A 57671-nucleotide genomic window follows, 5' to 3' on the forward strand; every position below is an offset into this window, starting at 1 on the left:
GATTTTAATACCAAAGTGGTGTTCGAGTTCAATTGCGAGCGTGATGTTGGACATTGAATCCCACGCGGGGATGTCCTCTGAGGTCATACTCATTGTGAGTGGCCCGCCGTCATAATTGAATACAAAGGAGAACACGCTGTGTAGTTGGTCCAGAAATTCCTCGTCGGTCATAATGGCCCTCCATTGGAAAGTTTCGGATGGCGGCGGAAGGGCGGGAATTTTCGGGTAATGCCCTCCATAAGTACGTGATTTATTCCTAATGCGTGATTGCAGACAGGAACACTTCGCAATTTGGTTAAGAGCGGCTTTCTGTGCCTTGTGTATGATGTACAAATGGGCAATTGCACGCGTTGGGGGGAGTTTGCCATGAAGGTATTCGTATTAGCCTCGGGGATTGTGGCAGATGACTGGGAGGAGGGTCGCGATTATCCACGAATGGCTTGTGACCTTCGGGGGCTCGGAGAAGGTCCTGGCGTCCTTGTTGTCGATGTTCCCCGACGCTGATTTATTTGCAATCATCGACTTCTTGTCCGACGAAGATCGTTGCAAGTTAAATGGTAAAAGAGCGCGAACCAGTTTTATTCAGAAGTTGCCTTTTGCAGCGCGGCGATACAGATCATACTTGCCGCTGATGCCGCTAGCTGCTGAACAATTCGACCTGTCCAGCTATGATCTGATCATTTCGAGTAGCCATGCAGTGGCAAAAGGGGTTCTAACCGGGCCAGCGCAAATCCATGTTTGCTATTGCCACTCGCCGATCCGATATGCGTGGGATTTGCAACATCAATATTTGCACGAGGCAGGCCTCATGACGGGGCTTAAGAGTGTAATGGCGCGGGTTCTGCTGCATTATATCCGCTTGTGGGATGCTCGAACCGCTGCGGGTGTCGATCTATTTATTGCGAACTCGTCGTACATAGCGCGAAGGATTAGGAAGGTTTATGGAGCCAAGGCGGTAGTCGTACATCCGCCGGTAAAGATCGATACATTTGGGATGCGGCGTGATAAAGACGATTTCTATCTAACGGCCTCCCGGATGGTGCCATACAAACGGATCGATATCATTGTTGATGCATTTTCGCGTATGCCCGACCGACGGCTGGTGGTCATCGGAGACGGCCCCGAGATGACAAAACTTCGCGCGCGCGCAGCCGGCAATGTTGTGTTTTTGGGATATCAGGACGACGCGGTTCTGTGCGATTATCTGCAGCGCGCTAGGGCCTTTGTGTTCGCTGCGGAGGAAGATTTCGGGATTCTGCCCGTTGAAGCCCAGGCCTGTGGCACGCCGGTGATTGCCTATAGCGCGGGTGGCGCGTTGGAGACTGTCCTGGTGGCGGGAAATCCGGTTGGGCTTCCAGCGACGGGGCTGTTTTTTTCTGAGCAGACACCTGCGGCGGTTTGCGCGGCGGTGAATAGGTTTGAAGTCTTGCGTTTTGATCCAAGCGACTGCCGAAACTGGGCGGAAAAATTTAGTCATGAGGCCTTCGTCAAGGCCATGTGGGAGAAGCTGGTGGCGCTCGGTGTCGCGCAGGGCCGGCAGGTAGATAAGGCGGCCGGTGTTGAGAATTTGCCGAGGCGTATGGGATTATGAAGGACAAACCTGCGCGCATTGGAGTTATTGTTGCGTCAGTCGGGCGCCCCGAAGAGGTGAGGCAGTTGCTTGAAGCCCTGAGAAAGCAAAGCGTGGAACCAGCAGAGATTGTACTATCAATTAATAATACAGGCGATCTGCCAAATGAGCTTAGGTGTAGCATACGGCAGGGGATCAAAATCGTCGAAGGACCAGCCGGATTGCCGGCGCAGAGAAATCGTGGGCTTGATCTCATACAATCGTCTTGTGATGTTGTCCTGTTTTACGACGATGATTTTCTTCCTGCGCGGGATTCGTTGGAGTGCGTGTGGAGATTCTTTGAAAAACATGCGGATGTTGTTGGTGTTACGGGCCGTGTGTTGGCGGATGGCGTTAACGGTCCTGGGCTGGATTATCAAGAGGCTTTGGATATCCTCATGGATTATGAGAAGAAGCCAAAGCCTGCTCTACTGAATGAGGACTTTCTGTGTGCTTATGGTTGCAACATGGCGTTTCGCTGTGCTGCCATTGGCACGCGGCGTTTCGATGAACGTTTGCCACGTTATGGATGGCAAGAAGACATGGATTTCGCCGGCCAGCTTGCAAAGGTCGGTAAAGTGATCCGGACGAATGCCTTTGCCGGTGTACATCGCGGTGTCAAGAAATCCCGCGGCCGCGGTGAGGATCTTGGGTATTCACAGATCATCAATCCGGTTTACCTGGTTAGGAAGGGAACGATGACTTGGCGCAAGGCCCTGGTACTGATTGCCCGGAACCTTATCGCAAATCACGTAAAAGTCTTGCGTCCCGAGCCCTACGTTGACCGATGGGGCCGGCTTTGCGGGAATTGGACCGGTCTTCTTTTTCTCCTGCGCGGTGAGGTGGACCCAATGGCGCTACCCTCGACGCGCTATCAAGGCTGAGCGGCAATGTGCAAGGGAACAAATGTGCGCAAGATGAACTGCTTTGGAAGACGTGGATTTGTAGAGAGTTTTGTGCGGCTTGGTGCGGTCTTTGGTATAGGTCTTATAGCGCCTAGGGTTGCGGCTTTCGCGCAGATAATGCCACCGCCACAGCAAATGGACTTGTCTGGCTATCACGCTACCTTTTCTGACGATTTTTCAAGCCTCAGTCTTAACGCGCAAGGGGCGGGGGCGCGCTGGATCACGCACACGCCCTGGCATGGCGATTTCGGGGATGCGATATTTGCCGACCCTAGTTCGGGTGTCTTCAAATCGTCCCCTGATGGTCTGGAGATCATCGCCAGTAAAGGCACAGACGGAAAATGGCGCTCCGGTCTGATCTGCTCGGCCTGGGCGGATAATAATCCGACAGCCGGCTTTACCCAAAAATATGGGTATTTCGAGATGACGGCCAAGCTGCCCGATGGCATGGGCACATGGCCAGCGTTTTGGCTGATCGGTTCCGACAAGCGCACGGCCGCCGCGGAAATTGATGTTGTCGAATATTACGGCGGTTTCCCGCGTTATTTTCACACAACCGAGCATGTCTGGGTGAATGGGCGGAATAAATATCTTCGCGCCTTCGAATCAGAGGTGCCGTCCGGGCAGCTCTCCGCGGGTTTCAACCAGTTTGGCGTGCTGATCACCCCACAAACGACCAGCTTTTATCTCAATCGGCGGGAGTTCTGGTCGACGCCGACGCCGCCCGAGTACCAGCAGCCGATGTATATATTGGCAGATCTTGCTTTGGGTGGCGGATGGCCGATCGCAGGTTTGAAATCGCCCATTGTCATGCGGATCAGGGATATCACGGTCTGGCAGCGCGACAAGCCGTGGGATTGAGGCGCTTGACACGCCTTTGACTGAATAAAAAACATTGCCCCACCCACGGGGCACAGGTCTATGCTGTTGGAAAGGCGAGGAAGCCACCCAACAACGAGGCCAGCCATGCGCAACCAGCCGCCGCTTAGCCTGCATATCCCGGCCCCTCACGCGCGCCCGGGCGAGAAACCAGATTTCAGCTACCTAACATTCCCGGAGCCAGGCGCGGCACGCCGCCCCCACATCCTGACGCCCGAGGCTGAAATGCGTGACATGCCCTACAGCCTGATCCGCGTGCTGGCCGAGGATGGCCGCGCCATCGGCCCCTGGGCGCCGCATGTCGCCCCCGAGACCCTGCGCCGCGGCCTGCGGGCCATGATGCTCACCCGATTTTTTGACGACCGCATGTTCGCGGCTCACCACCAGGGCAAAACGTCGTTTTATATGAAATCCACGGGCGAGGAGGCCACCGCCGCCGCGCCCTCGCTGGCGCTGTTGCCGGGCGACATGTGCTTTCCTACCTACCGCATGGTCAGTTTCCTCATGGCGCGGGACTATCCGCTGGCCAATCTGGTGAACCAGATTTTCTCCAATGCGGCGGATCCGATGCGCGGGCGGCAATTGCCGCTGCTTTATTCGGCGCGCGACTATGGGTTCTATTCGCTGGCGGGCAATGTCGGCAGCCGGTTTGGCCATGCGGTGGGGTGGGCGATGGCCTCAGCCTATAAGAATGACGACAAGATCGCGATGGCGTTTGTCGGCGATGGCACCACCGCCGAGGGCAATTTCCACGAGGCGATGGTGTTCGCTTCGGTCTACCACGCCCCGGTCATTCTATGCGTCACCAACAACCAATGGGCCATTTCCAGCTATCAGGGCATTGCGGGCGGCGAGGAAACGACCTTCGCGGCGCGCGGCATCGGCTATGGCCTGCCCGGACTGCGTGTTGACGGCAATGATTTCCTGGCCGTTTACGCCGCCACACAATGGGCCGCGGAGCGCGCCCGCGCCAATCACGGCGCCACGCTCATCGAGTTCGTCACCTACCGCGTCGCCGGTCATTCGACCAACGACGATCCCTCTCGCTATCGCCCATCCGATGAAGCTCGCGCCTGGCCGCTGGGCGACCCGATCGAGCGGCTGAAGGCGCATCTCATCGCGCTGGGCGAATGGTCCGAGGCGCAGCACGAGGCGCTGGCCCGCGCATTGCACGAAGAGGTGCGCGCCGCGGCCAAGGCGGGCGAGGCGTTGGGCACGCTCGGCCAAAACCCGCCGCCCAAGCGCGAGATGTTCGAGCATGTGTTCAAAACGCCGGATTGGCGGAATCTGGAGCAGCGGCGCGAATGCGAGGTGGCGCCATGAGCGAGATGTCGATGATCCAGGCGATCCATTCGGCGCTGGACGTAATGCTGGGGCGCGACCCCAACGTGCTCATCTTCGGCGAGGATGTCGGCTATTTTGGCGGTGTGTTCCGTGCCACCGAGGGCTTGCAGGCCAAGCACGGTCCCACGCGCTGTTTCGACACGCCACTCTCCGAGGGCGGCATCGTCGCCACCGCCATCGGCATGGGCGCCTATGGCTTACGTCCGGTGGTGGAAATCCAATTCGCCGACTACATCCTGCCCGCCTACGATCAGCTGGTGTCCGAGGCGGCGCGGCTGCGTTACCGGTCGGGCGGTGAATTCTGGGCGCCGATCACGGTGCGCGCCCCTTATGGCGGCGGCATCTTCGGGGGACAGACGCATAGCGCCAGCCCGGAGGCGCTGTTCACCCATGTCGCCGGGTTGAAGACCGTGATCCCCGCCACGCCCTACGACGCCAAGGGGCTGCTGATTTCCGCCATCGAGGATGATGATCCGGTGATCTTCCTGGAACCCAAACGCATTTATAACGGTCCGTTCGATGGCCGCCACGACCAGCCCGCGCGCCCCTGGACCGGGCAGGAGGGCAGCGAGGTACCCGAGGATTACTACAAGGTGGCGCTGGGCAGCGCCGCCATCCGGCGGCAGGGCAGGGCGGTGAGCGTGCTGGCCTATGGCACGATGGTGCATGTCGCCCTGCGCGCGGCCGAGGAGAGCGGCATTGATGCCGAGGTGATCGATCTGCGTAGCCTGGTGCCGTTGGATATCGACACCATCACCGCCTCGGTGAACAAGACTGGCCGGTGCGTGATCGTGCATGAGGCGACGCGCTATTCCGGCTTCGGGGCGGAGCTTTCGGCGCTGGTGCAGGAGCGCTGCTTCTACCGGCTGGAAGCGCCGATCACCCGCGTCACCGGTTGGGACACGCCATACCCGCACGCCTTCGAGTGGGATTATTTCCCCGGTCCGCAGCGTGTGGCCGAGGGGCTGCGCCGAGCGTTGGAGGCTTAGCCGTGGCGCGCTACGTGTTCCGGCTGCCGGATATTGGCGAGGGCGTGACCCAGGCCGAACTCGTCGCTTGGCATGTGGCCGAGGGCGAGCGCCTGGTTGAGGATCAGCTGATGGCCGAGGTGATGACCGACAAGGCCACCGTGGAGATGACGGCCCCCATCGCCGGCGTGGTGCTGGCGCTGCATGGCGCGCCGGGGGAGAAGATCGCCGTCGGCGCGGCGCTGGTGGAGCTAGAGGTGGAAGCCGCCCCCGCCGAAACGCCGCCCCGGCCACCCGCGCCAGCCGCCGCGGCTCATTCCCCAAGCCCTCCGGCGGCCGGCGGCGGCGTATTGGCCTCGCCGGCCACCCGCCACCGTGCCCGCGAACACGGGGTGGATCTGCGCACCGTGCCGGGGACCGGCCCTGGCGGGCGCATCACCGCCGCCGATCTCGATGCCGTCCTGGCCCGCGCGACGCCGGAACCGGGCATGCGCGAGGTGAGGATCGTCGGTCTGCGCCGCCAGATCGCCGTGCATATGCAGGAGTCCAAGCGCAACATCCCGCATTTCACCTATGTCGAGGAGGTGGACATGACGGCGTTGGAGGCGCTGCGGGCTACGCTCAATGCGGGCCGCGCCACGGACAAGCCGAAGCTAACATTGCTGCCTTTCCTGATGCGCGCCCTGGTAAGCGCGCTGCCGCGTTTCCCGCAGCTCAACGCCCGCTACGACGGTGAAGCCGGCGTGCTGCGCGTGTTTGAGCCGGTGCATATCGGCGTCGCCACGCAAACCCCGGCTGGGCTGCTGGTGCCGGTGGTGCGCCACGCCGAACGGCTGGACATTTGGGGCGCGGCGGGCGAGGTGGCGCGTTTGGCCGAGGCCGCGCGCGCGGGCCGCGCCACGCGCGAGGAGCTGACCGGCTCGACCATCACCCTGAGCAGTTTGGGCGCGCTGGGCGGGCTCGCCGCCACCCCGATCATCAACGCGCCTGAGGTCGCCGTCATCGCCCCGAACAAGCTCGCGCAGCGCCCCGTGGTACGGGGCGGGCAGATCGTCATCCGCACAATGATGAATCTATCGGCATCCTTCGATCACCGCGTCATTGACGGATTTGAAGCCGCGAGTTTCATCCAATTGTTGCGGGAAATATTGGAACATCCGGAGGCTTTGGCGGCATGAATCATATCATCCCGTGCGCGCCCCATGCGCGATCTGCATGCTGGCATGATCTTCCGCTGGCCGACGGCGTTGGCGCCCGCCGCGGCGGTCCAGGATAATATCGAGCCAACTGGCGAGGTGAATTTTAGAATGGAGAATGGAAGGGAGCGGCGAAAGGCACTGACATTCATTGTTCTGATCGGCTGCGTCAGTCTGTTTGCCGACATGACCTACGAAGGCGGGCGCAGTGTCGCGGGGCCGTTTCTGGCTGTTCTCGGCGCCCCGGCGGTGGCGGTGGCCACCGTCGCCGGGTTTGGCGAATTTCTTGGCTATAGCGTGCGCTATCTCTCAGGCCGCGCAGCCGACCGCAGCGGACGTTACTGGCTGTTGATGGGGATGGGTTACGTGGTCAATCTGCTCTCGGTGCCGATGCTGGCGCTGGTGAACTCTTGGCCCTTGGCGGCGGCTCTGCTGATCGCGGAGCGCACGGGCCGGGCCGTACGGGCACCGATTCGCGGCGCCATGCTTTCTCACGCCGCCACCCGCACCGGCGTGGGTTGGGGGTTTGGCCTACACACGGCGCTTGACCAGACAGGCGGCATGTCCGGCCCCTTGCTGGTCGCCCTGCTCATCGGCGCGGGCAGCGGGTTTCACCATGCCTTCGCGTTACTGGCGCTACCCGCGCTCGCCTCGCTGGCGCTGCTGGCCGCCGCCCGGCAGCGCTATCCCGATCCGCGCAAGCTTGAGCTGGAGGTAGGTGAAGCCGATATCTCAGCCTGGAGCGGTTTCGGCCCTCCCTTCCGGCGGCTGACCATCGCCGCCGCTCTGGTCGCGGCCGGGTTTGCCGATTTTGCGCTGATCGGGTTTCATTTTGCCAAAGCGCATACTGTGCCGCTCCCCTGGATACCGGCGCTTTACGCTGTGGCCATGGCGGCGGACGGCGTTTTTGCGCTCGCGCTGGGCCGGCTGCTCGACCGGTTTGGCATGGCCATTGCCATGCTGGGGGTTTCGTTCGCCACGCTCGCGGTGCCGCTTGTGTTCCTGGGCGGCGCGGGTTTGGCGGTGGGCGGCGTGCTGCTCTGGGGCATGGGCATGGCGACACAGGATACGATCTTCCAGGCGATCCTCAGCAGCTTCGTCGCGCCGGCACAACGCGCGACCGCTTACGGTCTTTTTGATGCGATACGTGGGACGGCATGGCTTGCCGGGAGCGTGGTGCTGGGCATGCTGTACGCCATCAGCCTCCCCTTGCTGGTGGCGCTCTCCGTGGCGGTGCAGGTGGCGGCGCTTCCCGTATTGTGGCGCGCCTTGCCGCGAGGCCGGGCGTAACGCCTTGCTGGAGGATTGCCCCCGCGCCCTTGGTGGCGCCGGAATTGCCGTCCACGGATTGCATGGAGGGCGATTTGCGTGGAAAATCGGCACCATAGCTGCCGTGGTGGGTATTTAACGTGACCAAGCGTAAACGGATCATCCTGGCTGCCTTTGTGGTTCTAGCCGGTGGCGCGGCGGCAGGCGCCGCATATCGCGCCTTCTGGCCAACCGCGGCGGCGTCGAGCCTGACGCTTTATGGCAATGTCGATATCCGAGAGGTGAATGCGGCCTTTAACGATAGCGGCCGCATAGAGTCGCTTCTGGTCCAAGAGGGAGACGCGGTGCGCCAGGGCGAATTGATCGCCCAGCTTGATGACCGACGGTTCGCCGACGCTTTAGCGGCCGCCAATGCCCAGGCAGCCAACCAGAAGCAGGTGCTGGCGGCGCTGTTGGCGGGGTCGCGGCCCGAGCAAATCGCCCAGGCCAAGGCGCAGATGGACGCGCTGGCCATCGTTTACCGCAACGACGAGGCGAACTACCAGCGTTACGCAACCCTGGCCCTGAGCGGCGCCGGCACCCTGCAGCAGCGGGACGACGCGGAGGCGGCGTTTTTGAACGCTGAACGCAATTACGAGGCGGCGAAGCAGGCTTACATCCTGGCTGTGAAGGGGCCGCGCGCCGAGGATATCGCCGCCGCCCAGGCCGCCTATGACGCCGCCCAGGCCAGCGCCGCCCTGGCCGCGCAGGAGTATCAGGACACCAAACTCTACGCCCCCGCCGCTGGGATCGTCGAGGAACGGGTGCAGGAGCCGGGCGACATGACGTCGCCCGCGACACCTGTTTATGTCATCGCGCTCACCAATCCGCTCTGGGTGCGGGCCTATGTGCCGGAGAGCGATCTCGGGCATGTGAAGCTCGGCATGGCGGCGGAGATCACCACCGATTCTTATCCGGGGAAGGTGTATCACGGCTGGATTGGCTATCTCTCCCCCACCGCCGAATTCACGCCGAAGAATGTGGAGACACCGGATCTGCGCGCGCAGTTGGTGTACCAGGTGCGCGTATATGCCTGCGCGCCACAAGGCCAGCTCCGGCTGGGCATGCCGGCGACGGTGACGATCGACCTCGCCCAGCATGACCGCCAGGGGGCGGCGCGGGGGGGCGGAGGGTGCGGCGGCGATGGCGCCGGGACTTGAGCCGGGGGCGGCCATCGGCAAGCCTCTGGTGATTGCCGGGCTCACCCGGCGGTTCCGCGCTGGCAAGCGCCTCGTTACCGCGCTTGACGGGGTTAGTGCGGAAACCTCGGCCGGGCTTGTGACCGGGCTGATCGGCCCCGATGGCGCGGGCAAGACCACGCTGATGCGCCTGATCGCCGGGCTGCTGCGCGCCGATGCCGGGTCGGTCCGGGTCTTCGGTACCGATGTGCGCGCCGATCCGCTGGCCGTGCAGGGCATGCTCTCCTACATGCCGCAGCGCTTCGGCCTTTACGAAGATTTGACCGTACAGGAAAACCTCGATCTGTATGCCGATCTGCAGGGCGTCGCCACCGCGGCGCGGCCTGAGCGATACCGCGAATTGCTGCACATGACCGGGCTTGCCCCGTTCACCGCCCGGCTGGCGGGCCGGCTTTCGGGCGGCATGAAGCAGAAGCTGGGCCTCGCCTGCACGCTCATTCGCGCGCCCCGGCTGCTGCTGCTCGACGAGCCGACCGTCGGGGTAGATCCGGTGTCCCGCCGCGAGTTGTGGGAGATCGTCGACCACCTCGTGCGCAAGGCGGGGATGAGCGTGCTGCTCTCCACCGCCTATCTCGACGAGGCGGAGCGCTGCGACGAGGTGCTGCTGCTGCATGAGGGCCAGTTGATCGGGGCGGGACGGCCAGGCGGGTTCACCCAGGCCATGGCGGGGCGCAGCTTTCATTTCCGCCTGCCGGGGCGCTCGAAGCGGGCCTTGCAGGCCGCCCTGGCAACGGTCCAGGGGGTGACGGACGCGGTGATTCAGGGCGAGGCGGTGCGTGTGGTGCTGGAGCCAGGGATGGCGCCTGAGGCGGTGCAGCTCCCAGGTTTTTCGGGGCTCACCATCACCCCGGTGCCCCCCCGCTTCGAGGACCGCTTCGTCGATCTGTTGCGGGCCAGATCCGGCGCGCGGGGCGGCATCGTCCCCGTGGCGGAGGCCGCGCAGGCGGGAACGGCCGAAACGGTGATCGAGGTCAGCAACCTGGTCAAACGCTTCGGCGGCTTTGCCGCGGTGGATGGCATCAGCTTCAGCGTGCGCCGGGGCGAGATTTTCGGCCTGCTGGGCGCCAATGGGGCGGGGAAATCCACCACCTTCCGCATGCTCTGCGGGTTGCTGCCGGCGAGCAGCGGGCGTTTGCAGGTCGACGGCTTCGACCTGCACCATGCCGCCGCCGTGGCGCGCGGGCGGCTGGGCTACATGGCCCAGAAATTCTCGCTTTATGGTGAACTGAGCGTGGCGCAGAATCTGCGCTTCTTCGCCGCCGCCTATGGACTGACCGGGGCACGCCGCGCGGCGCGGCTGGATTGGGCGCTGCGCGAGTTCGAACTGGGGCCGCGCGCCGATGTCACCAGCCGCGACCTGCCGCTCGGCTTCAAGCAGCGCATGGCGCTGGCCTGCGCGCTGATGCACGAACCGGATGTGCTGTTCCTCGACGAGCCGACATCGGGCGTGGACCCTCTGGCGCGGCGCGAATTCTGGCGGCGCATCAACGCCCTGGCTGAAAGCGGCGTGACCGTGCTGGTGACCACGCATTTCATGGAGGAGGCTGAATATTGTGACCGCCTGGTGATCATGGCGCAGGGCAGGATATTGGCCACGGGCACCTCGGAAGAACTGAAGGCCGCGACCCGCAGCGCCAGCCTGCCCGAGCCGACCATGGAAGACGCCTTCATCGCCCTGATCATGGCGGATAACGCGAAAACCGTGGAGGCGGCGGCATGAACGAGCGCGCGATGCGGCTGCGCGGACTGATCCGCAAGGAGAGCCTGCAAATCCTGCGGGACCCGTCTTCCATTGCCATCGCCTTCATTCTGCCCGCGGTATTGCTGTTGCTGTTCGGTTTCGGCGTCTCGCTCGATGCGCGGCATGTCACGCTTGGCCTGGTGGTTGAGCAGCCAAGCGCCGCGGCGGCCAGCCTCACCGCGCAATTTCGCCAATCCCCCTATTTCGTGCCGCAGGAATTTTCCAATGCTGGGACGGCGCAAACGGCGCTCGCGGATGGAAGGATCGAGGGCTTCGTCTGGCTGCGCGCCAATTTCGCCCGCCAACTCAGCGCCGGCCATGATCCGGCCATCGGGCTATTCGTCAATGGCACAGATGCCAATAATGCCCGGATCATCGAAAACTACGTGCAACAGAGCTGGACGATCTGGGGCGCGCAGCAGACGGGGAGCGCCAACCCGGCGCCGATCGCCGTGCAGCCGCGCATCTGGTTCAACCCGGCGGTGCGCAGCCGTGATTACCTGGTTCCGGGGCTCATCGCGGTGATCATGACGCTGACCGGCGCGCTGCTCACCGCGCTGGTCATCGCCCGCGAGTGGGAGCGCGGCACGATGGAGGCGCTGATGGTCACGAAGATCAGTATGCATGAGATCCTGATCTCGAAACTCATCCCTTATTTTCTGCTCGGCATGGGCGGCATGGTGGTGTCCGTATTGATCGCGGTAACATTGTTCGGCGTGCCGTTGCGGGGTTCGCCACTCGTGCTGGGGCTGGCCGCCTCACTGTTCATGCTCGCCTCGCTCGGCATGGGGCTGGTGATCTCAACCGTCGCCAAAAATCAGTTTGTCGCCGGGCAGATCGCCATCATCACAACCTTCCTCCCGGCTTTCATCCTCTCGGGATTCATCTTCGATATTTCCAGCATGCCACCGCCCATCCAGTTGGTGACGCATATCGTCGCGGCACGCTATTTCGTCTCCATTCTGCAAACGCTATTCCTGGCGGGCACGGTGTGGTCGGTGGTGTTGCCCAATCTGTTCGCCCTGGCTGTCATGGCGGCGGTGTTTCTTGGGGTCGCCCGTCTGGTGGCGCGCAAGCGGTTGGATTGATCTGATGCTGGCTCGTCTCCTCGCCCTGGTGATCAAGGAGTTTCTCGCCATTCTGCGCGACGGTAAAAGCCGCGCGGTGCTGATTGGCCCGCCGCTGATCCAACTCATCGTGTTCGGTTACGCGGCCAGCTTCGACCTCAACCACGTGCCATTCGCCGTGTATAACCAGGATCATTCCGCCATCTCGCGCGATCTGGTGGCGGATTTCGCGGGATCACGGGCGTTTCAGGAGGTGGCGGTCCTGCATGGCCCCGAGCGGATCAGGGCACTGATCGATTCCCGCGAGGTCGAGATGGTGCTCGATATCGATCCGCGCTTCTCGCGCAATCTGCTGACCAACCAGCCCGCGCCCGTGCAGATCATCGTCGATGGCCGGAATTCGAACACCGCTTTGCTGATTTTGGGTTATGCCAACAGCGTCATTGCCGATGCCAGTGCGGCCTGGGCGGCCCGACATGGCGCCGCGGAGCCCCCCGCGCGGCTGGAGCCGCATGCCTTGTTCAACCCGAATCTCGATTCCCATTGGTTCATCATCCCTGGCATTGTTGCCCTGCTGACGCAGATCGTGACGCTGCTGGTCGTCGGCCTGTCCGTGGCGCGCGAACGGGAGGCGGGAACCTTCGATCAGATCCTGGTGACGCCCCTGCGCCCGCTCGATATCCTGCTGGGCAAGAGCCTGCCGGGGTTGATCATCGGCTTGGCGGAAGGCACGGTCATCATCCTCGCCACCGTGTTCTGGTTTGGCGTGCCGCTCAATGGCGGATTATTGCAGCTCTACACGGGGTTATTCCTGTTTATCGCCGCGGTCACCGGTATCGGGCTGATGATCTCCTCCCTTGCCACGACACAGCAGCAAGCCCTGCTCGGCGCGTTCATGTTCATGGTGCCTTCAATCATCCTCTCCGGCTTCGCCACGCCCATCGCCAATATGCCCGCGCCGGTTCAGGCTCTCACCCTGGTCAACCCGATGCGATATGTGCTGGTCGTGATCCGCCGCTGCTTTCTGGAGCAGCCGAGTTTTTCGTCTCTTTCACTCGATTACGCCGCCATGGCCGCGCTCGCCTTGTGCAGCCTAACCGCCGCCGCATGGCTCTTTCGCAAGCGCGTGGTTTGAGAAATTGATGGCGCTGGCGGAGTGGCCGCGCGAATCAATAACTATATTGGATTAGTTTAATAAGAATAATGAATTATTTATGTGCTTAAACCTGCTGTAAGCTCGTTAACGGTAGAAAAGCGCCGCTACGCTCCTGTCCGTCCGGGGCCGGCGATCAAAGTAAGGAAATGCACAATGTCACAGAATGAGACTCATGGCCGGGCCGCAAACCGTCGGGACTTGTTGCGCGGGGCTGGTCTGTCGCTTGGCGCGGTTGGGCTTGCCGCCGCTTCGGCACGGTCAAGCCAGGCGGCGGAGACGGGCTCTTCCGATCTGATCGCAGGCACAGGGGCCACGTTGGCGGCGCTGACCAAACAACTCGCGGCCCTGCCGCGCCGCCGCCAGTTCAGCACCGTGCCGATGATTCTCACCGAGCCGGCGCAGTGGGATAGCGAGGCTTTAAACGCTGTTCTCGCGTATCGCGGCGGCCCCAAGCAGGTTTGGGACAACACCGATCTCGCCGGTCCCTGGCTCAACCTGATGCGCAATTCGCTCAATGTCGAAATCTATGCCTGGAAGCATCCTGACTTTCTAATTGTCTCGGCGACACATGCCACCGCTCATCTCGCGCTTTATCAGCAGGCGATCTGGGACAAATACAAGCTCACCGCGATCACCGGCGGAAAATTCGCGTCCAATACGCTGATCGATGTTCCGCCAGCCGCCAAGGGCAGCGTGTCGGATATCCAGAATCCGGCCGGCCCGTTCTCTCCGGCCGCTAACAGCATCACGGTATTGCAGCAGCGAGGCGTGGTGTTCGTCGCTTGCCATAATGCCATATGGGAATTCAGCGGGGCGCTGCTGAAAGCTGGTAATAATCCGGATGGACTCTCACACGAGGCCCTGGCCGCTGAATTGACCAACAACCTGATTCCGGGCGCTATTCTGAGCCCCGGCACTGTCGGCACGATTCCCGAATTACAGCGCGCCGGATTCCATTATGCCGTTGCGGCGTGATTCTCGTTGAAAGATGGCGTTTCATGATCAGGACCTCGATGAAAGGCTTCAGGGCGCTTCTGGCTCTGGCATTGCTTTCGGCGGTGCCGCTTTCCGCCGGCGCGCAGACCAAAGCGCCCCTCGATAACAGCCAGGTGTTTCCGCCCTGGCAGCACGGCGCGAATAATGACGCGCTGAACAAGGGCTTCAACTTCACGGTTCCCGAAGTTGATAACATGGTGGATTTCCACGGCGATTTGTCGAATCCAAAACTGGTTCTTTATGTCGGTGGCAATTACTATTTTGCCATGGCGCCCCTGGTTGCGGCGTTTGAGGCAGCCAATCCGCAGTACAAGGGGCGTATATTTTATGTGACCATCCCGCCTGGAATGTTGGTACAGGTCATGCAGAAAGGCGGGACTTTCACATCCGGCAACATGACTTTCACGGTGAAGCCGGATGCTTATTTCGCCGGGTTGAAGAAGGTGCAAGCGCTGATCGATAGCGGCGTTTTGAGCGCGCCGGCGGTGCCCTATGTGACCAATGATCTAACCATCATGGTCCCGAAAGGTAACCCCGCACACATCCAGAGCTTGGCCGATCTTGGCAAGCCTGGCGTCAGGCTCGTCATGCCCAATCCAGCCTATGAGGGAATCGCCAGACAGATCGAAGCCGCGCTGCGCAAAGCGGGCGGGGATGCGCTGGAGACTCAGGTTTATCAGACCGGCGTGACGAACGGGACCACGATTTTGACGCATATTCATCACCGGCAAACCCCGCTATTTTTGATGCAGGGCTTGGCGGATGCGGGTGTCACCTGGAAATCCGAAGCGATCTTTCAGGAGGAAATCGGCAACCCGATTAGCGATGTTCCCATTCCCGCGGCCGATAATGCCACAGCTATTTACGCGGGCGCCGTTGTGAAGGGAGCGGCGCATCCTGACGCCGCCAAGGCATGGCTGTCGTTCATACACTCGCCCACCGCCCTGGCCATCTTCGAACATTACGGCTTTAAGCCATATACGGGACAGTCTTAAGCCTGCGCGCTCAACATAAAAAAGGTTAGCTGAATGTCTACGCCATTCATGGAGCCGGCAGAAGTTGCTCCCTCCAGCAAAAGCGGCTCCATCGACAATTCCGGCTGGCGCAATGCCGCGATCGGGCTGCTCGCGGTGCGCTTTATCCAGGGGTTCATTTATTGGGGCGGCGGATCACGGCGCTTCATCTACGGCCCGCAGAAACTCAACCCGCATGGGCACTGGATGGCCTATAAATTCCAGACGGCCATGCCCGGCGCGCTGCTCGGCACAGACCATGTCATCGCTTATCTGCTCAACCATTTCGTGCTGCTCTACGCCAGCGTGATCATCTTCAGCGCCGTTGAACTGATCTCGGGGATGATGCTGATCTCGGGCTTGTTCACGCGGGCGGCGGCTGTGGTGACAATCGGGCTTTCCATCTCCCTGATGCTGATGTTTGGCTGGCAAGGGGCAACCTGTATCGACGAATGGACGATGGCGGCGGCCAATCTTGGCATGGGCGCCGCGCTCGCTTTGGTCGGCAGCGGCGCTTATTCGCTGGACAACGCCCTGCTGCGGGCCAACCCCGCACTTGCCGACAAGGCGTGGTTCCGCTGGCTCGGCGGCAGCTTGCCGCTCCCGCTCCAGGCGGGCGCGTACCGCAATCTGGCCCTTGCCTTGTTCGCGTTCACGGTGGCGTTCAATGTCGGCACCTACAGTTACTATCGCGGCTCGGTGGTGACCCCATTCCATAGCGGCCCGACCAGCCCCACCATTCACAGCTATGCGCTGAGCAACGGCGTGTTGACGCCGGATGGCAGGATCAGCTTCCATGCCTATCTTAACGCAGGAACACCGGAGGAGCCTGCCCACATCGTAGAGGCAGCGCTGCTGCAAAATGGCAATCTCGTGGAAAGCTGGGATACCGCGGCGCTGACCAACCTTCCGAAAACCGCCTTCAAGAACGATTTCCCCTATCAGCAATTCCGGGCGGGGCCATATGGAATCGTCAGCGGCATGGGCGCGGCGGCCACCATCGCCCTGCCATCGGTTCTGTCAAACCATCCGGCACTGACCGGCAATGGCTACAGCCTGAGGCTCACATCGGTGAATGGACGGGTCTTCACCATGCCGCTTACGCTCACCACGCCATAAGGTGAAAACACGATAAGAAATGGAGCATGGCTGCGGCGCAAGATGTGCAAAACCTAAATCAGGCTGTTTGTGGATGAGGCTGTCAGCAGCAAGCAGGAAACAAGCTCTCGGGCCCCAAAGCCCTGCTGGCCCGCGCCGCGCTGAGCGACCTGCCCAGCATACCGGCTTAAGTTATTACTTATGTTCGAGAATGGCGTCCCGTAGGGGATTCGAACCCCTGTTACCGCCGTGAGAGGGCAGCGTCCTAGGCCTCTAGACGAACGGGACTAAAGGTGGGCGTCTGCTACGATGCTTGGCGCTTCTCGTCAAGCGGGGGCGGCGTCGGTAATGAAAAAACCTGCGGATACCCGGCCCTGCCAGCTTTCAGCGCGCAGATAGCCGGCCAGATGCAGCGGCGCGCCACCTACGCGGCTCAGGGCCTCGGCCAGCGGTCCTTCCTTGGCGCGGAACAGTAGAGCCTTCAGCCGCCCGCCGCCTTCGCCCTCGACCATGGCGCGAATTGTGCCGCCATCCTTGCCGATGCGGTCTGCCTTCACCACGCGCGCGCGCGGCAGCACGAAGAGCGGCTCGGCATTGCCGGTGCCAAAAGGCCCGAGCTTGGCCACCATCTGGGCCAGCGTGGCGTCGGCTCCCGCCACACCCAGCACGCCATCCAGCATCAGCTCGGCCGTGGCGGGCAGGTCCGTCGCCTGGGCCAGCCTTGTGCCCAGAAATTCATGCAGCGCCGGCAGGGCCGCTTCGGGCGCCGAGAATCCCGCCGCCATGGCGTGGCCCCCACCTGTGGCAAGCAGCCCGCTCTGGCGCGCCGCGATCACCGCCGCGCCCAGATCGATACCCGGTACCGACCGGCCAGAGCCCTTGGCCATGCCATCGGTGATGCCGGCGACGAGGGCAGGGCGGTTAAACTTCTCCTTCACCCGTCCGGCGACGATTCCGACCACGCCGGGATGCCATCCTTCCTGCGCGAGCAGGATCACGCCATGCCCCGCCTCTACCTGCGTCTGAGCCTGGGCCATGGCGTCAGAGGTGATGGCCGCCTCCACCGCTTGGCGCTGCCGGTTCACGGCGTCCAACGCCTGGGCCAGCTCGGCGGCGAGCGCCGCATCATCGGCCAGCAGCAGGCGCAACCCCATATCAGCCTCGGCAATGCGGCCCGAGGCGTTGATGCGCGGCCCCAGGGCGAAGCCGCAATGCATGGCGTTGGGCGCCTCGGTGAGCTTGGCGACATCCATCAGCGCCGCGATGCCGGGCCGTGCGCGCCGCGCCATCACCCGCAGCCCCTGCGTCACGAAGGCGCGGTTGAGCCCAGTCAGCGGCATCACGTCGCAGATTGTGGCCAGGGCCACGAGGTCGAGAAATTCGCGCAGATCCGGCTCCGGCCGGTTGCTGAAGAAGCCGCGCTTGCGCAACGTGCGCAGCAGCGCCACGCAGGCGACGAAGGTGACGGCGGCGGCGCAGATATTGGTGAGGCCGGAGGTGCAGTCGAGCCGGTTGGGGTTGACCAGGGCGCGGATCGGCGGTGGCGGGCCCTCCGATTTATGGTGGTCGAACACCACGACATCGGCGGCGTTGTGCAGCGGCGCGAAGGCCGCATGCGCCGCTGTCCCGCAATCCACGCAAACCAGCAGCCGCGCCCCGCGCTCGACCATGCCGCGCAGGGCGTTGGCGTTCGGCCCGTAGCCTTCCAGCATACGGTCCGGCACATGATACACCACATTGCTGCCCAGCAGGCGCAGCAGGGTGACGAGCAGCGCCGCGCTGCATGCGCCATCCACGTCGTAATCGCCAAACACGCCGACGGTTTCGCCATCCATCACCGCGTCAGCCAGGCGCGCGGCGGCGGCATCCATATCCACGATGCTGGAGGGGTCGGGCAGCAAGGCGCGCAAGGTCGGGTCGAGGAAATCGGATACATGCTCCGGGCGCACACCGCGCGCGGCGAGCAGGCGGCCCATTAGCTCCGGCATGCCGTGCTGCTGCGCGAGAAGCTGGCCCAGCCGGTCCTGAACATTCGTGCGCCACACCCAGCGCCGCCCGGTGAGACTTTGTTCTATCCCAAACGCGTGATCATCCATCCACCCCGTTGAACCGGGGAATGCGAGTCGAGGCAAGCGTTACGGGATCAGCTGGTAGTGCACCGTGTAGTCCACGGTCACGTGATCGTCCTTGGCGTCGGGCGGGAAGGGGGGCAGCGTGTTCTCGCTGAACAGCAGCTCCCAGGCCTGATCCAGAAACGGCGAATCGGCTGAGCGCAGCAACCGCAGCCCGGTCACATGGCCCTGGCGGTCCACGGTGAATTCCACCTCCGCCGTGCCCTGCTGCCCCTGCTCCGCCGCCGCCTGCGGATAATAGGCGTGTTCATTCACCCATTTGGTCAGGGCGGCGTCCCAGTCAGCCCCGGCATTGCCGTGCACCGCGAAATCCGAGCCGGTTACGGCCTGGGCGTCGTTTTGCGGCAAGGCGAGGTTCAGCGCCTTGCCATGCGTCGGTGCGGGCGTAGCCGTGGCTGTGCCGCTGCCATACGACATGTCGTTCATCACCATATACCGACGCGCCGGGGCGTGGCGCGGCTGCACGGGCGCGTGCCGCGCTTTCGGCGGCTGCGGCAGCGCGGCCAGCGGGCTTTGCGGCACATTCAGGTTGACCTCGGCTTGTGCCTGGGGCGGCGGAGGTGGCGGCGGGGCAGGAGGGGGCGCTTCGGCCTGCTGTGGCGGCCCCTGGCGCGGGGCGGGCGGTGCGGTTGCCTCCGGGCTGCCACCATTGTCGAACACCACGGAGATGCCTGGCGGGCTCTGGGCTGCCTGCACCGGCGGGCGCATGCGCACAAACAGCACCACCGCCAGAGCCAGGACGTGCAGCAGCAACGCCGTCCCCCAGGCCCAGGGGTGCCAGCGCGGCCGCCCTTCCGGTGCGGCCAAGCGCTCGCCGGCCGTGAAATCGGCCACGCCGCCGGGAAGCCCGGCAGCGGCCTCATCAAGGGTATGGCGCGTAGTAAACGGGCGGAGGCGGGGGAGCGTAGTAATATCCCGAGGAGGCCGGAGCATAGCCCATCGCTCCCGGACCTTGTTGAATCGTCTCGCCATGACCCACCATGCACTGCGCGTAGGCCACGTCATAGCGGCCTTGGAGGGAATCCGCAGTAGCCTGGGTGTTATTGCTTGCCACGGCGGCGCCGCCGAGCAAACCGGCGCCGGCGCCCACCGCGGCGCCGGCGCCGACATTGCCGCTCAGCGAGCCGAGCGCGGCACCCGCGGCGGCGCCAATCAGCGTGCCCACCACTGCGGTATTCGCCGAATTGTTTTGTGCGTCCGCCGCCACACGCCCGGCATTGCCAACCTGCGACTGCGCATAGGCGCGGCAGTCGTAATCATCCTGCTGGAATTGCGGCCAGCTCTTGCCTTGGCCGGGCATGGCCACCACTGTCGGCCCGCTGGGCGGCGCCACCGTGCAGGCGCCGAGCGTCAGCAGGGGTAGCATGGCGAGGCCCAGAACATGTTTTCTCATCGTTGGTACTCCCGCGTGAGGGCACAGTATCTTCCCGCTCCCGAATTTAGGCCCCCGGACGGCATGCCGCAACGCAAACAATCCAGGTGCTTACAATTCGTAGCGAAACCTCGATTAACGGCCGAATGCGGCAACAAGATGCCGCGCTTCAGCCGCGCCCCTCGAAGAATTCCTTCACCTTGGCGAAGAAGCCCTCATGCTCGGGGCTGCCGGCCTTGTGGCCATTCGCCTCGCGCGCGAATTCCTCCAGCAGCTCGCGCTGGCGCCGGGTGAGGTTCTGCGGGGTCTCCACCGCCACCTGGATATACATGTCGCCGCGCTGGGTGGAGCGCAGCACCGAGAACCCCTTGCCGCGCAACCGGAACTGATCGCCCGATTGCGTCCCGGCCGGAATCTTCACCTTGGCGGCGGTGCCGTCGATGGTCGGCACCTCGATCTCGCCGCCCAGCGCCGCCTGCGTCATCAGCAGTGGCACGCGGCAGAAAATATTGGCGCCGTCGCGCTGGAAGATGGGGTGCGGGCGCACTGCGACATGCACATAGAGATCGCCCGGCGGCGCGCCACGCGCGCCAGCCTCGCCCTCGCCCGATAGGCGGATGCGCGTACCATCCTCGACACCGGCGGGGATCTGCACGGAGAGCGTCTTTTCGCGCGGCACCGTGCCGGCGCCGCTGCACACCCGGCAGGGGTTGCGCACCACGCGCCCCGAGCCGCCGCAGGTGGGGCAGGTGCGTTCGACCAGGAAGAAGCCCTGCTGCGCGCGGATGCGCCCAGCGCCGCCGCAGGTGCCGCAGGTCTCCGAGCCGCTCTTATCGGCTGAGCCGGAGCCCGAGCAGGCATCGCAGGTCATGCGCGTGGTGACGCGCACATTCACCTTGGTGCCGCTGAAGGCTTCCTTCAGGTCGATCTCGACCGCAGCCTTGATGTCCGCCCCGGTCTGGGCTCCGCCGCCGCGCCGCCCGCCGCCGCCAAACATCTGCTCGAAGATATCGCCGAGCCCGCCCTCGAAGCCGAAGCCGCCGCCCATGCCGCCGCCAGCGCCCATGCCGCCGTTTTCAAAGGCCGCATGGCCGTAGCGGTCATACGCGGAGCGCTTCTGATCATCCTTGAGGACGTCGTAGGCCTCGTTGATTTCCTTGAATTTTTCTTCCGCTTTCGCATCGCCTGGATTGCGGTCCGGGTGATATTGCATGGCCAGCTTACGGTAAGCCTTTTTCAGCTCATCGGCGCTGGCGCCGCGCTCCACCCCCAGCGTGGCGTAATAATCCTGTTTGGCCATGGCGGCGCTGTGTTCCTAAACCTGCTGCTCGAAAAAAATCCCGGGGCGAACCCCGGGATTTCCATGCGTTGATTTTAAACCCGGGATCAAGCGGATTTATTCTTGTCGTCGACATCCTCGAAATCGGCATCGACCACCTTCTCGCCGCCAGCGGGACCGGCTTCGGCTCCCGGCGCGGCGCCAGCCTCGGCCTGCGCTTTATACATCGCCTCGCCGATCTTCATCGCCGCCTGGGTCAGCTTCTCGGAGGCCGCCTTGATGGCCTCCACATTGCCGCCCTCGAGCGCGCTCTTGGCTTCGGCTACGGCCGCTTCGGCCTCGGTCTTGTCGGCGGGCGCTACCTTGTCCCCAGCATCCTTCAGGGTCTTCTCAACCTGGTTGATCAGCCCCTCGGTATGGTTGCGGGTTTCCACAGCCTCGCGCCGGGCCTTGTCAGCCGCCGCGTTTTCCTCGGCCTCGCGCACCATGCGCTCGATGTCCTGCTCCGAGAGACCGCCCGAGGCCTGGATGCGGATCTGCTGCTCCTTGCCGGTGGCCTTGTCCTTGGCGGAGACCGAGACGATGCCATTGGCGTCGATGTCGAAGGTCACCTCGATCTGCGGCACGCCACGCGGCGCGGCGGGGATGCCGGTGAGGTCGAAATTGCCGAGCAGCTTGTTATCCGCCGCCATCTCGCGCTCGCCCTGGAAGACCTTGATGGTCACGGCCGTCTGGCCGTCCTCGGCGGTTGAGAAGGTCTGGCCCTTCTTGGTCGGGATGGTGGTATTGCGGTCGATCAGGCGGGTGAACACGCCGCCCAGCGTCTCGATGCCGAGCGAGAGCGGGGTCACGTCGAGCAGCAGCACGTCCTTCACGTCGCCGCGCAGCACCGCGCCCTGAATCGCCGCGCCGATGGCCACGACCTCATCCGGGTTCACGTTGCGGGCCGGCTCCTTGCCGAAGAAAGTCTTCACCGCCTCGATGACCTTCGGCATGCGGGTCATACCGCCGACCAGGATCACCTCATTGATCTCGCCGGCCGTCACGCCGGCATCCTTCAGCGCGGCGCGGCAGGGCCCGAGCGTGCGTTCGATCAGGTCGTCCACCAGGCTCTCCAGCTTGGCGCGGGTCAGCTTCAGCACCAGATGCTTCGGCCCGGAGGCGTCGGCGGTGATGAAGGGCAGGTTGATCTCGGTCTCCTTGGAGGAAGACAGCTCGATCTTCGCCTTCTCCGCGGCTTCCTTCAGGCGCTGCAGTGCCAGCTTGTCCTTGCGCAGGTCGATGCCCTGGTCCTTCTTGAACTCATCGGCCAGGTAATCGATCACGCGCTGATCGAAATCCTCGCCGCCCAAGAAGGTGTCGCCGTTGGTAGACTTTACCTCGAACACACCGTCGCCCAGCTCCAGAATGGAGATATCGAACGTGCCGCCGCCGAGGTCATACACTGCGATGGTGCCGGCGTTCTTCTTGTCCATGCCGTAGGCGAGCGCGGCCGCCGTCGGCTCGTTGATGATGCGCAGCACCTCTAGGCCCGCGATCTTGCCGGCATCCTTGGTCGCCTGGCGCTGGGCGTCGTTGAAATAGGCCGGCACCGTGATCACCGCCTGTGTGACGGTCTCGCCCAGATAAGCCTCGGCGGTCTCCTTCATCTTGGTGAGGATGTGAGAGGAGATCTGCGACGGCGAATATTTCTGCCCCTTGGCCTCAACCCAGGCATCGCCATTGTCACCCTTGGCGATGGTGTAGGGAACCAGCCCCTTATCCTTGGTCACGGTCGGGTCGTCGTAGCGGCGGCCGATCAGGCGCTTGACGGCGAACAGCGTGTTGGTGGGGTTGGTCACGGCCTGGCGCTTGGCGCTCTGGCCGACGAGACGCTCACCGGAATCGGAAAACGCCACCATGGACGGGGTAGTGCGCGCGCCTTCCGCGTTCTCGATCACGCGGACATCCTTGCCTTCCATGACGGCGACGCAGGAATTCGTGGTACCAAGGTCGATACCAATAACTTTGCTCATTGAATGCTCCTATGCAGCGGATCGCGCCAGCCCGAAGCACCGGGGCGATCCCTTTGAACCAACGGCCAGAATGTAATCAAACCACCCGCCGGACACAAGGGGAATATGCTGTCCGGCGGGCGGGGTGGAGGTGTCAGGCGGTCATCGCCTCGGGCGCGGTGCGGGCGCGCTTGGTGATCAGCTTGTTCAGCGCGTGGATATAGGCGCGCACGGCGGCGACGATGGTGTCGGTATCCGCGCCCTGGCCGTCCACGCTCTTGCCGTCCTCGGCCAGACGCACGGTGCATTTCGCCTGGGCATCGGTGCCCTCGGTCACGGCGCCAACGGAGAATAGCTGCAACTCGGCCTGATGCGGGAAGATCGCCCGGATGGCGTTGAAGGCGGCGTCCACCGGGCCGTCGCCGCGCTCATCGGCCTGCTTGGGCTCGCCATCCACCTCCAGCTCCAGCAGCGCGCGGGGCTTGGCCTTCGACCCGGCCCAGACTTCCAGCGAGACGAACTTGATGCGCTGATTGCCGCGCACCACCTCGTCATCGACCAGGGCCACGATGTCCTCGTCGTACACGATCTTCTTGCGGTCGGCCAAATCCTTGAACCGCTTGAAGGCATCGTTCAGCGCGTTGTCGCCGATATCGCCATAACCCAGGCTGGTCAGCTTGTCGCGGAAGGCGGCGCGGCCGGAATGCTTGCCCATCACCAGCGAGGTCTTCTGCCAGCCCACCGATTCGGGGGTCATGATCTCATAAGTGGCGGCGTTCTTCAGCATCCCGTCCTGGTGGATGCCCGATTCGTGCGCGAAGGCGTTGCGCCCGACGATGGCCTTGTTCGGCTGCACGTCGAACCCGGTGACGGTGGCCAGCAGCTTCGAGGTGCGCAGGATGCGCGTGGTCTCAATATTATGGTGGTAAGGGTTGGCGTCCGGCCGGGTGCGGATCGCCATCACGATCTCCTCCAGCGCGGCGTTGCCGGCGCGCTCGCCAATGCCGTTGATCGTGCATTCGATCTGCCGCGCCCCGCCGCGCACCGCCGCCAGGGTGTTGGCCACGGCCAGGCCTAGATCATTATGGTTATGCGCCGACAGGATCACCTGATCCGCCCCCGGCACGCGCGTGCGCACGGTGGAGAAGATGCGGAACATGTCCTCGGGCACGGCGTAGCCCACCGTGTCGGGGATGTTGATGGTGGTTGCCCCGGCCTTGATCGCGGCTTCCACGCAGCGGCACAGGAAATCGATATCCGTGCGCGTGCCGTCCTCGGCCGACCATTCCACGTCGTCGGTGAAGTTGCGGGCCAGGGTAACCGAGGTGGTGACATGCTCCAGCACCTGCTCCGGCTCCATGCGCAGCTTGTACTTCATGTGCAGCGGGCTGGTGGAGATGAAGGTATGGATGCGCTTGCGCTCGGCCGGCTTGATCGCTTCGCCGGCACGGGTGATGTCGTTCACCGCGGCGCGGGCCAGCGAGGTGACGACCGGCCCCCTGATCTCGCGGGCAATCCGGTTCACCGATTCGAAATCGCCGGGCGAAGCGGCGGCGAACCCGGCCTCCATCACATCCACCCCCAGCTCCGCCAGCGCCTGGGCCATGCGGATCTTCTCGTCGATATTCATCGAGAAGCCGGGGGATTGCTCGCCATCGCGCAGCGTCGTGTCGAAGATGATGACGCGCTTATCGTCGATGGTGCCGAAATTCGGGTGGTTGATCGTACTCATGTCTGTGCTCTTCCGCTGCAAATGCCGTGAGATGGATGGTTAGGCATTCCCCTGAGCGATGACGCGGCGCCAGGCGCACGCGAACAGACCTCCCCGCTCAGGGGCGGATAAGTCGAAGAAGCAGCCCGGACAGGGTGGGGGCGTTAGCCATGCCCCGGAAATAGGAGAAATTCTCACCCGGTGCAAGCTGTTTGCCCGCTTCAGCCCCTCACGGCGTGCGGGTCAGCTCATACAGCGCCACGGCCCCGGCGGCGGAGACGTTCAGGCTCTCCATGCCGCCAGGCATCGCCAAGGCGCAGACCTCGTCGCAGGTTTCGCGCGTCAGCCGGCGCATGCCCTCGCCCTCGCTGCCCAGCACCAGCGCCACGCGCCGCCCGGCGAAACTCTCGCCGCGCAGCCGGGTGGTGGCGTGGCCATCCAGCCCCACCACCCACACATCGGCGGATTTCAGCACGATCAGCGCGCGCGAGATGTTGACGATTCGCAGCAGCGGAATCGTCTCCAGCGCGCCGGAGGCGGCTTTCGCCAGCGCCCCGGTCTCCTCCGGGGCGTTGCGGTCCTGGGCGATCACGGCGCAGGCGCCGAAGGCCTGGGCCGTGCGCATCAGCGCGCCGACATTGCGCGGGTCGAAAATCTGGTCGAGCACCAGCACCGGGCCGGGGCGCTTGAGCGCGTCCAGCAGAGCCGGGGCGGCGAGTTGGTCAGCCAGCAGCGCGATGCCCTGGTGCACGATGCCCGAACCCGGTCGTGCGCCGAGGATCTGATCGATTCGCTCGCGCGGCAAGATCTCGGGCTGGATCGGCCAGGGCAGGGGGCATTCGGCGGCCAGCGCCGCCTGCGCCTCATCGGTCACGACGAGTCGGCGCAGCCGCCGCTGCGGATTTTTCAGCGCCGCGCCGACCGCATGGGTGCCATAGAGCCACACGGCCCCGGCCGGTGCGCTATCCTGGCGCCCGCGCCCGTGCTCGCCCCGGCCATGCTCACCCCGCCCGTGTTCGCGCGGCGGGCGCGGCCCCTGCGGGCGTTCCGGCTTGCTCTCATCGCGCCCGCCCAGGTTCAGGCGGGCCTCGCCGCCTTGCGCGGAGCGGCCGGAAAACGGTCGGTTCTTGTCGCCCTGGCGGGCGGGTTTGCCACGGGGCGGGCGGTGCTGCGTCATGGATTGTCCACTATCGCGCACAACTTGCGTTGACAACCGAGCTGGTTTCGGTGAAAGGAGCACCCCATACGGAAGGGTGCCCGAGTGGCTAAAGGGGACGGACTGTAAATCCGTTGGCGTGCGCCTACGTTGGTTCGAATCCAACCCCTTCCACCATTTCTTGAAAATTCGCGGTCTTGCCGGGTTGTGCGGCGCACGGGGTTTACTCATACCCGGCTCTTGCCCTAACGGTAGCGGCACGCGGGTGTAGCTCAACGGTAGAGTCCCAGCCTTCCAAGCTGGTTGTGCGGGTTCGATTCCCGTCACCCGCTCCATAACCGGGCGTTCCGGGCTTGCAGGTTCCGGCCTGCTGGCGCAAAACGCGGGTTATGGCGCGCCGAGACTTGACATTGGACGCGCCAGAGTGTGGAAGGCAGCTTCCCATGCTGGTACGGATAGGGGCGTAGCTCAATTGGTTAGAGCGCCGGTCTCCAAAACCGGAGGTTGAGAGTTCGAGACCCTCCGCCCCTGCCATCCCTTCCCAGCACCTCAATCGCGGTTTGTCGGAGTTCGGTTTTGGCGTTCAACCTGGTGAAATTTTCGCGCGACGTGCGTGCCGAGGCGGATAAGACCACCTGGCCCTCGCGCAAGGAGACCCTGCAGACCACGGGGCTCGTGCTTGCCATGGTGATCGTCACGGCCCTGTTTTTCCTGACCGTCGATCAGATCATCGGCGCGGTCATGCGCTTGCTGTTCGGCGTCGGAAGCTAAGGATTTTTTTGATGGCCAAGCGCTGGTACGTTCTGCACGTCTATTCCGGGTTCGAGAAGAAGATCGCGACCCAGATCAAAGAGCAGGCTGAGCTCAAGGGCCTCGCCGATCATATCGGCGAGATCGTGGTGCCAACCGAGGAAGTGACCGAGGTTCGCCGCGCGCAGAAGGTGAACACCGAGCGCAAGTTCTTCCCCGGCTATGTCCTGATCAACATGGACATGACCGACGACGCTTGGCATCTCGTGAAGGATGTGCCGAAGGTGACCGGCTTCCTGGGCAGCCGCAACAAGCCGAGCCCGATCAGCGATTCCGAGGCCGAGCGGATCATGAAGCAGCAGCAGGAAGGCGCTGAGCAGCGCCGTCCGGCCGTGATCTTCGAGGTTGGCGAGCAGGTGCGCGTGGCCGATGGCCCGTTCACCAGCTTCAACGGTGTGGTCGAGGAAGTGGACGAGGAGAAGGGCCGCGTGAAGGTCATGGTCTCCATCTTCGGCCGCCCCACCCCGGTCGATCTGGAATATGCCCAGGTGGAGAAGCTCTGACGGGGTTGTAATTTCCGTCACGGCTCCCAATCTTCAGGCTTCTGAAGCAAGAGGGACAAGGTGTCTGACGCGAACCCTTCCAAGCCGCTGCCGCGCTGGGCTCTGTTCAGCGCGGTTTTTATTGTCATTATCGCCCTGCTGGGCTGGCTCGCGCATTACCTGTTGGTCGGCCAGTACATCGTCAGCACCGACGATGCCTACCTGGCCGCCGATTCCAGCCTGATCGCGGCCAAGGTCAGCGGTTATGTCACCAAGGTCGCGGTGAATGACGGCGATACGGTGGCGCAGGGGCAGTTGCTCGCCGTCATCGACCCGCGCGACTATGAAAACGCCCTGGCCGCGGCCAGGGCCGAGGTGGCGAATGAGCAAGCGGCGCTGACCTTGCAGCAATCCAAGATCGCCGCCGCCGCCGCGACCCTGGCCGGCGACCAGGCGCGTCTCGCCTTCGCCGTGCGCAACCAGGCGCGCTACGCCAAGCTCTCGGCCAAGGGCGCGAGCCCCGAGCAGGCGGCGGAGCAGGCGAATACCGACCTCGCCACCATGCGCGCCCAGATCGATGCCGACACCGCCGGGTTGCAAGCCGCGCAGACGCAGGTGAAGCTGCTCGACGCCACCCTGGCCCGCGCCAAGGCGCAGGCGGCGCAGGCGGAACTCGACCTCGCTCACACGCAGATCCGCGCGCCGGTGGCCGGTGTGGTGGGCAACAAGACCGTCTCCCAGGGCGACTATCTGCAACCCGGCACACAGATCATGGCCGTGGTGCCGCTCGATCAGGTCTATGTTCTGGCCAATTATAAAGAGACGCAGATCACCAATCTCCGCCCCGGCCAAGCCGTGAGCGTCCATGTCGACGCTTTCCCCGATCTCGACGTGAAAGGTCATGTCGACAGCGTGTTCCCTGCCTCGGGCCAGACCTTTGCGCTGCTGCCGCCCGACAATGCCACCGGCAATTTCACCAAGATCGTGCAGCGCGTGCCGGTGAAGATCCTGCTCGACCTGACACCGGATGAGATCGGCAAGCTCCGCCCTGGCCTGTCGGTGGAGCCAGATATCGACACGCGCAACCAGCCGTGACGGAGCGTCAAAAAGTCCCGCTGCGCAACAAGATCGCCGTGGCGGGCGGGCTGATCGGCGCCTTCATGGCGGTGCTGAACATCCAGGTGGTCAACACCTCGCTGCCCGATATCCAGGGCGGCATCGGCGCCGGGCTGGATGATGGCGGCTGGATCTCCACCGCTTATCTGATCGGCGAGATCATCGTGATCCCGCTCTCCAGCTGGCTTGCCTCGGTGTTTTCGCTGCGCCGCTATCTCATCACCAACACGGTGCTGTTCCTGGCGTTTTCCGCCGCGTGCGGGCTGGCGGGCAATTTTCCCGAAATGGTCGCGCTACGCGCCTTGCAGGGATTCGCCGGCGGCGTGCTTATTCCGCTGGGGCTGTTCTGCGTGATCACATTGCTCCCGGAGCGCTCGCGCCCGGTCGGCTTCGCGGCCTTTGCACTCACCGCCACCTTTGCCCCGGCCATCGGCCCCACAGTCGGCGGCATCATCACCGATCTCTATGGCTGGCGGTACATCTTCTTCCTCAACCTGATCCCCGGCGCGCTGATGCTGAGCGCTTTGACCTGGGGCTTGCAGTCCGCCCCGATGCAGCTTGAGAAGCTCCGCCAGGGGGATTGGCTCGGCATCATGACCATGGCGGTCGGCCTAGGCACGCTGCAAGTGGTGCTGGAGGAGGGCAACAAGGATGACTGGTTCGGTTCGCCGCTCATCACCAAGCTGGCGGTCATTTCGGGCCTCGCCCTGATAGCATTTCTCGTCCAAGAGCTGCGCCCCGGCAACCGCGCGCCGCTGCTCAATCTGCGCTTGTTCGCCCGGCGCAATTTCGCGCTGTCCAGCATCGCCAACACGATTCTCGGCTTTGTGCTCTATGGCGCGGTATACCTTATCCCGCTTTATCTCGCGGTGGCGCATGGCTACAGCGCGCGGCAGGCCGGTGAGGTGATGGCCTGGATTGGCTTGCCGCAGTTGTTCATCATCCCGCTCAGCCCCTACCTGATGCGCCGGTTCGACCCGCGCCTGCTGCTGGGGCTCGGCCTCGCCTTGTTCTCGATCAGTTCGTTCATGAACATGAATCTCGGCCCCGACGATTCCGGACCGCAAATGCTCATACCGAATCTGATCCGTGCCGTCGGCCAGGCGCTGGTGTTCCCGTCGCTCACCTTCATCGCCACCGCCGGAATCCCGCTGAAGGATGCGGGCTCGGCGACCGTGCTGTTCAACATGCTGCGCAATCTCGGCGGCGCGATCGGCATCGCGGTGGTGCAGACATTTCTCACCAACCGCGAAAAATTCCATTCCGCCATCATCACACCCGATGTCAGTCTGCTCAGCCCCGCCACGCAGGCGCGGCTAAACGGGCTGCGTGAATATTTCATGACGCATGGCCTGAGCGATCCCGGCTTGGCGCAGGCCGAGGCGGTGCAAATGCTCGGCCGGTTGATCCGCTTGCAAGCAAATTATTTCGCCTATGGCGATGCCTTCGCGCTGCTCGGCGCGGCCATGGTGATCGCGGTGATCGCCACCGCCTGTCTGCGCCGCCCAGCCGGCGCCAGCGCCCCGGGCGGGCACTAACCTGCCGCGCGGTTGTTTGACTTATGTCATGTTCTCTGACGGGATTGCCTGTAAAACCAAGCCACTAGATTAGTCGCGCGATATGCGGCTAAGCTGCACTTGGCGGCTGCGCATTGGCTGCGAAGTGGTCTAGCGTTTTGAAAACCTTGGAGGAAACGGACATGTCTCGCGTAGCATTGGTCACCGGCGGCACTCGTGGAATTGGCGCGGCCATCAGCTTGGCGCTCAAGCAGCAAGGGCGCAATGTCATTGCCAGCTATGCCGGCAACGACGCTGCGGCCGAAGCCTTCACCAAGGAGACGGGCATCGAGGCGATCAAGTTTGACGCCGGCAATTATGACGCCAGCATCGCCGCTGTGAAGGCGATCGAGGCCAAGCACGGCACCGTCGAGATCCTGGTGAACAATGCCGGCATCACGCGCGATGCCGTGATGGGCAAGCTCACGCGTGACATGTGGGATGCGGTGATCGACACTAATCTCGGCTCCTGCTTCAACCTCTGCAAGGCGACGTTCGATGGCATGAAGGCCAAGAAGTTTGGCCGCGTGGTCAATATCGGCTCCATCAATGGTCAGGCCGGTCAGTACGGCCAGGTGAACTATGCCGCCGCCAAATCCGGCATCCACGGTTTTACCAAGGCTCTGGCGCAGGAAGGCGCGCGCAACAATATCACCGTCAATGCCGTGGCGCCGGGTTATGTCGATACCGATATGGTACGCGCTGTCCCGCCTGACGTGCTGGAGAAGATCATCGCCAAGATCCCCCGCGGCCGCCTGGGCAGGGCCGAGGATATCGCCCGCGGCGTCGCCTTCCTCACCGCCGACGATGCCGACTTCATCACCGGCGCCACCCTGTCCATCAATGGCGGTCAGCATATGTACTGAGTGGGGGACAGCCACTCATTCCATTCCAAGGGGGGCTCACAGCCTCCCTTTTTCGTTTCACTCTGGCGTTTCCAAAAACCGCCTGATGCCGTCTATGGCCTCGGCCAAGCCGGAGCGGATGATTGGCGCGGCGTCGGGGAAAGCGGAGAACAGGCGCGACGGCACTTGCTTGTCCAGCAGCACAAACACGCCGCGGTCATCCGCCCGGCGGATCAGCCGCCCGAAAGCCTGCCGCAGGCGCAGGCGCACGATGGCATCGTCATAATCCTTGGGGGCGCCATGCGAGAGATGCGTGCGCCTCGTCCGGTGCAGAATATCCGGCCGCGGCCAGGGCGTGCGCTCGAACACCACGAGGCGCAGCGCGTTGCCCGGCACATCCACGCCGTCGCGCATGGCGTCGGTGCCAAGCAGGCAGGAATGTTCCTCGGCGCGGAAGATATCGACCAGCGTGGCGTTATCCATCGCGTCCACGTGCTGGGCGTAGAGCGGGATGCCCGCCTCCTCCAGCCGGGGCGCGATGCGCGCCTGCACCGCCTTCAGCCGCGAGATGGCGGTGAACAACCCCAGCCCGCCGCCGCCCGCCGCCTGAAACAGCGCCTGATACGCCCCCGCCAACGCGCCGATATCCTGGGTATTCACGTCCGAGATCAGCACGATACGCGTGCGCTCGGCATAGTCGAAGGGCGATTCGAAAGCGGCGCGAATAGCGGGGGCTGCCAGATGCGCCGCCCCGGTGCGGGCTTCGGCATTCTCCCAGGCAGTTTCGGTGTCAGAACCATCGCGCAGCGTGGCGGAGGTGATCAGCAGCCCATGCGCGGGCGTGGCAATGCTCTGGATGAAGGCTTCCGTCGGGTCGAGCATGTGTGAGAGCAGGGCGATATCGCGGTCGGTCCCGGCCTCGCGGTCCAGGCGCAGGAATTCGATTCGCGTTGGGCGCTCGCCGGGGGCGGGTTCGTTGCCCAGCCCGTCCAGAATCCGCCGCCAGGCCGAGAGCGGGTCGATGCCCCGGCGTTGCAGGCCGCGGGCGATGCCCTCCAGCCGCTGGCGCGCGGTTTCCTCCAGCTCCGGCTCAGTCTCCAGCCGCTCCAGCAGATGCGTGCGCAGCGCCGCCAGGGGCACGCGCAGAGCTTCCAGCGCGGCGGAGAGCGTCTGCGCGGCGGGCCAGATGTCCGGGTTCAGCGGATGCAGATCGGTCTCGAACCCCGCCGCGCCTTGTAATTCGTTTTCGGTGGAGCGGGCGCGGGCCTGGGCGCGCAGCGCGCGCAGCAGCGCCTCGGCCGGGTTGTTGTCGGGTTCCAGCTCGGGGTCGAGCCGCATCGAGAACATGGGCGCGGGCAGCGCCTTGGCCGTTTTCAGCGCGGTCTCCACCAGCGCTTTGGTTTTGTCGTCGGTGGCGGAGATATCCTCCAGCCGCCGCGCCAGCCCGCGGGCGCGCGAGCGCGTGCCTTCGGCGCCCAGCAGCCAGCGCCGCAGCTCCGCCATCGCCGCACCGGAGAGTTCCACGGCGAAGGCGCTATCGGCGGCGTCGAAGATATGATGGCCTTCGTCAAACACGTAGCGTGTGGGCACGTAGTCATCATCCAGCCCGCCCCATACCGCCTGCGCCATCACCAGCGCGTGGTTGGCGATCACCAGATCCGCCTGGCGGGCGTTGCGCACCACGCGCTCGATCACGCAGGTGGAAAAATGCGGGCAGGCGGCATGGATACATTCGCCGCGCCGGTCAGCGATCTGCGCCAGCAGCCCGGCGCCGAACAACTCGGCGAACCAGCCGGGCAAATCGCCCCCGAACAGATCGCCATCGGCGCTTGCCACCGCCCAGCGCGCGACCAGCCCAAGCGGCACAGCGTAACGCTCGACACCGCTCGCATCCTCGAAGTTCAGCAGGCAAAGATAATTCTCGCGCCCCTTGCGCAGCGCCACCCTGGTGCCGGCGGGCAGGCGGCTCGCCTCCTGCTCGATCTGCCGCTGCAAATGCCTTGTATAGGTGGAGATCCACACCGCGCCCTTGTTCTGCTCGGCCCAGAGGGAGGCCGGGGCGAGATAGCCCATCGTCTTGCCAGTGCCGGTCCCGGCTTCGGCGATGACGACATGCGGCGCGCCTTCGGCTTGGCGCGGGGCAAAGGCTTCCGTGGCGGCTGAGGCATAATCCGCCTGGGCCGGGCGCTGCTCGGCGCCGGGGCCGAGCAGGCTGGCCAGCCGGGCGCGGGCCTGGGCGGGGGTAACGGGAAACGAGGATGGCGGCGGGCGCGGCGCCACCTCCTCCCATTTCGGCAAACGCTTGCCCAGGCGCATGGCCATGCCATCGGCGCGCGCCGCGGGCTGGCCGAGCGCGGCCAGCACATAAGGCGCCCAGCCCCAGCCGGCATCCCCCATGCGCGCGGCCAGGCCCGGCGCGTCGCGGTTGGCGGGGGTGCCGCGGCCGGCGGCCAGCCGTGCGAGCAGCGCCTCGGCCATCTCCGCCAGCGCCAGCGCCGCCGATTCCAGGCTGTGCGGTACGTCCATCTCCAGCGCGCGGGCGAGGCCCGCCGGGGTGGGGGCCAAGGTCTGCGCCGGGCAGATGAAGGCGAACAGCTCCAGCAGGTCCAGCACTTCGATGGCCGGATTGCCCAGGCGCCGCAGCGTCGCCGGGCCATGCACCACTAGCGCGCGCGCGGTGCCGAGCTGGCGGGCGACTCCGCCCGGCCGCACCGGCGCGGCCACGCCATCCGCGCCCAGAATCACGGCGCGGCCGTGACCGGCCACCAGAGCGGGCAGGGAGGGCAGAATCGTCATTCCGCTCAGTTATACGGCGCTGTTCACGGTTTGTCTCGCCCGCCCTGTTGCGGGCGCGTAAAACCGGCTCTAGAGCAGGCGCATCATGAGCGAAAACACACAAACCTCTCTGTCCTGGCCCTTCCGTGAAGCTGAACGCATTGCCGAGCGCCTGAAACAGAAAGGCAAGGATCACGCCTTGTTCGAGACCGGCTACGGTCCCTCCGGCTTGCCGCATATCGGCACCTTCGGCGAGGTGGCGCGCACCTCCTGGGTCCGCAAGGCGTTCACCGATCTCACCGGGCTGCCCTCGCGCCTGCTCGCCTTCTCCGACGACATGGACGGGTTGCGCAAGGTGCCCGACAACGTACCCAATAAGGACATGCTGCGCCAGCATTTGGGCAAGCCGCTCACCCGTATCCCCGATCCGTTCGGCAAGTTCGAGAGCTTCGGCGAGCATAACAACAACATGCTGCAGGACTTCTTGCGCGCTTTCGATTTCGAGTTCGAATTCGCCTCCGCTTCCGATTATTACGCCTCCGGCCGGTTCGATGCCGCGCTGCTGCATGTGCTCGCGCATCACGACGCGATCGTGAACATCATCTTGCCGACGCTGGGCAGCGAGCGCGCCGCCACCTATTCGCCCATCCTGCCGATCCACCCGCGCACCGGCGTGGTCATGCAGGTGCCCATCGACAAGGTGGACGTTGACCACGGCACCGTGTTCTGGACCGACCCCGAGACCGGCACGAAATATGAGACCTCGGTGCTGGGCGGCAACGCCAAGCTGCAATGGAAGGCTGACTGGGCGATGCGCTGGTACGCGCTGGACGTGGATTACGAGATGTCCGGCAAGGACCTCATCCCCAGCGTCAAGCTCTCCTCCGACATCGTCCGCGCCCTCGGCAAGGAACCGCCGGTCACGCTCACCTATGAGCTGTTCCTCGACGATAAGGGGCAGAAGATCTCTAAATCGAAGGGCAATGGCCTGTCCATCGAGCAATGGCTGACCTATGCGCCCAAGGAGTCGCTGGCGCAGTTCATGTATCACGCGCCCCAGCGCGCCAAGCGCCTGTTCTTCGACGTAATCCCCCGCGCCACCGACGACTACATCAACAACGTCGCCGCCCTGCCCACGGCCGAGAAGCCGCATGACAATCCGGCTTGGCACATCCACGGCGGCAAGCTGCCCGAGCATGCGGGCTCGCCGATCGGCTTCGGCATGCTGCTCAACCTGGCCTCGGTTATCAATGCCGACAGCCCGGAGATGCTCTGGGGCTTCATCCGCGCCTATTTGCCGGGTGCCGATGCCGAGAGCTATCCGTTCCTGGCCAAGCTGGTGCACCACGCCATCGCCTATAACCGCGATTTCGTGGCCCCGGCCAAGCAATACCGTGCGCCGACCGAGGTGGAACGCGGCGCCTTGCTGGACCTCGCGGAGAGCCTGAAAGCGGGCGAGCAGGCCACCCATAAGGGCGACACCCCGGCCGAAAAGTTGCAAAACCTCGTTTACGAGGTCGGCAAGCGCCACCCCTTCGCCCCGCTCAAGGCATGGTTCGACTGTCTCTACCAGGTGTTGCTCGGTACCTCCGAGGGGCCGCGCTTCGGCGGCTTCATCGCGCTTTATGGCGTGGAGCGCACGGTGGCGCTGATCGAAACCGCGCTGGCGCGGGGCTGAGCCCGCCCAAAGCCCCGCCATGCGGCGCAAGGCGCTAAAATATCTGCCGCCCGTGCTCGGCCTGCTGGTGCTGGCCGGGGTGGTGGCGGGGCTGCACGGCGCCCTCGGCAAGATCAGCCCCGGCGATATTCTGGCCGCGCTGGAGGCGACCCCGCGCCTGCATATCCTGCGCGCGCTGGTGCTGCTGGGGGCCAGCTGCTGCATCATGTGCGCCTATGACCTGCCGGGCGTGCTGTTCGCGCGGCGGGTGGCGGCGTTTCCGCCCATCGGGCTGCGCCGGGTCGGGCTGGCCTCGTTCTGCGCGTACACGCTGAGCCATGTGTTGGGCGCGCCCGCCCTGTCGGCGGCGGCCATCCGCCTGCGGCTTTACGCGCAATGGGGAGTTCCAGCGGCGGGCATCACCCGCATCATCGCGCTCTCGGGCACCAATTTCACCCTTGGGCTGAGCACGCTGCTGGGGTTGCTGCTGCTGTTCAACCCCGCCGCCCTCCCGGTCTTTGGCGGTGCGGCGCCGGGCTTGCTGCGGCTGATCGGGCTGGTGCTGGCCGGGATTCCCGCCGCCTATGTGGTGGCGGCGCGCGGGCGGGATTCGGTGCGGCTGTTCGGGCGCGAGATCGCGCTGCCCGGCGCGCGCCTCGCCGCGGCGCAGATCATCCTGGCCTGCGCCGACATCGCCACCACCAGCGCCGTGTTTTACGCCGTGCTGCCCGCCGCCGCCGGGCTGACCTACCCGGTCGCCCTCAGCCTCTATCTCGCGGCTTTCGCCTCGGGCGCCTATTCCGGTCTGCCGGGTGGGGTGGGCGTGTTCGACTCCCTGCTGCTGCTTGGTCTTTCGGCCTATTTGCCGGCCGCCGACGCGCTGGGGGCTATTTTGTTGTTCAGGGTCATGTATTTTCTGCTGCCGGCGTGTTTAGGCGGAATTTGCTACGCCGGGCATGAATTATGGGCGCACACGCAGGCGCCGGGAGAGAAAAAATGAGCATGCAACAGACAATCACGCCGGTGGACGGGCGGGTCTATGCCGAGCGTCCGTTCGCCGGGGCCAACCATATCAACGCCGTGCTGGACAATGTGGTGAAGGCGCAGCAAGCCTGGGCGCTGACCACGGTGGAGCAGCGCGCCGCCTATTGCTCCCGATTCTGCGACGCGCTGCTGGCGCATATCGACGAGATTGCCCTCGAACTGGCTTGGCAGATGGGCCGCCCGGTTTCGCAGGCGCCCAACGAGGTGCGCACCTGCGTGGACCGCGCGCGCTATATGATCGCCGAGGCCCCGGCCGGGCTGGCGCCGCTCGACCCCGGCGCCAAGGAGGGCTTCAAGCGCTATGTGAAGCGCACGCCGCTGGGCGTGGTGTTCGTGATCGCGCCGTGGAACTATCCGTTCCTCACCGCGGTGAACTCCATCGTACCCGCGATTATGGCCGGCAACGCGGTGGTGCTGAAGCACGCGGCCCAAACGCAGCTCGTGGCCGAGCGCTTCCAGCAGGCTTTCGACGAGGCCGGGCTGCCCGCCGGCGTGTTCCAGCACATTCATGTCCCCGGCGCGGTGGCCGAGCAGTTGGTCAAGGATACGCGCATCGCGCATGTGAATTTCACCGGCTCGGTGCCGGTGGGCCATGCGGTCTCCCGCGCGGCGGCGGACCGGTTCATTTCCGTCGGTCTGGAGCTGGGCGGCAAGGACCCCGCCTATGTCCGCGCCGATGCTGATATCGGCTTCGCGGTGGATAATCTGGTCGATGGCGCTTTCTTCAATTCCGGCCAGTCCTGCTGCGGCATTGAGCGCATTTACGTGCATGAGAGCGTGTTCAACGACTTCGTCGAGCGCGCCGTGGAGCTCACCAAAACCTACCGCCTGGGTGACCCGACCAAGCCGGAGACCAATATCGGCCCGGTGGTGTCGGGCAAGGCCGCGGCCTTCATCCGCGACCAGGTGGGCGAGGCGGTGCGCCAGGGCGCCAAGGCGCTGATCGACCCCGCCAGCTTCGCCGCCGACCAGCCTGGCACGCCCTATATGGCGCCGCAGATCGTGGTCGATGTCGATCACTCGATGCGGGTGATGACCGAGGAGACCTTCGGTCCGGTGGTCGGCATCATGAAGGTGAGGAATGACGATGAAGCCGTCCGCCTGATGAACGACTCCGAGTATGGTCTCACCGCTGCCATCTTCACCCGCGACCTCGCCGCCGCCGAGGCGATCGGTGACTGCGTCGAGACCGGCACCGTGTTTCTCAACCGCTGCGATGCCCTCGACCCCGCGTTGCCCTGGGTGGGCGTGAAGGATACCGGGCGCGGCTACACGCTCTCGCGCTGGGGCTATGAGACGCTGACCCGGCCAAAGAGCTACCATTTGCGCCTGCCAGCGGGCTGACACAAAAAAGGCCGGGGAATTTCCCCGGCCTTTTTCTTGGCTACGTTGTCGGACCTAGTTGCCGCTGTCCTGGTTGCTGGTCGAGATGCCGACAAACAGCGCCTGGCCCTGGCGGATGATGCGCAGCGCCAGCGCGCCATTGCCGCTCTTGCGCGCCGCCTTGATCGCCGCCACCGCGTCGTCCGGGTTGGTGACATCGGTGTTGCCCACCCCCACCAACAGATCGCCCGGCTGCAGCCCGGCCATGTCGGCCAGCGAGTTTGGCTTCACCGCGGTGATCACGGCACCGGTGGCGCTATCGGGCAGGTTGAGCTGGCTGCGCGCGTCGGGGGTCAGCGGCGCCAGGGTCAGCCCCAGCGCGCCCTGTTGCGTGGCGGCGCCATTGCCGCTGCCGTTTTGCTGGAACCCGGCATCGGGATTGGCCGGCATGACCGTGACCGCCACCGAGACGGTGTTTTGCTTGCCGTTGCGCAGATACACGATATCCGCCTTGTGCTGTGGGTCGACATTGGCGATGTCGCTCGCCAGATCGCTGGGGTTGGTCACGGTCTGGCCGTTGACGCTGATGATCACGTCGCCTGGCTTCAGCCCCGCCTTCTCCGCCGGGCTGCCGGACGAAACGGCGGCGATCAGCGCGCCGTCCTTGGTCGGGTCGGCGGTGGGCAGACCCAGCGCCTGCGCCATCTGCGGCGTGATTTGTTGCGCGGCGACGCCGAGATAGCCGCGCACAACCTTGCCGGTTGTCACCAGTTGGGTGACGATGCGCTTGATCATGTCCGATGGAATGGCGAAGCCGATGCCGACCGAGCCGCCGGACGGCGAGAGGATGGCGGTGTTGACGCCGATCACCTGGCCCTTCTGGTTGAACAGCGGCCCGCCGGAATTACCCTCGTTGATCGGCGCGTCGATCTGGATGAACTTATCATACGGCCCATCGCCGATATCGCGGCCCAGGGCGGAGACGATACCCGCCGTCACCGTATTGTCGAGCCCGAACGGGTTGCCCATGGCCACCACCCATTCGCCCGGCTCCACCGCCGAGGACGGCCCGAGTTCGACATAAGGCAGTGGCTTGCCGGCATTGATCTTGAGCACCGCGAGATCGGTCTTGGCGTCGGTGCCGATGATCTTGGCCGGATAGGTGTCGCCGTCAGAGAGCGTCACCGTCACCGTGCGCGCATCCTTCACCACATGGTTGTTGGTGACGATGGTGCCGTTCTGGTCGATGATGAAGCCCGAGCCCTTGGCCTCCACTGCCTGGGGCTGCTGCGGCGTGCCGAAGCTGAAGGGGAAGCCGGGGATCTGCGGGAAGCCCGGCGGGAGCCCATTTTGTCCCTGGGCGCCGTTGTCGCTGCCATCATCCTGGCTGTCGGCGGCCTGGTTCAGCTTCAGATGCACATCCACCGACACCACGGCCGGCGACACATGCTTCACCAGCCCGGTGAAATCCGGCACCGGGTTGAAGCCCTGCTGCACGGCGGCGGTTTCATCGAGCGAGGTATCGGCGGCGAAGGCCGGGGCGGCGGGCAGGCCGGCCAGGGCGGTGGCGCCGAGCAGGGCGAGCGAGAGCGCCGTGCCGCGAGTTAAGGTCTTGCGCATATCTTGTCTGATCTCCTGCGGATATGTCCCGGTCTTACCGCGGTAAAACCATTCAGCTGTGGCATAAATGCCACAAGCGACTCACCCCCTCAACGGCTGATGCCAAGGGGTTACACTTCTTCACCGGTGGCAAAATTAGGCGGCGCCCGCATCTACCAGCACGATCTCGGCGCCGCTGCGGGCGGTGATGGCGATCTCGGCCTCGTCGGCGATGGCCACGCCGTCGCGCGTGCCAGCCTCGTGGCCGTTTACGGCGATCTCCCCGCTGGGAGCCACGAGATAGGCCACCCGCCCGGCGCCGAGCGCGTAGCTCACCTGCTCACCCGGCGCGAGCTTCGCGGCCATCACCGCGGCGTCGGCATAGAGCGGCAGCGCCCCCAGCCCGGCATGGCTGGCGCGGCCAGAGGCCAGCACCTGCAGCCCCTGGCCGGTTTCGCGTGGAAACTCCCGCGTGCCCCAGCCGGGCTGCACGTTATGCTGGTTCGGCAAAATCCAGATCTGGAACAGCCGGGTCGGCACGCTTTCATGGTTCATCTCGGAATGCACGATGCCGCTGCCCGCATGCATCACCTGCACATCTCCGGCGCGGGTGACGCCCTCATGCCCCAGCGAGTCGCGATGCGTGATCGCGCCTTCACGCAGGAAGGTGATGATCTCCATGTTATCGTGCGGGTGCGGGGCGAAGCCGGTATGCGGCGCCACCTCGTCGTCATTCCACACCAGCAGCCGCCCGAGCCCCATGCGCTTGGGGTCGCGGTAGCGGGCGAAGCTGAAATGATAGCGGGCGTTGAGCCATTCATTGCGGAAGCTGCCAAGGGAGGCGAAGGGGCGGATTTCAATCATGGTGTCTCCCAGATAGGCATGGCGGGGCGGAAAGAGAAGGTCAGCGGTTCATCAGCACGGGCAGTTGCGCGTGCTCCAGCACATGCCGCGTGGTGCCGCCCAGGATGAGCTGGCGCAGCCGCGAGGCGGTGGAATAGGCGCCCATCGACATCAGATCCGCCCCGAAGGCCGCCGCCGCCGCCAGCAGCCCGGCGCCGGTGACGCGGTTAATGGCGCGGAAGCGTACGACCTCGGCGCTGATGCCATGGTGCGAGATGTATTCCGCCACCTCCGCGCCGCTCGGGCCGGGCTTGGCGTAATCCTCCGAGACCAGCACGCACACGGCCTCCGCTTGGCGCACGAAGGGCATCACCGAACCCAGGGCCGAGGCGGCGTTGGCGGTGCCATTCCAGGCGATGGCGATGCGCCGGCCAATGCTCTCCGGCGGCTCCACCGGCGCCAGCAGCACCGGGCGGCCGGAATCGAACAGTACCGCGTGCAGCGCGTCGGCTGTCGCCACATCCTCGCCCGCCTGCGGGTGCGGCACGATGGTGAGGTCGGCGAGCCGCGCCTGATAGGCCACCACCTGCTCCTCGCGCCCGGTGAGGGTGGTGAAGCTGGCGCTTGGCTCATCGCGCCCGCGCAGCGCATCGCCCACTGGTACCTGGGCCGCCTCTGTCGCCGCCTCGAATAATTCGCGCAAATGCCGCGCCCGCGCGCCGCCCTCGCGCTCCGAGGCATTCAGCATGTCCTCGATCAACGCGCCGGACAGCCCCTCGCCGGTGAACGAGGTGATGTCGCGCGCATCGGCCTGCACATGCAGCACCTGCAGATGCGCATGCCACATCCTGGCCAGCATCAGCCCGGTTTGCAGCGCACCGCTGGCCGAGGCCGAACTGCTCACCGGCATCAGGAATTTGCGCACGGACATGGTTGCCGCCTCCTTGTTGCGATGCCTGATATTGGCCCTGGGCGGGCCGTGAATGCAACGGTTACAGCAAATCGCGGAGGCGGAACCAGCTGGTGGCGAGCAGCAGGGCAGGGGTGCGCAGCGCCCGCCCGCCGGGGAAGCGCGCATGCGGGATGCGGGTGAACACATCGAACCGCTCGGCCTGCCCGGCGATCACCTCGGCCGCCAGCTTGCCGGCGAGCCCGGTGAGCGCCACGCCATGGCCCGAGAAGCCGTGCGCAAACAGGATGTTTGGCGCCAGCCGCCCGAAATGCGGGGCGCGGTTCACCGTGATGTCCACATTCCCGCCCCACAGGAATTCCACCTTGGCGTCCTTGAGTTGCGGGAACACCCTTACCGCGCGGCGCAGCATCGAGGGGCCAAGGCTGGGCGGCGGCAACGTGGAATAGGAGACTCGCCCGCCAAACAACATGCGGTCATCCGCCGAGCGCCGGAAATAATCGAGCACGAAATTAAGATCGGCCACCGCCTCGTTGCCGGGGATCAGCCCGCGCACATCGGCGCGCGGCTCGGTGGCCATGATGTAGGTGCCCACGGGCATGATGTAGCCCGCGATGCCACGCATCAGCCCGCCGAGATACGCGCCACCCGCGACCAGCAGGAATTTGCTGCGCAGCTTATGCGCCCCGGCATGCAGGGTGAGGGTGGTCCCTTCCTCGACATGGCTGATCCGGGCGCCCGCATAGAGCTTCGCCCCTGCCGCCTGCGCCGCTTTGGCCAAGCCGAGCACGTAGTTATACGGGTGGATATGGCCGGAGATTTTATCCTCCAGCGCCGCCAGATAGCGCGGGCTGTCCAGCCGCGCGCGCATCTCCGCCCCCTCCAGCAGCCGCCCTGCCGGGGCGCCGAGGCTGGCCAGCTCCTCTTGCTCCAGCTTCAGATCGCGCACATGGCGCGGCTTGATCGCGGCGTGCAGATAGCCGCGCACCGGATCGGCGGGGATGGCGAAGCGGGCGATCTGCGCGTGCAGCAGCTCCACCGCTTCCACCGACATTTCCCAGAGCTGCCTTGTGGCCTCGCCGCCCACCAGCGCGTGCAGCTTGTGCAGCGAGCAGCCGAAGCCCGGCAGCGCCTGCCCGCCATTGCGGCCCGAGGCGCCCCAGCCGATGTCATGCGCCTCCAGCAGCGCCACGCTGTAGCCGCGTTCGGCCAGATGCAGCGCCGCGGAAACGCCGGTGATACCGCCGCCGATAATGGCGACATCGGCGCTCACATCGCCCGCCAGCGTGTCGCCGACGAAATCCACACGCCGCGTGGCGTGGTAATAGTTGTTCAGCATGTTCGCGGCTCGCGGCTAAACGTTGAGCAGCAGATGCTCGCGCTCCCAGGAGGAGATGACGCGCAGATAAGTGTCGTATTCCGAGCGCTTCACCGCCACCAGCACGTCCACGAGTTTTTCGCCCAGCACATCGCGCATCGGCTGGCTTTCGGCCATCAGGTCGAGCGCGTGGGAGAGTTCGCGCGGCAGCGTGTATTCGCCCGAATAGGCCGAGCCGTGCTGTTCCGGCGTCGGCTCCAGCCCCTCGACCATGCCGAGATAGCCGCAGGCCAGCGTCGCCGCGAAGGCGAGATACGGGTTGGCATCCGCGCCCGGCACGCGGTTTTCCACGCGCATGGCCGAGGGTTCGCCAAACGGCACGCGTAGGCCGCAGGTGCGGTTGTCATAGCCCCATTGCAGGTTGATCGGCGCGTTGGAGAAGCGCATCAACCGCCGGTAGGAATTCACGTTCGGCGCGAAGATCGGCATCACCGCAGGGATGTATTTCTGCAAGCCCGCCAGATAGCTCTTGAACAGGCGGCTGGCCTTGCCATCCTCGCCCGCGAACAGGTTCTTGCCAGTGCGCGGGTCCACGATGCTCTGATGCACATGCATGGCGCTGCCCGGCTCGTTGCCCATCGGCTTGGCCATGAAGGTGGCGTAGATGTTGTGGCGTAGCGCCACCTCGCGCACCGTGCGCTTGAACAGGAACACCTGATCCGCGAGGCTCAGCGGGTCGCCATGCAGGAAGTTGATCTCCACCTGCGCCGCGCCTTCCTCGTGGATCAGCGTGTCGAGGTCCATCTCCTGCAAATCGCAGAAATCATACATCTCCTCGAAGAGCGGATCGAATTCGTTGACCGCGTCGATCGAGTAGCTCTGCCGCCCGCTCTCCTGGCGGCCAGAGCGGCCGACGGGCGGCACCAGCGGGTAGTCCGGGTCGGTGTTGCGGGCCACGAGATAAAATTCCAGCTCCGGCGCCAGCACCGGCTTCCAGCCTTTCTCATCGTAGAGCTTGAGGATGCGCTGCAGCACTTGCCGAGGCGCGATCGGCACCGGTGTGCCGTTCGCGTATTGGCAATCATGGATGATCTGCGCGGTCGGCTCATGCGCCCAGGGCACCAAGCGGACGGTGGAGGCGTCGGGGATCAGCTTGATATCGATGATCGCCGGATCGGTGAGCTTGTCTTCCGGGTCTTCGGGATATTCGCCGGTTACCGACTGGATGAAGATCGCCTCTGGCAACCGCGGTGCGCCGCCTTGGAAGAATTTCTGCGCCGGCATGATCTTGCCGCGCGGAATGCCGGTGATGTCGGGCACCATACATTCCACCTCGGTAATCCGGTGCTCGTTAAACCACTCTTTTAAATCGATCGTGTCATTACTCATGTTATCCCCACAATGGCGGGCGGCGCCCGGGATGAGCGCCGCCTTGCCCGGTTTACTGGAGCACGCTGGTCCAGATCTGGTTGAAAAGTTTGTATTTCGCGCCGCGCAGCGGGGCGAGGAAGACGAGATTCTTCATCTCGGCATCAGACGGATTGATGAGATCCGAGGCCATGATGCCGGTGAGTTGCTTCTGCGAAGCCGCGTTCGGGCTGGCATATTGGTTGAAGTTGGAGAGATCGGCGCCGTTATTGGCGTCCAGGATGAAGTTGATGAATTCCAGCCCCAGTTCAGGGTGCGGCGCCTTGGCCGGGATGGCCATCGTATCCACCCAGATCTCAGAACCTTCCTTTGGCAGGTAGAATTTCAGCTTGGTGCAGGAGCCATCGGCGACGCACTGGCCGACATCGCCGTTATACGCCATGCCGGCGGCGACGAGGCCGCTCTTCTCCTGGTCGCGGGTCGGGGTCTCATCGACGAAGCCGGCGAAATTGGGACGCTTCTTGGTCTGCTCGATCAGCTTGGCCGCCGCGATCCATTGGCTCTTCTCGGCGCAGTTGAAGCCATAGCCGAGATAAGCGCAGGCCGCGCCGATCTGGTCGCGTCCCTCGCCCTTGGGGATCACGAACGGATAGTTGGGGTTCTCCTTCGGGTCGAACAGCAGGCCCCAGCCATCAGGATTGCCTTTGATCTTGGCGGGATCATACAAAATGCCGGTGGTGCCCCATTGATAGGGGATGGAGTATTTGTCACCCGGATCATAGGTCGGGTTCTGGAAGCGCGCCGCCAGATTGCTGAAATTGGTCAGCTTGCCATGATCCAGTGGCTGGATCAGCCCTTCATCCTCCAACTCGGGCACATAGTAGGAGGACGGCACGACCACGTCATATTGCGCATCGCCGCCGGCGCGCAGCTTCGCCTCCATTTCGGCGTTGCTTTCGTAGTCGGTCTCGACCACCTTGCAGTTGCACTGCTTCTCAAACTTGGTGATGAGCGCCGGGTCGATGTAATCCGACCAGATGAACAGGTTCAGTGTCGGCGTTTCGGCGCGGGCGATTTGTGGTGCGCCCAGCCCCAGGGCTAGCGCCCCGACGGCAAGACAAGACAAGAGCTTCATGCGATATTCCCCCTTGCTGCAAATTGGCCCGCGCGTTCGCGATGCCTGGTGATGAAGAAATGGACCAGCGCCAGCACAACAATGGTGCCGATCATCAGCGTGCCGATGGCGTTCACCTCGGGGGTGATACCTTTGCGCGCGATCGCTGAGTAGATGTAGATTGGCAGCGTCACGCTGCCCGGCCCGGCGGTGAAGAAGCTGATCGTGAAATCGTCGATCGACAAGGTGATGCCGAGCAGAAACCCGCCGATGATGGCCGGCTGCACGACCGGAATGATCAGATAGAGAAAGCTCTTGATGCCATCGGCATAGAGGTCTTGTGCGGCGTCGAACAGATAGGGGTCGAGCCCGGCGAGGCGCGCATACACGGTGAGCGCGACATAAGGCACCTGAAAGGTGATATGCGCGATGATCATCGTCTGCAGCCCCGCGCCGAGAAAGCCGGTGGCGCTGTGCACGAAGTTGAAGAAGATTAGCTCCGAGATGCCGAACACCAGGCTCGGCATGATGATCGGCGTGTAGATGATCAGGCTCGGGATATTGGCCAGTACGCCCGTTGCGTTCCGCGCGCGGAACCGGCACAGCCCATAGCCGAGCAGCGTACCCAGTGCAGTGGATGTGGCGGCTGAGCCGAGCGCCAGGATCAACGAACGGCGCAGCGCCGTGAACACGGCCGCGTCGTGCATCAACTGGCCATAAGCGTAGAGCGAGTGCCCCGTCTGGTTCGGCGCGGGTGAAAAGGAATAATACGCTACCAGCGCCAGCGGCGTGTAGAGCAGCGCATAAACCGGCCAGGAAATGCCCGAGAGGGCGTAGCGGACGCCGCGCGGGATCATATCGTCGCCTCCTCGGCGCCGCCGAGCTTGCGCGTGAGCACCCGGAAGCCGACCAGCCCGAGCCCGGTGAACACTAGCATGATGATGGTCAGCGCCGCGCCATAGGGCCAGTCTGGTGTTTCTGTGAACTGGTTGGCGATCAGCGAGCCGATCATCAGCGCCTTGTCGCCGCCGAGCAACTGCGGCACCACGTAATCCCCGAAGGCCGGGATGGCCACGAAGATGATGCCCGAGAGCAGCCCCGGCAGGGTTTGCGGAAACACCGTGTGCCAGAACAGCCGCAGCCCAGCGGCATAGAGGTCGCGCCCCGCCTCCACCAGCGTCCAGTCCAGCTTCTCGGCCGAGGCGTAGAGCGGCACGATCATATAGGGCAAATAGTTATAAGCGAGCCCCGTGGTCACCGCGAACCGCCCCGGCGCCAAACCAAGATCAGGCGGCACCGCATGCAGGATGTGCGCGACCCAGCTCACCGGCGCGGCGGGGCCGAGCAGCTCCATCCACGCATAAGTGCGCACCACCTGGTTGGTCCATGAGGGCAGCACGATGAACAGCAGCAGCAGCGGGCGGATGCTGGCCGGACGCGAGAGGATGAAGAACACTAGCGGATAGGAGAGCAGCGCCGAAACCAGCGTGGCGATGCCCGCCTGTTCCAGCGAGCGCAGAACGATGATGATATTGCCAGGGTCCCAGCCGAGCAACGAATACCCGGCCACCTGCTGGAAGGGCTGCACCGAGAGCGGCAGTACCGGGCTGCCATAATCATCGGCCGAGAAAAAGGCGATGCCGAGAAGCACGGCGCTGGGCAGCAGCAGGAACAGCATGATCCAGACCAGACCGGGTCCGGATGTCACCCAGAGCCGCAAACGCTGGCGTCCGGATTCGATTTCCTGTTCGGTTTTCACGGCGGCGCTCATGGCGAGACCAGCATGATGTTTTCAGGCTTCAGCTCCACCGCCACCGGCTCGCCCGGCCGCCAGCTGCGCTCGGCGGCCTGGTTGTTGGTGTCGATCGCCAGCACCGATTGTCCGCCCGCCAGTTCGATGCGGTATTGCGTCGAGGCGCCCATATAAATAGCTTCGCGCACCGTGCCGAAGAACAGGTTGGGGCGGTCCTTCGGCGCCGCGCTGTCGTTGTAGATCCAGATTTTTTCCGGCCGGATCATCGCCATGCCATCGCCGCTCAGCGGCGCGGTGATGCTGATTTCGCCGATCGGCGCCCGCGCGCTGTGCTCGCCAGTGGGGGTGATTGGCCAGATATTCGACAGGCCCAGGAATTCCGCCACGAATACGTTGCGCGGCTTCTCATACACATCCAGCACCGGGCCGACCTGCTCCAGCTTGCCCCGGCTCATCACCCCGATCCGGTCCGACATCACCAGCGCCTCGTGCTGGTCATGGGTGACGAAGATGAAGGTCATGCCCAGACGCTTTTGCATCCGCAGCAATTCGATCTGCAATTCCGCGCGCAGCTTGGCATCCAGCGCGGAAAGCGGTTCGTCCAGCAGCACCACGTCCGGCTCGTTCACCAGCGCCCGCGCCAAGGCCACGCGCTGGCGCTGCCCGCCCGAGAGCTGGGCGGCGCTGCGGGTGGCGAACTGGCCGATCTGCAGCAATTCCATGATGGAATCGACGCGCTTTTTACGGTCTGCCGGTTTCATCCCGCGCATCCGCAGGCCGAAGCCGATATTGTCCTGCACGTTGAGGTGCGGGAACAGCGCGTAGGATTGGAACACCGTATTCACCGCCCTCTTGTGCGCCGGCACGTCCTGCATCTCTTTGCCTGAGATCAGGATGCGCCCCTTATCCGGTGTCTCAAACCCGGCAATCATGCGCAGCAGCGTCGTCTTGCCGCAGCCCGAAGGGCCGAGCAGCGTGAAGAATTCCCCGGCATTGATTTCAAGGTCGACATGGTCGACCGCGGCCACTGAGCCGGCGAAAATGCGGGTGATTCCGCGAATGGAAATGGCGCCGCGCTTGGCGGAAATAGCAGGCCCGGAATCGGCCTGCGCGGATGTCGCGGACATCATGCGCCCGCCCGTCCGGCTGAGTAGTGGAGGTCTGTTTTAGTTGTTGTGATTGTCCACGGCACGCAACACCCATTTGTTGTTATGGTGTGAGTGTGGCGCAGTCCACGGGGGGGCGTCAAGAATAATTGGAATCCATGCCGCCTTGGCATGTTTCCCGTTGCGTATTTGGGGGGTGGCCGCGTAAGATTGTCAAAAATCCTAAACGTGAGACCCAAGGAGAGTATGTCCGCCGCAGTGCAAAACGATGAACTGGCAGAGGACATAGGCACCCGGCTGAAGCTGGTGCGGCAGATGTTCGGGCTGACACAGCGCGAACTCGCCCGCCGCGCGGGGGTGACAAATGGCGCGATCTCCCTGATCGAACAGAACCGGGTCAGCCCGTCGATCTCCTCGCTGAAGAAGATCCTCGACGGCATCCCCCTCTCGCTCGCCGATTTCTTCACTCTGAATTTCTCGTCCTCCGACAGCGTGTTTTTCGCGGGTGAGGAGCTGACTGAGATTTCGTACGACCCCGCGATCTCGATGCGGATGGTCGGGCGCAAGGTGAAGGGCCGGGCCATGCAGATGCTGCGCGAGGTCTATCAGCCCGGCGCCGATACCGGAGACGCCATGCTGCGCCATGATGGCGAGGAATGCGGCCTCGTCATCTCCGGCTCGATCATCATTACGGTCGGGGTGCAGGAGCGCCTGCTCAACCCCGGCGATGCCTATTATTTTCGCTCCGACATTCCGCACCGCTTCCGCAACCCGGGGCCGGAGCCCTGCGTGCTGGTCAGCGCGAATTCCCCGCCCTCATTCTAGCGGGCAGGCTGGCCAGCAGCACTGGCGCGGCCAGCACCAGCGCCTGGATGTTCCAGGTGATGAAGTCGAGATTCTGCGCCCCCTCATATACCATGTCCGCCAGCGCCAGTGCCGCGAGCGCCCAGCCGGCCAGCAACTCCTCCCAGCCCTGCTGGCGGGGGGTGTCGCGGCTCCAGGCCCGCAGCACGGCGGCGATGGCGGGGATGATGAACACCGGCGTCGGCGCGTCGCGGTAGCGGCCATCGGCGAGCAGCAGCACCTCGAACACCGCCGCCGCGGCCAGGAAGATGAACCACAACCCGTCATAGCTGAGCGGCAGCCGCCCCCGGCGCAGCGCCGCCAGCACGCCAGCACCGGTCAGCGGCGCGGGCAGGGGGGCGCCAGCGGCGAGCCCCCCCAGCCGCCGGATGGCGTAGAGCGCGAATAATGCCTGGAGCGGCAGGTTTACCAGCGCGTCGAGCAGCAGCCAGGTGTTGTAGGGCAGGTTGAAATCAGTGGCGGTGATCAGCATGCCCAAGTGGTGCGGATTGAAATACAGCATCGGTAGCGTGCCCAGCCCGGCCAGCGCCAGCCCGTTGCCGAGCCCGAAGGCGGGCAACGCCAGGCGCGCATCGCGCAGACCCGCCGCGGCGAACAGCAGCCAGCCCGCGAGAACCGCGAAGCCTGCGTACCAGGGCCAGTCCGGATGCTCCACCACCGGCCCGTTGAGCGGAAATTTGAGCTGGCGATAGGCGTTCCAGATGCCCCAATTCGCTCCGGCCACGCCCTCATCCTGCGCCTTCCAATCCTGGTCGAAGGCCTCGATCAGGTTGTAATCCACCCCCTCCTGGTTCGCGAGGGTGACGAACCGGCGCAGAAACACCGCCTCGTTCACGCGCGAGGGCGCCGCCGGGCCGCGCCAGCGCCCCGCGCTCGGCCATCCGGTCTCCCCGATGGAGATCTGCTTGCCCGGGAACATCTTCTTAAATTTCTCGGTGGTGGACTGGATCTCGGCCAGCGCGTCATCCACCGAGAGCGGCGTGTTCTCCCAATAGGGCAGGAAGTGGATCATCACCACATCCACATGCGGCGCCACCTGCGGGAATTGTTCCCAGAAATCGGTGACATCGGCATAGGCCACAGGTTGTTTCACGCGGGCGCGCACATAATCGATATCGGCGATGAGATCGTCCACCGAGAGATCGCGGCGCAGCAGCACCTCATTGCCGACGATCACGCGGGTGATGGTGTCGGGGTGCGCGTTGGCCTCGGCGATGCCGGCAGCCATTTCTTTGGCGTTATCCTGGGGGTTGCCGCTCAGCCAGATGCCCAGCCACACTTTCAGCCCCGCCTGCTTGGCCAGCGCGCCGATGTCGTAATCCCCCTCGATGGCGGAATAGGTGCGGATGCCATTGGCCTGGGTCGCCACCAGGGCGAGATCCTTGGCGACCTCGGCGCCCGTGGGGTAATCCTTGGAGAGCGGGCTCTGCCATGCCTGGTAGGGTGCGTAGGAGAGGCTGTTGAACTTACCCGCCGGCATGGTCACGTCGCCGGCCTCGGGCCGGTTGGGTGCGGCCCACATGGCGAAAGTGAGCAGACTCAGCAACACGCAGGCGAGAATGGCTTTGATCATGGCCGCAGGCTTAGCCGGGTCGCAATTTTTGGGGAAGAGACATGAATGACAACGAACTGCGCCGGATCCTGACTGAAACCAAGCGCATCGCCCTGGTCGGCGCCTCCAACAAGCCGGAGCGCCCGTCCTATCACGTGCTGGAATATCTGCTGGAGAAGGGGTTCGACGTGACCCCGGTCAATCCCGGTCTGGCGGGGCAGGAGATCCTGGGCCGCAAGGTGGTGGCCAGCGTGGCCGAGGCCGCGCCACTCGATATGGTCGAGCTGTTCCGCCGCTCGGAGGATGTCGGTCGGCCGGTCGACGAGGCGATTCGCTTCGGCGCGAAAACGATTTGGATGCAGCTCGGCGTGATCAATGAGGCGGCGGCGGCCAGGGCCCGCGCGGCGGGGCTGGCGGTGGTCATGGACCGCTGCCCCGCCATCGACATGCCCCGGCTGGGGCTTTAGCGGCTTCGCGTCAGCCCAGCGCCGCCTTCTGCGCCGCGAATAACTCCGCCGTGCCCTTGCGCGCGAGCGCCAGCAAGGCCTGGAATGAGGCGTCGTCGAAGGTGGATTTCTCCGCCGTGGCCTGGATCTCGACGATGCCGCCGCCCTGGGTGAGGATGAAATTGGCATCCGCGTCGGCCGAGGAGTCCTCGGCATAATCCAGGTCCAGCACCGGGTTGCCCTGGTAGATGCCGCAAGACACCGCCGCCACCTGCCCGGTCACGGGGAAGGCCTTCAGCACGTTGTTCGCTTGCAGCTTCCGGAAGGCCAGGCACATCGCCACATAGGCGCCGGTGATGCTGGCGCAGCGTGTGCCGCCATCGGCGTTCAGCACGTCGCAATCCAGGGTGACGGTGATCTCGCCCATCGCCTTGCGGTCGACCACGGCGCGCAGCGAGCGCCCGATCAGGCGCTGGATCTCCTGCGTGCGGCCCGATTGCTTGCCGCGCGCCGCCTCGCGGTCGCCGCGGGTATGCGTGGCGCGGGGCAGCATGCCGTATTCGGCCGTCACCCAGCCCTCGCCCTGGCCGCGCATGAAGCCCGGCACCTTGCCCTCGACGCTGGCGGTGCATAACACTTCGGTACCCCCCATGCGGATGAGCGCCGAGCCCTCGGCATGGTGGGAAAACCCGGTCTCGATCGAGACCGTCCGGAGTTCGTTGAAATTTCTGCCTGAGGGCCGCATCTTGTCTCTCCTGATAACGATGAGGTGCTATTATCCGAGACTGTGACGATGGACCATAGAGGCAAACCCGCCCTGCCCCGCCTGCCGCCGGGGCTTGATATCCGCTCCGCCGCCGTGCTGCGCGAGATCGTGGAGCAATATGTGGAGACCGGAGAGCCCGTGGGCAGCCGCACGCTCTCGCGCCTGCTGCCGCAGCGGCTCTCGCCCGCCACCATCCGCAACGTGATGGCCGACCTCACCGATGCCGGGCTGCTGTTTTCGCCCCACACCTCGGCCGGGCGCCTGCCAACCGAGCGCGGCTTGCGCCTGTTCGTCGATGGCCTGCTGCAATTTGGCGAACTGTCGGAGGATGAGCGCGCCACCATCAACACCACCCTGGCCGGGTCCGGGCGCTCGCTGCAAGATACGCTGGCCCAGGCCAGCTCCATGCTCTCAGGCCTCTCCGCCGCGGCGGGGCTGGTGCTGGCGCCGAAGGGCGAGGGTGCGGTGCGGCATATCGAGTTCGTGCCGCTCTCGCCCGGCCGGGCGCTGGTGGTGTTGGTTTCCGCCGACGGCCAAGTGGAGAACCGCATCATCGAGACCCCGCCCGGCCTGCCGCCTAGCGCCCTGCAACAGGCCAGCAACTACCTCAACGCCCGGCTCTCGGGGCTGACCATCGCCGAGCTGCGCCGCCGCGTGGGCGATGAGCTGACCGCCAACCGCACCGCGCTGGATGAACTAACCAGCGCCGTGGTTGAGGCCGGGCTGGCCGATTGGGGCAGCGAGGGGCGGGGCGGCTCGCTGATCCTGCGCGGGCAGGGGCGGCTGCTGGAGGATGTGGACCAGCTGGAGAAACTCGCCACCATCCAGGCGCTGTTTGAGCGGCTGGAGGCCGAGGAGACCATGCTCAAGCTGCTCGAACTCGCCGAGACCTCGGACGGCGTACGCATCTTCATTGGCGCCGAGTCGGGGCTGTTTGGGGCGGCGGGCGTCTCCATGGTGGTGGCCCCGGCCCGCAACGCGCAGGACCGCATCGTCGGCGCCATCGGCGTGATCGGCCCGACCCGGATCAATTACGGCCGGATCATCCCGGTGGTGGACTATACCGCCCGGGTGATCGGGCGGTTGCTGGGCTGAACCGGGGCGAAGAATGCGCGCCGGAGTGTTGCAGCGGGGCGCGCGGTCCGATATAGGCGCAGCAACGCCTCGGCAAGCCGACATAGCTCAGCGGTAGAGCAACTGATTCGTAATCAGTAGGTCCCCAGTTCAATCCTGGGTGTCGGCACCAGGAAAGCCAGCAAGGTTTACCTTATGGGGCCGAGGCAACGGTGGGTGGGGCGCGCTTAACCTGGGAGGCTGTGGCCTTGAGTGATTTCCGCCGCCGCATTGTTACCTTTTATTGGGACAATATTGACCGCCGCCTCGTTGAAGGCCAGCGTGCCGTATTCACCCATCTGGGATACGAAATTGAGCAGGTCTGCCGCACCGGCATGAGCCATGGGGATTTTCTCGACGAGGTGTTCGCCAGCCTGGCCGGCGACGAGGTGCTGCTGACCGTGGATATCGACTGCATTCCCCTCAACCGGGAGATCGTCGAGCACGCCTTTGCTGTCGCCGAGGCGGGTGGGCTCATCGGTGGGGCGCAGGTCAGTTCCCATATCGACAGCACCCGTATCTTCACAGCACCGCTGTTTCTCGCCATTTCGCAGAAGACATGGGCCGGGCTGGGGCGTCCCTCATTCGCCCCCAACCCGACCTGCGATGTCGCCCAGCACATGCACGATCTCGCCGTGGGTCAGGGCGTGGCCGTCGAGTACATTATGCCCTGGGCGTGCCTGATCCCGCGCTGGAATCTGGCCGGACAAGTCTTGTACGGAACGGGAACATTTTATCGTGACGGCTTGTTCCATCTCTACGAATCGCGCAATTCGCCATACGCTTTTGCCTTTCATGAAGTCGCTGCCGACGTTCTGGCCGGCCGGGAAACTGACATCTTGGCATTGTGCAGCCGAACCATGAGGCTGTTCGCGTTTGAAAGGCCCATGAAAAAATGGGCGCGGTTTAAGAAATTCAGGAAAATTCGGCGGTTTGTCGAAAAGCTTCGCGGCGCTCGTTAAGCCGCGGAGGCGGCGTCCTGTTTAATCATCTCTTTATCAAAATAAAGATCTTCCGATAAAACCACGGAGATGATACGAAATTTCTGCGGCAAAGAGCCCTTTTTTCTGAAGGGTAAAGGTATTTTCAACTTATTTATTCTTTGGCTGGAAGTCGGCCATGTCCGGCCCATGAATTGGCCGCCATAAAATTGTTTTATCAAAATAAGTTAGGCCGCATTGAGTTGCGAGATTTTTCTCTTTTCGTTCTCGTTTTTTGAATTTCGAAAATTCGAAGCGTGCTTCCTGTCTATGTCATCAGGAACATAGACTGCGGGGCGACGCAGCGCGTCGCCCCATCCTGCCAAATTACGGCATCAACACTTTATTGACGACCTGAATCTCGCCGTTCGACTGGTTCACATCCGCGACCGTGATGTTCGCGATATTCCCCTTGTCATCGGCCACGTTCACGCCGCCATTGCTGGCCAGGGTGAAGGTCAGGTCCGGCCCAGCCACGGTCGGCAGCATGGCAATCCCGTTATGCGCCGCGATCAGCGCCTTCAGCTTCGTGGTGGTGTAGTTGCCCGCCACCACGTGATAGGTCAGAATCTTCGTCAGCTCCGCCTTGTTCTCGGGTTTCAGCAGCGTATCCACCGTGCCCGCGGGCAGCGCGGCGAAGGCCTCGTTGGTCGGCGCGAACACGGTGAACGGCCCGGGGCCCTCCAGCGTCTGCACCAGCCCGGCGGCCTTCACCGCCGCCACCAGCGTGGTGTGGTCTTTCGAGTTCACGGCGTTTTGAATGATGTTGCGCGACGGATACATCGCCGCCCCGCCCACCATCGGGTCGGTGCCGGACATCATGCTCTGCGCGAACCCGCTCATCGGCATGGCCGAGAACACGGCAGCCGCCATCAGCGCGCGAAGATGCTTGGTTTGCATGGATACACTCCTCTTTATTGTCACTGCCCGCGAAGCGTCGTGGGATGCAGGAGATACGCAGCCGCCGCCCGCTTGGATGGCCCCGGCGCCAAATATTTCCCGGCGAGGGGGTGTGCCTAAAATGTGACAGGTGGAGCAATTTGTCGCCACGGCCCCCGAAAAGGGTATTTTCCAGTTTATGAGTAGGTTACATGATTTTCATACAGGAACTCTCAACTGAGATTACCAAGGAAGAAACCGTACATGAAACTCCGTCTCGCCCTCGCCGCCGCGACCTGCATGGCCCTGCCGTTGATGGCCCAGGCTCAGCCCGTCACCGGCCCGTATGTCAGCCTGGAGGCCGGCACCAGCATCCAGAGCTCGGTCCCCTTCTTGTACACGCATGGTCAGGGGCCGTCTGGTCGTTACAATACCCGCCCCTCTTACGCGGGGGTTGCAGGTGTGGGTTACGGGTTCGGCAACGGTTTCCGCGTAGAGCTGGACGGTAATTTCGAACGCAATACGGTGCACTCTGCAACTGAAGATTACTTTGGCGGCAGTTACCATGGTCGTGACTTTGGGGGTGTCGATACTTACGGCCCGATGGTCAACGTATTGTATGATATGAATGTTGGTTTGCCTGTTTTCCCATATGTCGGCGCTGGCGTTGGCTACCAATGGATGGGCTATAATAAGCGTTTATATGATGGTTCGTTCTGGGGCGACTACATCAGTGGCACCCGGGGCAGCTTTGCCTATGATCTGATCGCGGGTCTGTCTTACCCGCTGCCGATGGTCCCGGGGCTATCGCTCACCGCCGAATACCGTTTCAAGCAGCAGGTACAGAGCCGCAACTACTATGCTTCTTGCTGCGGTCCGGTACCGCCGGTTGGTGGCGCCGAGAATCCGTTCCATATCGGGCAGGTGTCCAGCCACTCCTTCCTACTCGGCCTGCGCTATCAGCTGTTCAACGCCCCTGCGGCGGCCCCGGCTCCGGCGCCCGCTCCGGCCCCGATGGCGGCTCCGGCTCCGGCCCCGGCCAAGACCTACCTCGTGTTCTTCGACTGGGATAAGTACAACCTGACCCCGCGCGCGACGCAGATCATCGCTCAGGCCGCCTCCGACTCGAAGACCCAGAACGTCACCACGCTGGACGTGTCCGGCTACACCGACACCTCGGGCACCGCCGTGTACAACCAGGGCCTGTCCGAGCGCCGTGCGAAGGCGGTGGCCGCGCAGTTGGTCACCGATGGCGTCCCGGCCTCCGAGATCGAGATCCACGCCTATGGCGAGACGCATCTGCTGGTGCCGACTGGTCCGAATGTGCGTGAGCCGCAGAACCGCCGCGTCGAGATCGTGCTGCACTAAGCCGCGCAGTCTCGCTCAAAACACGAACCCCGGCCCAAAAGGCCGGGGTTTTTGCGGCGCGGCATAAATGCCACACCTCGCCAAAACCTTCCGCCAAGCCTGGGGGAGGGGTAGAAAAATGTAGTCTTCGCCAGTAGGTTGCCGCCTGTTGTTGTAAGGAGACTGCAATGAAGCTTCGTATCGCCCTCGCCGCCGCGACCTGCCTGGCCCTGCCGCTCGTCGCGCATGCCCAGCCGGTCACCGGCCCCTATGTCAGCCTCGGCCTCGGCACCAACCTTGCCAGCCCGGTGAACGCCGATGGGGAAGGCACGGCTTATAGCGGCAAGCTGCTGACCCGCCCGTCATATGCAGGCCTCGCCGCGATCGGTTATGGCTTTGGCAATGGGCTCCGCGTTGAACTGAGCGGCAACTACTACCGCAACACCGCGCATGAAGTGGATGTCAACGGCGTGGGGCATATGCGCGCAACCGGTGGCGTGAACACCTACGGCCCGATGGTTGATGCCCTTTATGATATTAACGCCGGCCTTCCGATCTTCCCCTATGTCGGCGCTGGCGTTGGCTACCAGTGGCAGCAGCTTTCCCGGCACGTGACCTCCAGCGGCGTCTCCGTTGGCGGCGCCGCGGGCAGCTTCGCCTATAATCTGATCGCTGGCGTGTCCTATCCGCTGCCGATGGTGCCGGGTCTGTCCGCCACCGCCGAGTACCGCTTCATGCAGCTGGTCGAAAGCCACAAGTATGGTAACGTGAAGGTCGGTCAGCAGTCTGACAACACCTTCCTGCTCGGTCTGCGCTATCAGCTGTTCAACGCCCCGGTCGCGGCCCCGGCTCCGGCGCCCGCGCCGGCCCCGGTGGCGGCTCCGGCCCCGGCTCCGGCCAAGACGTATCTGGTGTTCTTCGACTGGGATAAGTACAATCTGACCCCGCGCGCGACGCAGATCATCGCCCAGGCGGCCTCCGACTCCAAGACCCAGAACGTCACCACGCTGGATGTCTCGGGCTACACCGACACCTCGGGCACCGCCGTGTACAACCAGGGCCTGTCCGAGCGCCGCGCCAAGGCTGTCGCTGCGCAGTTGGTCACCGATGGCGTCCCGGCCTCCGAGATCGAGATCCACGCCTATGGCGAGACGCACCTGCTGGTGCCGACCGGCCCGAATGTGCGCGAGCCGCAGAACCGCCGCGTCGAAATCGTGCTGCACTAAGCGGCACGCGATCGTCCAAAACACGAACCCCGGCCCAAAAGGCCGGGGTTTTTTGTTACCCGCCCGGCGCCCAGCGCAGCAGGCGGCGCAAGATCCGGTCGATGCCGACATAAAGCGAGATGGCAATTACCATCAGCAACACCAGCGCCGCGAACATCAGATCCGGCTCGATGCGCGCATTGGCGTTCAGCATCACGTAACCCAGCCCCGAGGACGCGCCGACCCATTCGCCCAGAATCGCCCCGATCGGCGCCACCGCTGCCGCCACGCGCAGCCCCGAGGCCAGTGCGGGCAGCGCTGCGGGCAGGCGCAGGCGCAGCAGCACATGCAGAGGTTTCGCGTTCATCGTGCGTGCCAGATCCAGCCAGCCCGGCTCGGTGCGGCGCAGGCCGTCGAGAAAATTCGCGGTGACGGGGAAGAAGATCACCAGCATCGCCATCGCCACCTTCGAGGCGAGGCCGAAGCCCAGCCACAGCACTGCCAGCGGGGCCAGGGCGAAAACCGGAATCGCCTGGCTGAGCACTAGCACCGGCAGCAGCCAGCGCTGCAGCAGCGGCGAGGCCGCCACCGCCAGCGCCGCGAGCGCGCCCAGCAGCGCCCCGCCCGCCAGCCCCAGCCCGATTTCCGCCAGCGTCACCCCCGCATTGGCGGCGAGATAGGCGCGCTGCGTCCACAGCGCCGCGCCCACGGCCTGCGGGCTGGGCAGCATGTAAGGCGGGATCGTGCCATAGGCTGAGATGCCCCACCACAGCGCCA

49 protein-coding genes and 5 tRNA genes (1 of these 54 running past the window's edge) are annotated in these 57671 nt (G+C 64.3%); 32 read left to right on the forward strand and 22 right to left on the reverse strand.

Annotation, left to right across the window (positions count from 1 at the left end):
* Positions 1 to 487 precede the first annotated feature (487 nt).
* The 14 genes from LI953_RS07090 to LI953_RS07155 all read left to right on the forward strand — a co-directional run bounded on the left by LI953_RS07090 (position 488) and on the right by LI953_RS07155 (position 16500).
* A complete protein-coding gene (locus LI953_RS07090; protein ID WP_227075347.1) occupies positions 488 to 1591 on the forward strand; it encodes a glycosyltransferase in 1104 nt (367 codons plus the stop codon).
* On the forward strand, positions 1588 to 2493 hold the full coding sequence (locus LI953_RS07095) for a glycosyltransferase family 2 protein (protein WP_227075348.1): 906 nt from the start codon (positions 1588 to 1590) through the stop codon (positions 2491 to 2493). Before LI953_RS07090 ends, LI953_RS07095 begins: the two co-directional genes overlap by 4 nt.
* A 138-nt stretch (positions 2494 to 2631) precedes the next feature.
* On the forward strand, positions 2632 to 3375 hold the full coding sequence (locus LI953_RS07100; protein ID WP_227075349.1) for a glycoside hydrolase family 16 protein: 744 nt from the start codon (positions 2632 to 2634) through the stop codon (positions 3373 to 3375).
* Between the two features lie 105 nt (positions 3376 to 3480).
* On the forward strand, positions 3481 to 4716 hold the full coding sequence (locus LI953_RS07105; protein WP_227075350.1) for a thiamine pyrophosphate-dependent enzyme: 1236 nt from the start codon (positions 3481 to 3483) through the stop codon (positions 4714 to 4716).
* The gene (locus tag LI953_RS07110; RefSeq protein WP_227075351.1) at positions 4713 to 5726 is read left to right on the forward strand and encodes an alpha-ketoacid dehydrogenase subunit beta; all 1014 of its coding nucleotides are present in this window, start codon (positions 4713 to 4715) and stop codon (positions 5724 to 5726) included. The genes LI953_RS07105 and LI953_RS07110 overlap by 4 nt, the downstream gene beginning before the upstream one ends.
* Positions 5727 to 5728: 2 nt before the next feature.
* A complete protein-coding gene (locus LI953_RS07115) occupies positions 5729 to 6883 on the forward strand; it encodes a dihydrolipoamide acetyltransferase family protein (RefSeq protein ID WP_227075352.1) in 1155 nt (384 codons plus the stop codon).
* 24 nt (positions 6884 to 6907) lie between these two features.
* On the forward strand, positions 6908 to 8191 hold the full coding sequence (locus LI953_RS07120; protein WP_227075353.1) for an MFS transporter: 1284 nt from the start codon (positions 6908 to 6910) through the stop codon (positions 8189 to 8191).
* Positions 8192 to 8310: 119 nt separating this feature from the next.
* Positions 8311 to 9369, forward strand: coding sequence for an efflux RND transporter periplasmic adaptor subunit (locus tag LI953_RS07125; RefSeq protein ID WP_227075354.1), 1059 nt, complete (start codon positions 8311 to 8313; stop codon positions 9367 to 9369).
* Positions 9353 to 11128, forward strand: a complete 1776-nt coding sequence (locus tag LI953_RS07130; RefSeq protein WP_370635774.1) for an ATP-binding cassette domain-containing protein — start codon at positions 9353 to 9355, stop codon at positions 11126 to 11128. The genes LI953_RS07125 and LI953_RS07130 overlap by 17 nt, the downstream gene beginning before the upstream one ends.
* Positions 11125 to 12237, forward strand: a complete 1113-nt coding sequence (locus tag LI953_RS07135; RefSeq protein WP_227075356.1) for an ABC transporter permease — start codon at positions 11125 to 11127, stop codon at positions 12235 to 12237. The genes LI953_RS07130 and LI953_RS07135 overlap by 4 nt, the downstream gene beginning before the upstream one ends.
* A gap of 4 nt (positions 12238 to 12241) precedes the next feature.
* Positions 12242 to 13351 carry an ABC transporter permease gene (locus LI953_RS07140; RefSeq protein WP_227075357.1) on the forward strand — a complete coding sequence of 370 codons (1110 nt, stop codon included), beginning with the start codon at positions 12242 to 12244 and terminating at the stop codon, positions 13349 to 13351.
* Between the two features lie 174 nt (positions 13352 to 13525).
* Positions 13526 to 14347: a transcriptional initiation protein Tat gene (locus LI953_RS07145; RefSeq protein ID WP_227075358.1), complete on the forward strand. Its 822-nt coding sequence runs from the start codon at positions 13526 to 13528 to the stop codon at positions 14345 to 14347.
* Between the two features lie 23 nt (positions 14348 to 14370).
* The gene (locus LI953_RS07150) at positions 14371 to 15363 is read left to right on the forward strand and encodes a substrate-binding domain-containing protein (protein WP_227075359.1); all 993 of its coding nucleotides are present in this window, start codon (positions 14371 to 14373) and stop codon (positions 15361 to 15363) included.
* A 33-nt stretch (positions 15364 to 15396) separates the two neighbouring features.
* Positions 15397 to 16500: a TQO small subunit DoxD gene (locus tag LI953_RS07155; RefSeq protein ID WP_227075360.1), complete on the forward strand. Its 1104-nt coding sequence runs from the start codon at positions 15397 to 15399 to the stop codon at positions 16498 to 16500.
* 191 nt (positions 16501 to 16691) lie between these two features.
* Here the strand turns inward: LI953_RS07155 and LI953_RS07160 are convergent.
* The 8 genes from LI953_RS07160 to LI953_RS07195 all read right to left on the reverse strand — a co-directional run bounded on the left by LI953_RS07160 (position 16692) and on the right by LI953_RS07195 (position 26144).
* Positions 16692 to 16767 (reverse strand) — tRNA-Glu (locus tag LI953_RS07160).
* Positions 16768 to 16805: 38 nt separating this feature from the next.
* Positions 16806 to 18575, reverse strand: a complete 1770-nt coding sequence (gene recJ, locus LI953_RS07165; RefSeq protein WP_227075361.1) for a single-stranded-DNA-specific exonuclease RecJ — start codon at positions 18573 to 18575, stop codon at positions 16806 to 16808.
* A gap of 39 nt (positions 18576 to 18614) precedes the next feature.
* Positions 18615 to 19445: an energy transducer TonB gene (locus LI953_RS15575; protein WP_227075362.1), complete on the reverse strand. Its 831-nt coding sequence runs from the start codon at positions 19443 to 19445 to the stop codon at positions 18615 to 18617.
* 28 nt (positions 19446 to 19473) lie between these two features.
* A complete protein-coding gene (locus tag LI953_RS07175) occupies positions 19474 to 20004 on the reverse strand; it encodes a glycine zipper family protein (RefSeq protein WP_227075363.1) in 531 nt (176 codons plus the stop codon).
* 148 nt (positions 20005 to 20152) lie between these two features.
* Positions 20153 to 21283 carry a molecular chaperone DnaJ gene (gene dnaJ / locus LI953_RS07180; RefSeq protein WP_227075364.1) on the reverse strand — a complete coding sequence of 377 codons (1131 nt, stop codon included), beginning with the start codon at positions 21281 to 21283 and terminating at the stop codon, positions 20153 to 20155.
* Between the two features lie 86 nt (positions 21284 to 21369).
* The gene (gene dnaK, locus LI953_RS07185) at positions 21370 to 23277 is read right to left on the reverse strand and encodes a molecular chaperone DnaK (protein WP_227075365.1); all 1908 of its coding nucleotides are present in this window, start codon (positions 23275 to 23277) and stop codon (positions 21370 to 21372) included.
* Between the two features lie 133 nt (positions 23278 to 23410).
* Positions 23411 to 24988: a 2-isopropylmalate synthase gene (locus tag LI953_RS07190; RefSeq protein ID WP_227075366.1), complete on the reverse strand. Its 1578-nt coding sequence runs from the start codon at positions 24986 to 24988 to the stop codon at positions 23411 to 23413.
* Between the two features lie 208 nt (positions 24989 to 25196).
* Positions 25197 to 26144, reverse strand: a complete 948-nt coding sequence (locus LI953_RS07195; RefSeq protein WP_227075367.1) for an RNA methyltransferase — start codon at positions 26142 to 26144, stop codon at positions 25197 to 25199.
* Positions 26145 to 26214: 70 nt separating this feature from the next.
* Here LI953_RS07195 and LI953_RS07200 point away from each other — a divergent pair.
* The 8 genes from LI953_RS07200 to phbB all read left to right on the forward strand — a co-directional run bounded on the left by LI953_RS07200 (position 26215) and on the right by phbB (position 30953).
* Positions 26215 to 26300: transfer RNA gene (locus tag LI953_RS07200), tRNA-Tyr, on the forward strand.
* 84 nt (positions 26301 to 26384) lie between these two features.
* Positions 26385 to 26458: transfer RNA gene (locus LI953_RS07205), tRNA-Gly, on the forward strand.
* 122 nt (positions 26459 to 26580) lie between these two features.
* Positions 26581 to 26657 (forward strand) — tRNA-Trp (locus LI953_RS07210).
* A 42-nt stretch (positions 26658 to 26699) separates the two neighbouring features.
* A complete protein-coding gene (gene secE / locus LI953_RS07215) occupies positions 26700 to 26894 on the forward strand; it encodes a preprotein translocase subunit SecE (RefSeq protein ID WP_227075368.1) in 195 nt (64 codons plus the stop codon).
* Between the two features lie 11 nt (positions 26895 to 26905).
* On the forward strand, positions 26906 to 27436 hold the full coding sequence (nusG, locus tag LI953_RS07220) for a transcription termination/antitermination protein NusG (RefSeq protein ID WP_227075369.1): 531 nt from the start codon (positions 26906 to 26908) through the stop codon (positions 27434 to 27436).
* A gap of 60 nt (positions 27437 to 27496) precedes the next feature.
* A complete protein-coding gene (locus tag LI953_RS07225; RefSeq protein ID WP_227075370.1) occupies positions 27497 to 28510 on the forward strand; it encodes an HlyD family secretion protein in 1014 nt (337 codons plus the stop codon).
* Entirely contained in the window at positions 28507 to 30069 is a 1563-nt protein-coding gene (locus tag LI953_RS07230) for an MDR family MFS transporter (protein WP_227075371.1), read from the forward strand. The genes LI953_RS07225 and LI953_RS07230 overlap by 4 nt, the downstream gene beginning before the upstream one ends.
* A gap of 161 nt (positions 30070 to 30230) precedes the next feature.
* On the forward strand, positions 30231 to 30953 hold the full coding sequence (phbB, locus tag LI953_RS07235; RefSeq protein WP_227075372.1) for an acetoacetyl-CoA reductase: 723 nt from the start codon (positions 30231 to 30233) through the stop codon (positions 30951 to 30953).
* A gap of 57 nt (positions 30954 to 31010) precedes the next feature.
* On the opposite strand, the gene LI953_RS07240 is transcribed toward phbB, so the two are convergent.
* Positions 31011 to 33728 carry a helicase C-terminal domain-containing protein gene (locus tag LI953_RS07240; protein WP_227075373.1) on the reverse strand — a complete coding sequence of 906 codons (2718 nt, stop codon included), beginning with the start codon at positions 33726 to 33728 and terminating at the stop codon, positions 31011 to 31013.
* A gap of 85 nt (positions 33729 to 33813) precedes the next feature.
* Here LI953_RS07240 and LI953_RS07245 point away from each other — a divergent pair, with 85 nt between their 5' ends.
* From LI953_RS07245 to LI953_RS07255, 3 genes are read left to right on the forward strand one after another with little or no spacing between them, the layout of a single operon-like run.
* Positions 33814 to 35385: a lysine--tRNA ligase gene (locus LI953_RS07245; protein WP_227075374.1), complete on the forward strand. Its 1572-nt coding sequence runs from the start codon at positions 33814 to 33816 to the stop codon at positions 35383 to 35385.
* A 19-nt stretch (positions 35386 to 35404) separates the two neighbouring features.
* A complete protein-coding gene (locus tag LI953_RS07250; protein WP_227075375.1) occupies positions 35405 to 36364 on the forward strand; it encodes a hypothetical protein in 960 nt (319 codons plus the stop codon).
* Positions 36361 to 37752, forward strand: coding sequence for an aldehyde dehydrogenase family protein (locus LI953_RS07255; protein WP_227075376.1), 1392 nt, complete (start codon positions 36361 to 36363; stop codon positions 37750 to 37752). The genes LI953_RS07250 and LI953_RS07255 overlap by 4 nt, the downstream gene beginning before the upstream one ends.
* Positions 37753 to 37806: 54 nt before the next feature.
* Here the strand turns inward: LI953_RS07255 and LI953_RS07260 are convergent, their stop codons facing one another.
* The 9 genes from LI953_RS07260 to LI953_RS07300 all read right to left on the reverse strand — a co-directional run bounded on the left by LI953_RS07260 (position 37807) and on the right by LI953_RS07300 (position 47763).
* Positions 37807 to 39351: a Do family serine endopeptidase gene (locus LI953_RS07260; RefSeq protein ID WP_227075377.1), complete on the reverse strand. Its 1545-nt coding sequence runs from the start codon at positions 39349 to 39351 to the stop codon at positions 37807 to 37809.
* Between the two features lie 135 nt (positions 39352 to 39486).
* The gene (locus LI953_RS07265) at positions 39487 to 40194 is read right to left on the reverse strand and encodes a pirin family protein (RefSeq protein WP_227075378.1); all 708 of its coding nucleotides are present in this window, start codon (positions 40192 to 40194) and stop codon (positions 39487 to 39489) included.
* Between the two features lie 40 nt (positions 40195 to 40234).
* Entirely contained in the window at positions 40235 to 41104 is an 870-nt protein-coding gene (locus tag LI953_RS07270) for a universal stress protein (protein WP_227075379.1), read from the reverse strand.
* Between the two features lie 61 nt (positions 41105 to 41165).
* Positions 41166 to 42422: an FAD-binding oxidoreductase gene (locus LI953_RS07275; RefSeq protein WP_227075380.1), complete on the reverse strand. Its 1257-nt coding sequence runs from the start codon at positions 42420 to 42422 to the stop codon at positions 41166 to 41168.
* A 15-nt stretch (positions 42423 to 42437) separates the two neighbouring features.
* The gene (locus LI953_RS07280; RefSeq protein WP_227075381.1) at positions 42438 to 43790 is read right to left on the reverse strand and encodes a glutamine synthetase family protein; all 1353 of its coding nucleotides are present in this window, start codon (positions 43788 to 43790) and stop codon (positions 42438 to 42440) included.
* Positions 43791 to 43842: 52 nt separating this feature from the next.
* A complete protein-coding gene (locus tag LI953_RS07285; protein ID WP_227075382.1) occupies positions 43843 to 44904 on the reverse strand; it encodes a PotD/PotF family extracellular solute-binding protein in 1062 nt (353 codons plus the stop codon).
* Positions 44901 to 45740 (reverse strand): ABC transporter permease, encoded by an 840-nt coding sequence (locus LI953_RS07290; protein ID WP_227075383.1) that lies wholly within the window; start codon positions 45738 to 45740, stop codon positions 44901 to 44903. The genes LI953_RS07285 and LI953_RS07290 overlap by 4 nt, the downstream gene beginning before the upstream one ends.
* Positions 45737 to 46654, reverse strand: a complete 918-nt coding sequence (locus LI953_RS07295; protein WP_227075384.1) for an ABC transporter permease — start codon at positions 46652 to 46654, stop codon at positions 45737 to 45739. Before LI953_RS07295 ends, LI953_RS07290 begins: the two co-directional genes overlap by 4 nt.
* Positions 46651 to 47763 carry an ABC transporter ATP-binding protein gene (locus LI953_RS07300; protein WP_227075385.1) on the reverse strand — a complete coding sequence of 371 codons (1113 nt, stop codon included), beginning with the start codon at positions 47761 to 47763 and terminating at the stop codon, positions 46651 to 46653. Before LI953_RS07300 ends, LI953_RS07295 begins: the two co-directional genes overlap by 4 nt.
* 225 nt (positions 47764 to 47988) lie before the next feature.
* Between LI953_RS07300 and LI953_RS07305 the strand changes: the two genes are divergently transcribed.
* Positions 47989 to 48567 carry a cupin domain-containing protein gene (locus LI953_RS07305; RefSeq protein WP_227075386.1) on the forward strand — a complete coding sequence of 193 codons (579 nt, stop codon included), beginning with the start codon at positions 47989 to 47991 and terminating at the stop codon, positions 48565 to 48567.
* On the opposite strand, the gene LI953_RS07310 is transcribed toward LI953_RS07305, so the two are convergent.
* On the reverse strand, positions 48539 to 50179 hold the full coding sequence (locus LI953_RS07310) for a glycoside hydrolase (RefSeq protein WP_227075387.1): 1641 nt from the start codon (positions 50177 to 50179) through the stop codon (positions 48539 to 48541). The genes LI953_RS07305 and LI953_RS07310 overlap by 29 nt on opposite strands.
* Positions 50180 to 50220: 41 nt before the next feature.
* Between LI953_RS07310 and LI953_RS07315 the strand changes: the two genes are divergently transcribed.
* The gene (locus LI953_RS07315) at positions 50221 to 50625 is read left to right on the forward strand and encodes a CoA-binding protein (RefSeq protein WP_227075388.1); all 405 of its coding nucleotides are present in this window, start codon (positions 50221 to 50223) and stop codon (positions 50623 to 50625) included.
* Positions 50626 to 50635: 10 nt separating this feature from the next.
* Here the strand turns inward: LI953_RS07315 and rph are convergent, their stop codons facing one another.
* Complete coding sequence (gene rph / locus LI953_RS07320) at positions 50636 to 51349, reverse strand: ribonuclease PH (RefSeq protein WP_227075389.1); 714 nt, start codon at positions 51347 to 51349, stop codon at positions 50636 to 50638.
* A 48-nt stretch (positions 51350 to 51397) separates the two neighbouring features.
* Here rph and hrcA point away from each other — a divergent pair, with 48 nt between their 5' ends.
* The 3 genes from hrcA to LI953_RS07335 all read left to right on the forward strand — a co-directional run bounded on the left by hrcA (position 51398) and on the right by LI953_RS07335 (position 53445).
* Positions 51398 to 52465, forward strand: coding sequence for a heat-inducible transcriptional repressor HrcA (gene hrcA / locus LI953_RS07325; RefSeq protein WP_227075390.1), 1068 nt, complete (start codon positions 51398 to 51400; stop codon positions 52463 to 52465).
* Between the two features lie 76 nt (positions 52466 to 52541).
* Positions 52542 to 52616 (forward strand) — tRNA-Thr (locus LI953_RS07330).
* Positions 52617 to 52692: 76 nt separating this feature from the next.
* Positions 52693 to 53445, forward strand: coding sequence for a hypothetical protein (locus LI953_RS07335; protein WP_227075391.1), 753 nt, complete (start codon positions 52693 to 52695; stop codon positions 53443 to 53445).
* A 345-nt stretch (positions 53446 to 53790) separates the two neighbouring features.
* Here LI953_RS07335 and LI953_RS07340 read toward each other — a convergent pair whose 3' ends face one another.
* A complete protein-coding gene (locus LI953_RS07340; protein WP_227075392.1) occupies positions 53791 to 54363 on the reverse strand; it encodes a fasciclin domain-containing protein in 573 nt (190 codons plus the stop codon).
* A 243-nt stretch (positions 54364 to 54606) separates the two neighbouring features.
* On the opposite strand from LI953_RS07340, the gene LI953_RS07345 reads away from it, so the two are divergent.
* Positions 54607 to 55710: an OmpA family protein gene (locus tag LI953_RS07345; protein WP_227075393.1), complete on the forward strand. Its 1104-nt coding sequence runs from the start codon at positions 54607 to 54609 to the stop codon at positions 55708 to 55710.
* Positions 55711 to 55877: 167 nt separating this feature from the next.
* Positions 55878 to 56915, forward strand: a complete 1038-nt coding sequence (locus tag LI953_RS07350) for an OmpA family protein (protein WP_227075394.1) — start codon at positions 55878 to 55880, stop codon at positions 56913 to 56915.
* Positions 56916 to 56970: 55 nt separating this feature from the next.
* Here the strand turns inward: LI953_RS07350 and LI953_RS07355 are convergent, their stop codons facing one another.
* On the reverse strand, positions 56971 to 57671 hold the 3' portion of the coding sequence (locus tag LI953_RS07355) for an ABC transporter permease (RefSeq protein ID WP_227075469.1). 31 nt of this gene lie beyond the right edge of the window; 701 of the gene's 732 nt are visible here — the last part of the coding sequence; its start codon lies off the right edge, out of view; the stop codon is at positions 56971 to 56973.

It is taken from the genome of Acidocella sp. KAb 2-4, assembly GCF_020567705.1.
In the GTDB taxonomy this organism is placed as follows: Bacteria; Pseudomonadota; Alphaproteobacteria; order Acetobacterales; family Acetobacteraceae; genus Acidocella.

Bases quoted from the DNA above. Each gene is read 5' to 3' on its own strand.
- LI953_RS07120 (WP_227075353.1), top strand. From the start codon at position 6,908: ATGCGCGATCTGCATGCTGGCATGATCTTCCGCTGGCCGACGGCGTTG.
- LI953_RS07345 (WP_227075393.1), top strand. From the start codon at position 54,607: ATGAAACTCCGTCTCGCCCTCGCCGCCGCGACCTGCATGGCCCTGCCG.
- dnaK (WP_227075365.1), bottom strand. From the start codon at position 23,277: ATGAGCAAAGTTATTGGTATCGACCTTGGTACCACGAATTCCTGCGTC.
- LI953_RS07300 (WP_227075385.1), bottom strand. From the start codon at position 47,763: ATGTCCGCGACATCCGCGCAGGCCGATTCCGGGCCTGCTATTTCCGCC.
- LI953_RS07175 (WP_227075363.1), bottom strand. From the start codon at position 20,004: ATGAGAAAACATGTTCTGGGCCTCGCCATGCTACCCCTGCTGACGCTC.
- LI953_RS07280 (WP_227075381.1), bottom strand. From the start codon at position 43,790: ATGAGTAATGACACGATCGATTTAAAAGAGTGGTTTAACGAGCACCGG.
- LI953_RS07135 (WP_227075356.1), top strand. From the start codon at position 11,125: ATGAACGAGCGCGCGATGCGGCTGCGCGGACTGATCCGCAAGGAGAGC.
- LI953_RS07090 (WP_227075347.1), top strand. From the start codon at position 488: ATGTTCCCCGACGCTGATTTATTTGCAATCATCGACTTCTTGTCCGAC.
- LI953_RS07240 (WP_227075373.1), bottom strand. From the start codon at position 33,728: ATGACGATTCTGCCCTCCCTGCCCGCTCTGGTGGCCGGTCACGGCCGC.
- LI953_RS07140 (WP_227075357.1), top strand. From the start codon at position 12,242: ATGCTGGCTCGTCTCCTCGCCCTGGTGATCAAGGAGTTTCTCGCCATT.
- hrcA (WP_227075390.1), top strand. From the start codon at position 51,398: ATGGACCATAGAGGCAAACCCGCCCTGCCCCGCCTGCCGCCGGGGCTT.
- LI953_RS07275 (WP_227075380.1), bottom strand. From the start codon at position 42,422: ATGCTGAACAACTATTACCACGCCACGCGGCGTGTGGATTTCGTCGGC.
- LI953_RS07150 (WP_227075359.1), top strand. From the start codon at position 14,371: ATGATCAGGACCTCGATGAAAGGCTTCAGGGCGCTTCTGGCTCTGGCA.
- LI953_RS07350 (WP_227075394.1), top strand. From the start codon at position 55,878: ATGAAGCTTCGTATCGCCCTCGCCGCCGCGACCTGCCTGGCCCTGCCG.
- LI953_RS07285 (WP_227075382.1), bottom strand. From the start codon at position 44,904: ATGAAGCTCTTGTCTTGTCTTGCCGTCGGGGCGCTAGCCCTGGGGCTG.
- rph (WP_227075389.1), bottom strand. From the start codon at position 51,349: ATGCGGCCCTCAGGCAGAAATTTCAACGAACTCCGGACGGTCTCGATC.
- dnaJ (WP_227075364.1), bottom strand. From the start codon at position 21,283: ATGGCCAAACAGGATTATTACGCCACGCTGGGGGTGGAGCGCGGCGCC.
- LI953_RS07100 (WP_227075349.1), top strand. From the start codon at position 2,632: ATGCCACCGCCACAGCAAATGGACTTGTCTGGCTATCACGCTACCTTT.
- LI953_RS07105 (WP_227075350.1), top strand. From the start codon at position 3,481: ATGCGCAACCAGCCGCCGCTTAGCCTGCATATCCCGGCCCCTCACGCG.
- LI953_RS07130 (WP_370635774.1), top strand. From the start codon at position 9,353: ATGGCGCCGGGACTTGAGCCGGGGGCGGCCATCGGCAAGCCTCTGGTG.
- recJ (WP_227075361.1), bottom strand. From the start codon at position 18,575: ATGGATGATCACGCGTTTGGGATAGAACAAAGTCTCACCGGGCGGCGC.
- LI953_RS07290 (WP_227075383.1), bottom strand. From the start codon at position 45,740: ATGATCCCGCGCGGCGTCCGCTACGCCCTCTCGGGCATTTCCTGGCCG.
- LI953_RS07265 (WP_227075378.1), bottom strand. From the start codon at position 40,194: ATGATTGAAATCCGCCCCTTCGCCTCCCTTGGCAGCTTCCGCAATGAA.
- LI953_RS07195 (WP_227075367.1), bottom strand. From the start codon at position 26,144: ATGACGCAGCACCGCCCGCCCCGTGGCAAACCCGCCCGCCAGGGCGAC.
- LI953_RS07260 (WP_227075377.1), bottom strand. From the start codon at position 39,351: ATGCGCAAGACCTTAACTCGCGGCACGGCGCTCTCGCTCGCCCTGCTC.
- LI953_RS07310 (WP_227075387.1), bottom strand. From the start codon at position 50,179: ATGATCAAAGCCATTCTCGCCTGCGTGTTGCTGAGTCTGCTCACTTTC.
- LI953_RS07155 (WP_227075360.1), top strand. From the start codon at position 15,397: ATGTCTACGCCATTCATGGAGCCGGCAGAAGTTGCTCCCTCCAGCAAA.
- LI953_RS07095 (WP_227075348.1), top strand. From the start codon at position 1,588: ATGAAGGACAAACCTGCGCGCATTGGAGTTATTGTTGCGTCAGTCGGG.
- nusG (WP_227075369.1), top strand. From the start codon at position 26,906: ATGGCCAAGCGCTGGTACGTTCTGCACGTCTATTCCGGGTTCGAGAAG.
- LI953_RS07245 (WP_227075374.1), top strand. From the start codon at position 33,814: ATGAGCGAAAACACACAAACCTCTCTGTCCTGGCCCTTCCGTGAAGCT.
- LI953_RS07190 (WP_227075366.1), bottom strand. From the start codon at position 24,988: ATGAGTACGATCAACCACCCGAATTTCGGCACCATCGACGATAAGCGC.
- phbB (WP_227075372.1), top strand. From the start codon at position 30,231: ATGTCTCGCGTAGCATTGGTCACCGGCGGCACTCGTGGAATTGGCGCG.
- LI953_RS07250 (WP_227075375.1), top strand. From the start codon at position 35,405: ATGCGGCGCAAGGCGCTAAAATATCTGCCGCCCGTGCTCGGCCTGCTG.
- LI953_RS07270 (WP_227075379.1), bottom strand. From the start codon at position 41,104: ATGTCCGTGCGCAAATTCCTGATGCCGGTGAGCAGTTCGGCCTCGGCC.
- LI953_RS07255 (WP_227075376.1), top strand. From the start codon at position 36,361: ATGAGCATGCAACAGACAATCACGCCGGTGGACGGGCGGGTCTATGCC.
- LI953_RS07315 (WP_227075388.1), top strand. From the start codon at position 50,221: ATGAATGACAACGAACTGCGCCGGATCCTGACTGAAACCAAGCGCATC.
- LI953_RS07305 (WP_227075386.1), top strand. From the start codon at position 47,989: ATGTCCGCCGCAGTGCAAAACGATGAACTGGCAGAGGACATAGGCACC.
- LI953_RS07295 (WP_227075384.1), bottom strand. From the start codon at position 46,654: ATGAGCGCCGCCGTGAAAACCGAACAGGAAATCGAATCCGGACGCCAG.
- LI953_RS07110 (WP_227075351.1), top strand. From the start codon at position 4,713: ATGAGCGAGATGTCGATGATCCAGGCGATCCATTCGGCGCTGGACGTA.
- LI953_RS07145 (WP_227075358.1), top strand. From the start codon at position 13,526: ATGTCACAGAATGAGACTCATGGCCGGGCCGCAAACCGTCGGGACTTG.
- LI953_RS07340 (WP_227075392.1), bottom strand. From the start codon at position 54,363: ATGCAAACCAAGCATCTTCGCGCGCTGATGGCGGCTGCCGTGTTCTCG.